General features: G+C 73.3%; 47 protein-coding genes and 1 pseudogene (1 of these 48 running past the window's edge). 33 read left to right on the plus strand and 15 right to left on the minus strand.

From position 1 onward, the window contains the following. Positions 1-106: 106 nt before the first annotated feature. Complete coding sequence (locus ACFW1A_RS03010) at positions 107-325, minus strand: acyl-CoA carboxylase subunit epsilon (protein ID WP_380403084.1); 219 nt, start codon at positions 323-325, stop codon at positions 107-109. A 28-nt stretch (positions 326-353) separates the two neighbouring features. Beyond that, on the minus strand, positions 354-1952 hold the full coding sequence (locus ACFW1A_RS03015; protein ID WP_380403087.1) for an acyl-CoA carboxylase subunit beta: 1599 nt from the start codon (positions 1950-1952) through the stop codon (positions 354-356). Positions 1953-2163: 211 nt separating this feature from the next. Between ACFW1A_RS03015 and ACFW1A_RS03020 the strand changes: the two genes are divergently transcribed. From ACFW1A_RS03020 to hutH, 4 genes and pseudogenes are all read left to right on the plus strand, one after another. Continuing rightward, the gene (locus ACFW1A_RS03020) at positions 2164-3060 is read left to right on the plus strand and encodes a biotin--[acetyl-CoA-carboxylase] ligase (protein ID WP_380403090.1); all 897 of its coding nucleotides are present in this window, start codon (positions 2164-2166) and stop codon (positions 3058-3060) included. A gap of 119 nt (positions 3061-3179) precedes the next feature. Then, on the plus strand, positions 3180-4394 hold the full coding sequence (locus ACFW1A_RS03025) for an adenylate/guanylate cyclase domain-containing protein (RefSeq protein ID WP_380403093.1): 1215 nt from the start codon (positions 3180-3182) through the stop codon (positions 4392-4394). 209 nt (positions 4395-4603) lie between these two features. Then, positions 4604-5761 (plus strand): annotated as a pseudogene (locus ACFW1A_RS03030) (GGDEF domain-containing protein); the annotation flags it as partial. Between the two features lie 700 nt (positions 5762-6461). Then, positions 6462-8036 (plus strand): histidine ammonia-lyase, encoded by a 1575-nt coding sequence (gene hutH, locus ACFW1A_RS03035; protein ID WP_380403250.1) that lies wholly within the window; start codon positions 6462-6464, stop codon positions 8034-8036. Positions 8037-8069: 33 nt separating this feature from the next. On the opposite strand, the gene ACFW1A_RS03040 is transcribed toward hutH, so the two are convergent. Then, positions 8070-8477: a hypothetical protein gene (locus ACFW1A_RS03040; RefSeq protein ID WP_380403096.1), complete on the minus strand. Its 408-nt coding sequence runs from the start codon at positions 8475-8477 to the stop codon at positions 8070-8072. A 186-nt stretch (positions 8478-8663) separates the two neighbouring features. Here ACFW1A_RS03040 and ACFW1A_RS03045 point away from each other — a divergent pair, with 186 nt between their 5' ends. Further along, a complete protein-coding gene (locus ACFW1A_RS03045; protein ID WP_380403099.1) occupies positions 8664-9521 on the plus strand; it encodes a MurR/RpiR family transcriptional regulator in 858 nt (285 codons plus the stop codon). Positions 9522-9623: 102 nt separating this feature from the next. Further along, positions 9624-9980: a hypothetical protein gene (locus ACFW1A_RS03050; RefSeq protein ID WP_380403102.1), complete on the plus strand. Its 357-nt coding sequence runs from the start codon at positions 9624-9626 to the stop codon at positions 9978-9980. Between the two features lie 100 nt (positions 9981-10080). Here ACFW1A_RS03050 and ACFW1A_RS03055 read toward each other — a convergent pair whose 3' ends face one another. Then, entirely contained in the window at positions 10081-12132 is a 2052-nt protein-coding gene (locus tag ACFW1A_RS03055) for a ricin-type beta-trefoil lectin domain protein (RefSeq protein WP_380403106.1), read from the minus strand. Between the two features lie 210 nt (positions 12133-12342). Between ACFW1A_RS03055 and hutU the strand changes: the two genes are divergently transcribed. The 6 genes from hutU (at position 12343) to ACFW1A_RS03085 (ending at position 21985) form a co-directional block, all read left to right on the plus strand. Continuing rightward, the gene (gene hutU, locus ACFW1A_RS03060; protein ID WP_380403112.1) at positions 12343-14010 is read left to right on the plus strand and encodes a urocanate hydratase; all 1668 of its coding nucleotides are present in this window, start codon (positions 12343-12345) and stop codon (positions 14008-14010) included. A gap of 20 nt (positions 14011-14030) precedes the next feature. Next, positions 14031-15215 (plus strand): allantoate amidohydrolase, encoded by a 1185-nt coding sequence (locus ACFW1A_RS03065; RefSeq protein WP_380403253.1) that lies wholly within the window; start codon positions 14031-14033, stop codon positions 15213-15215. Beyond that, entirely contained in the window at positions 15206-16564 is a 1359-nt protein-coding gene (locus tag ACFW1A_RS03070) for a formimidoylglutamate deiminase (protein ID WP_380403115.1), read from the plus strand. The genes ACFW1A_RS03065 and ACFW1A_RS03070 overlap by 10 nt, the downstream gene beginning before the upstream one ends. Further along, entirely contained in the window at positions 16561-17727 is a 1167-nt protein-coding gene (hutI, locus tag ACFW1A_RS03075) for an imidazolonepropionase (RefSeq protein ID WP_380403118.1), read from the plus strand. The genes ACFW1A_RS03070 and hutI overlap by 4 nt, the downstream gene beginning before the upstream one ends. A gap of 176 nt (positions 17728-17903) precedes the next feature. After that, a complete protein-coding gene (locus tag ACFW1A_RS03080) occupies positions 17904-19811 on the plus strand; it encodes a ricin-type beta-trefoil lectin domain protein (protein WP_380403121.1) in 1908 nt (635 codons plus the stop codon). 317 nt (positions 19812-20128) lie between these two features. Beyond that, positions 20129-21985, plus strand: a complete 1857-nt coding sequence (locus tag ACFW1A_RS03085) for a ricin-type beta-trefoil lectin domain protein (RefSeq protein WP_380403124.1) — start codon at positions 20129-20131, stop codon at positions 21983-21985. An 85-nt stretch (positions 21986-22070) separates the two neighbouring features. Here ACFW1A_RS03085 and ACFW1A_RS03090 read toward each other — a convergent pair whose 3' ends face one another. Continuing rightward, entirely contained in the window at positions 22071-23582 is a 1512-nt protein-coding gene (locus tag ACFW1A_RS03090) for a peptide MFS transporter (protein WP_380403130.1), read from the minus strand. A 474-nt stretch (positions 23583-24056) separates the two neighbouring features. Between ACFW1A_RS03090 and ACFW1A_RS03095 the strand changes: the two genes are divergently transcribed. Together ACFW1A_RS03095 and ACFW1A_RS03100 are read left to right on the plus strand one after the other, a co-directional pair. Beyond that, positions 24057-24731 (plus strand): response regulator transcription factor, encoded by a 675-nt coding sequence (locus ACFW1A_RS03095; protein ID WP_380403135.1) that lies wholly within the window; start codon positions 24057-24059, stop codon positions 24729-24731. 74 nt (positions 24732-24805) lie between these two features. Beyond that, complete coding sequence (locus ACFW1A_RS03100; protein WP_380403138.1) at positions 24806-26047, plus strand: ATP-binding protein; 1242 nt, start codon at positions 24806-24808, stop codon at positions 26045-26047. A 52-nt stretch (positions 26048-26099) separates the two neighbouring features. Here ACFW1A_RS03100 and ACFW1A_RS03105 read toward each other — a convergent pair whose 3' ends face one another. After that, positions 26100-26630 (minus strand): GtrA family protein, encoded by a 531-nt coding sequence (locus tag ACFW1A_RS03105; protein WP_380403141.1) that lies wholly within the window; start codon positions 26628-26630, stop codon positions 26100-26102. A gap of 218 nt (positions 26631-26848) precedes the next feature. On the opposite strand from ACFW1A_RS03105, the gene ACFW1A_RS03110 reads away from it, so the two are divergent. Genes ACFW1A_RS03110 through ACFW1A_RS03120 form a run of 3 tightly spaced genes read left to right on the plus strand, consistent with a single transcriptional unit; the run spans position 26849 to position 29690 of the window. Then, entirely contained in the window at positions 26849-27940 is a 1092-nt protein-coding gene (locus tag ACFW1A_RS03110; RefSeq protein ID WP_380403144.1) for a 5-(carboxyamino)imidazole ribonucleotide synthase, read from the plus strand. Between the two features lie 32 nt (positions 27941-27972). Continuing rightward, positions 27973-28470, plus strand: coding sequence for a 5-(carboxyamino)imidazole ribonucleotide mutase (gene purE / locus ACFW1A_RS03115; RefSeq protein WP_380403256.1), 498 nt, complete (start codon positions 27973-27975; stop codon positions 28468-28470). A gap of 26 nt (positions 28471-28496) precedes the next feature. Next, a complete protein-coding gene (locus ACFW1A_RS03120) occupies positions 28497-29690 on the plus strand; it encodes a dipeptidase (protein ID WP_380403147.1) in 1194 nt (397 codons plus the stop codon). Positions 29691-29696: 6 nt separating this feature from the next. Here ACFW1A_RS03120 and ACFW1A_RS03125 read toward each other — a convergent pair whose 3' ends face one another. Together ACFW1A_RS03125 and ACFW1A_RS03130 are read right to left on the minus strand one after the other, a co-directional pair. Further along, positions 29697-30107 carry a CoA-binding protein gene (locus tag ACFW1A_RS03125; RefSeq protein ID WP_380403150.1) on the minus strand — a complete coding sequence of 137 codons (411 nt, stop codon included), beginning with the start codon at positions 30105-30107 and terminating at the stop codon, positions 29697-29699. A 37-nt stretch (positions 30108-30144) separates the two neighbouring features. Beyond that, a complete protein-coding gene (locus tag ACFW1A_RS03130) occupies positions 30145-31485 on the minus strand; it encodes a UDP-glucose dehydrogenase family protein (protein WP_380403154.1) in 1341 nt (446 codons plus the stop codon). A 183-nt stretch (positions 31486-31668) separates the two neighbouring features. Here ACFW1A_RS03130 and ACFW1A_RS03135 point away from each other — a divergent pair, with 183 nt between their 5' ends. From ACFW1A_RS03135 to ACFW1A_RS03155, 5 genes are all read left to right on the plus strand, one after another. Continuing rightward, a complete protein-coding gene (locus ACFW1A_RS03135; RefSeq protein WP_380403157.1) occupies positions 31669-32832 on the plus strand; it encodes an acyl-CoA dehydrogenase family protein in 1164 nt (387 codons plus the stop codon). A 311-nt stretch (positions 32833-33143) separates the two neighbouring features. After that, entirely contained in the window at positions 33144-33710 is a 567-nt protein-coding gene (locus ACFW1A_RS03140; protein WP_380403160.1) for a hypothetical protein, read from the plus strand. Between the two features lie 19 nt (positions 33711-33729). After that, positions 33730-34866, plus strand: coding sequence for a tyrosine-type recombinase/integrase (locus ACFW1A_RS03145; protein WP_380403163.1), 1137 nt, complete (start codon positions 33730-33732; stop codon positions 34864-34866). 220 nt (positions 34867-35086) lie between these two features. Then, a complete protein-coding gene (locus tag ACFW1A_RS03150) occupies positions 35087-35743 on the plus strand; it encodes a DUF4232 domain-containing protein (protein ID WP_380403166.1) in 657 nt (218 codons plus the stop codon). 114 nt (positions 35744-35857) lie between these two features. Beyond that, a complete protein-coding gene (locus ACFW1A_RS03155; RefSeq protein ID WP_380403259.1) occupies positions 35858-37216 on the plus strand; it encodes an amino acid permease in 1359 nt (452 codons plus the stop codon). On the opposite strand, the gene ACFW1A_RS03160 is transcribed toward ACFW1A_RS03155, so the two are convergent. After that, entirely contained in the window at positions 37161-37841 is a 681-nt protein-coding gene (locus tag ACFW1A_RS03160) for a TetR/AcrR family transcriptional regulator (protein ID WP_380403169.1), read from the minus strand. The genes ACFW1A_RS03155 and ACFW1A_RS03160 overlap by 56 nt on opposite strands. Before the next feature lie 175 nt (positions 37842-38016). Then, positions 38017-38892, minus strand: a complete 876-nt coding sequence (locus ACFW1A_RS03165) for a pirin family protein (RefSeq protein ID WP_380403172.1) — start codon at positions 38890-38892, stop codon at positions 38017-38019. Between the two features lie 136 nt (positions 38893-39028). Between ACFW1A_RS03165 and ACFW1A_RS03170 the strand changes: the two genes are divergently transcribed. Beyond that, the gene (locus tag ACFW1A_RS03170) at positions 39029-39598 is read left to right on the plus strand and encodes an NADPH-dependent FMN reductase (RefSeq protein WP_380403175.1); all 570 of its coding nucleotides are present in this window, start codon (positions 39029-39031) and stop codon (positions 39596-39598) included. A 73-nt stretch (positions 39599-39671) separates the two neighbouring features. Here the strand turns inward: ACFW1A_RS03170 and ACFW1A_RS03175 are convergent, their stop codons facing one another. Next, positions 39672-40844 (minus strand): LCP family protein, encoded by a 1173-nt coding sequence (locus tag ACFW1A_RS03175; RefSeq protein ID WP_380403178.1) that lies wholly within the window; start codon positions 40842-40844, stop codon positions 39672-39674. Positions 40845-40994: 150 nt separating this feature from the next. Between ACFW1A_RS03175 and ACFW1A_RS03180 the strand changes: the two genes are divergently transcribed. From ACFW1A_RS03180 to ACFW1A_RS03205, 6 genes are all read left to right on the plus strand, one after another. Next, complete coding sequence (locus ACFW1A_RS03180; protein ID WP_380403181.1) at positions 40995-41084, plus strand: putative leader peptide; 90 nt, start codon at positions 40995-40997, stop codon at positions 41082-41084. 74 nt (positions 41085-41158) lie between these two features. Then, positions 41159-41719: an NADPH-dependent FMN reductase gene (ssuE, locus tag ACFW1A_RS03185; RefSeq protein WP_380403184.1), complete on the plus strand. Its 561-nt coding sequence runs from the start codon at positions 41159-41161 to the stop codon at positions 41717-41719. Positions 41720-41934: 215 nt separating this feature from the next. Further along, the gene (locus ACFW1A_RS03190) at positions 41935-42723 is read left to right on the plus strand and encodes an ABC transporter ATP-binding protein (RefSeq protein ID WP_380403187.1); all 789 of its coding nucleotides are present in this window, start codon (positions 41935-41937) and stop codon (positions 42721-42723) included. Between the two features lie 16 nt (positions 42724-42739). Next, positions 42740-45313 (plus strand): ABC transporter permease, encoded by a 2574-nt coding sequence (locus ACFW1A_RS03195; RefSeq protein WP_380403190.1) that lies wholly within the window; start codon positions 42740-42742, stop codon positions 45311-45313. 97 nt (positions 45314-45410) lie between these two features. Then, positions 45411-46442, plus strand: coding sequence for a glycosyltransferase family 2 protein (locus tag ACFW1A_RS03200; protein ID WP_380403262.1), 1032 nt, complete (start codon positions 45411-45413; stop codon positions 46440-46442). 18 nt (positions 46443-46460) lie between these two features. Further along, entirely contained in the window at positions 46461-47060 is a 600-nt protein-coding gene (locus ACFW1A_RS03205; protein ID WP_380403194.1) for an acyltransferase, read from the plus strand. Positions 47061-47067: 7 nt separating this feature from the next. Here ACFW1A_RS03205 and ACFW1A_RS03210 read toward each other — a convergent pair whose 3' ends face one another. Then, positions 47068-47844 carry a TIGR03089 family protein gene (locus tag ACFW1A_RS03210; protein WP_380403197.1) on the minus strand — a complete coding sequence of 259 codons (777 nt, stop codon included), beginning with the start codon at positions 47842-47844 and terminating at the stop codon, positions 47068-47070. Between the two features lie 142 nt (positions 47845-47986). Here ACFW1A_RS03210 and ACFW1A_RS03215 point away from each other — a divergent pair, with 142 nt between their 5' ends. Together ACFW1A_RS03215 and ACFW1A_RS03220 are read left to right on the plus strand one after the other, a co-directional pair. Next, complete coding sequence (locus ACFW1A_RS03215; protein WP_380403200.1) at positions 47987-49114, plus strand: peptidoglycan recognition protein; 1128 nt, start codon at positions 47987-47989, stop codon at positions 49112-49114. Between the two features lie 36 nt (positions 49115-49150). Then, positions 49151-50071, plus strand: a complete 921-nt coding sequence (locus ACFW1A_RS03220; RefSeq protein WP_380403203.1) for a DNA-3-methyladenine glycosylase family protein — start codon at positions 49151-49153, stop codon at positions 50069-50071. Between the two features lie 12 nt (positions 50072-50083). Here ACFW1A_RS03220 and ACFW1A_RS03225 read toward each other — a convergent pair whose 3' ends face one another. Genes ACFW1A_RS03225 through ACFW1A_RS03235 form a run of 3 tightly spaced genes read right to left on the minus strand, consistent with a single transcriptional unit; the run spans position 50084 to position 53025 of the window. Continuing rightward, positions 50084-51412 carry a coenzyme F420-0:L-glutamate ligase gene (locus ACFW1A_RS03225; RefSeq protein WP_380403206.1) on the minus strand — a complete coding sequence of 443 codons (1329 nt, stop codon included), beginning with the start codon at positions 51410-51412 and terminating at the stop codon, positions 50084-50086. After that, positions 51409-52368, minus strand: a complete 960-nt coding sequence (cofD, locus tag ACFW1A_RS03230) for a 2-phospho-L-lactate transferase (RefSeq protein ID WP_380403209.1) — start codon at positions 52366-52368, stop codon at positions 51409-51411. The genes ACFW1A_RS03225 and cofD overlap by 4 nt, the downstream gene beginning before the upstream one ends. Before the next feature lie 42 nt (positions 52369-52410). Beyond that, positions 52411-53025, minus strand: coding sequence for a cysteine dioxygenase (locus ACFW1A_RS03235; protein WP_380403213.1), 615 nt, complete (start codon positions 53023-53025; stop codon positions 52411-52413). A 741-nt stretch (positions 53026-53766) separates the two neighbouring features. Between ACFW1A_RS03235 and ACFW1A_RS03240 the strand changes: the two genes are divergently transcribed. Next, positions 53767-54036, plus strand: a complete 270-nt coding sequence (locus ACFW1A_RS03240) for a WhiB family transcriptional regulator (RefSeq protein ID WP_380403216.1) — start codon at positions 53767-53769, stop codon at positions 54034-54036. Between the two features lie 276 nt (positions 54037-54312). Then, positions 54313-57671, plus strand: the 5' portion of a protein-coding gene (locus ACFW1A_RS03245) for a glycosyltransferase (RefSeq protein WP_380403219.1). 619 nt of this gene lie beyond the right edge of the window; only the first 3359 of its 3978 coding nucleotides appear in the window; the start codon lies at positions 54313-54315; the stop codon falls past the right edge of the window.

The following is a 57671-nucleotide window of genomic DNA, read 5'->3' on the forward strand; positions in this document are numbered from 1 at the left end:
GCGGTCCTATCCCTCCCACCACCCCGCCTGCCCTGTCCAGCCGCCCACGAGGCAGCCCGGCAACCCCCCCCAGCGGGGTCACCCGATCAGCGCGCCCGGTCGGCCGTCAGCGCGCCCAGCCGGAAGTGCGCCAGGCGGCGGGGCCGGGGGCGGGCAGGTGGCGCATGGCGCGGGCGCGGTCGGTCCACGGGGAGGCCGGGCCGCGCGCCGCCCCGGCCGCGTCGAGCGCGGCCTGGCCTGCGGCGGCCCGGGCTTGGACCACCGCCAGGACGGTGGCCAGCTCCTCGGGGGTCGGCTGCCCGTGCAGCACCTGGAACTCGGACATCGGTTGCCGCTCCTCTCTCGTGCACGCCCTACAGGGGGATGTTGCCGTGCTTCTTCGGCGGCAGCACCTCGCGCTTGCCGCGCAGCGCGCGCAGCCCGCGGACGATGTGCGTGCGGGTCTCGGACGGGGCGATCACCGCGTCCACGTAGCCGCGCTCGGCGGCCAGGTACGGGTTGAGCAGGGTGTCCTCGTACTCCGCGACCAGCTCGGCGCGGCGGGCGTCCACGTCCTGCCCGGCCGCGGCCGCCTCGGCCAGCTCGCGGCGGTAGACGATGTTGGCCGCGCCCTGCGCGCCCATCACCGCGATCTGCGCGGTCGGCCAGGCCAGGTTGAGGTCGGCGCCCAGGTGCTTGGAGCCCATCACGTCGTAGGCGCCGCCGAAGGCCTTGCGGGTGATCACGGTGATCAGCGGCACGGTGGCCTCGGCGTAGGCGAAGATCAGCTTGGCGCCGCGGCGGATGATGCCGTCCCACTCCTGGCCGGTGCCGGGCAGGAAGCCGGGCACGTCCACGAAGGTGAGCACCGGGATGTTGAAGGCGTCGCAGGTGCGCACGAAGCGGGCGGCCTTCTCGCTGGCGGCGATGTCCAGGCAGCCGGCCAGGTCCATCGGCTGGTTGCCGACCACACCGACCGGGTGGCCCTCGACCCGGCCGAAGCCGGTGACGATGTTGCCGGCGTACAGCGGCTGGGTCTCCAGGAACTCGCCGTCGTCGAGCACGTGCTCGATCACCTTGCGCATGTCGTACGGCTGGTTGGCCGAGTCCGGCACGATGGCGTCGAGCTCCAGGTCCTCCTCGGTGACCGACAGGTCGGCGGTCTCCGGGAAGACCGGCGGGTCCGAGAGGTTGTTGGACGGCAGGTACGAGAGCAGGCTCTTGACGTACTCGATGGCGTCCTTCTCGTCGGCCGCCAGGTAGTGCGCGTTGCCGGACTTGGTGTTGTGGGTCCGGGCGCCGCCCAGCTCCTCCATCCCGACGTCCTCGCCGGTGACCGTCTTGATCACGTCCGGGCCGGTGATGAACATGTGCGAGGTCTGGTCGGCCATCACCACGAAGTCGGTGACCGCCGGGGAGTAGACCGCGCCGCCCGCGCACGGGCCCATGATCAGCGAGATCTGCGGGATCACGCCGGAGGCGTGCACGTTGCGGCGGAAGATCTCGCCGTACAGGCCGAGCGAGGCCACGCCCTCCTGGATCCGGGCGCCGCCGGAGTCGTTGATGCCGATGACCGGGCAGCCGGTCTTCAGCGCGAAGTCCATCACCTTGACGATCTTCTCGCCGAACACCTCGCCGAGCGACCCGCCGAAGACGGTGAAGTCCTGGGCGAAGACCGCCACCTGGCGGCCGTCGACGGTGCCGTAGCCGGTCACCACGCCGTCGCCGTAGGGGCGGTTCTTCTGCTGGCCGAAGTTGGTGGACCGGTGCCGGGCGAATTCGTCGAACTCGACGAAGGAGTCCTCGTCCAGCAGTTCGAGCACCCGCTCGCGGGCCGTCAACTTGCCTTTGGCGTGCTGCTTCTCGACCGCCGCGGCGGAGCCGGAGTGCACCGCCTCGTCGATCCGGCGGCGCAGATCGGCGAGCTTGCCGGCAGTGGTGTGCGGGTCCGGCGAGGTGGGCAGGTCGGTCATCCCGTGGAGTTCCTCACGTGAACAGTTTCAGCGGTGGAGGGTGGTGGAACTGGCGGCGGCGGGGCCGGGGCCACGAACTACCGTTGGGTAGCCTAGCCAGCCGCGGGGCACCGGTGTTATGGCCAGCGACACAGTGTGTTAACGAGCGTTTCTGCGGGACGATGGGTCGGCCTACGGCTACCGCCGGTGTCAGGAGCCCTACGCTGGGCCCATGACCGAGGCTGATCGTCCCCGCCGCAGCGGCCTGCGTGGTTTCGGCCACGCCGGTCCCTCCCCCTGGACCGACCTGGACCGCCCGCCGCTGGACGCCGAGGCGCTGCGCCGCGACCTGCTGGTGCCCGGCGGGCTGTGGACCGCGCTGGACGTGGTCGAGGAGACCGGCTCCACCAACAGTGACCTGACCGCCCGGTCGCGCGAGGGCGCGGCCGAGGGCGCGGTGCTGGTCGCCGAGCGGCAGAGCGCCGGGCGCGGCCGGCTGGACCGGGTGTGGAGCGCGCCGGCCCGTTCCGGGCTCTTCCTCTCGGTGCTGCTGCGCCCCACCGTGCCGCGCGAGCGGCTGGGCTGGCTGCCGATCCTGGTCGGCGTGTCGACGGCCGCCACGGTGCACCGGCTGACCGGGGTGGAGGTCGGCCTGAAGTGGCCCAACGACCTGCAGGTCGAGATCGACGGCACCGAGCGCAAGACCGGCGGCATCCTCACCGAGCTGACCGGCGACGCCGTGGTCGCCGGCCTGGGCCTGAACGTGTCGCTGCGGGCCGAGGAGCTGCCGGTGCCCACCGCCGCCTCGCTGGTGCTGGCCGGCGCCGAGGTGTCCGACCGGGCCACCCTGCTGCGCGCGCTGCTGCGCGAGTTCGCCGAGCTGTACGGGGAGTGGCAGGCCGCGGCCGGCGACCCGCAGGCCAGCGGGCTGCTGCCGGCCTACGCCGCGCGCTGCACCACGCTGGGCCGCCAGGTGCTGGTGCAGCTGCCGGGCGGGCGCGAGCTGCGCGGCGAGGCGGTGGCGCTGGACGCGGACGGCCGGCTGGTGGTGCGCACCGCCGACGGCGACCGGCAGGCGGTCGGCGCGGGCGACGTGGTGCACGTGCGACCGGAGCCGCGCGGCGCCTGACGTGGCACTGTCGGGGTCCCGGATGCTCCGGATCGGCGGATTCCGTGCGACGATGCCACCTGGCACGGTGTGAGGCGCGCCACTGTCGCGCACGACCTCGCGTCGCGCCTCACCGCAGGATGGGACCTCAACGGCAAGTGCGGCGACCGCACGGGGACGGACCGGTGGCAGACGACGACGGCGGGCAGGCGCCCCAGGCCGGCACACGCGGCGGGGGGTCCGACGCGGCGGACCAGACCGTCGCGCTGGACCTGGAGGAGCTGATCCTGGGGGCCCCGCGGCGGTACACCCCCTACCAGGCCGCCCGCACCGCCGAGGTGCCGATGGAGCTGGCCACCCGCTTCTGGCGGGCGATGGGCTTCCCGGACATCGGCCAGTCCCGGGCGTTGAACGACGGCGACGTGATCGCGCTGCGCCGGCTGGCCGGCCTGGTGGAGTCCGGGCTGATCAACGAGTCGATGGCGATCCAGGTGGCCCGGTCCACCGGGCAGACCACCGCGCGGCTGGCCGGCTGGCAGATGGACACCTTCCTGGAGAACCTCACCCAGGCCGCCGAGCCCGGGCTGACCCGGGCCGAGGTGGCCTACCCGCTGGTCGAGCTGCTGCTGCCCGAATTGGAGCAGTTCCTGGTCTACGTCTGGCGCCGGCAGCTGGCCGCGGTGACCGGCCGGGTGGTGCAGGCCGCCGAGGACACCGAGATCACCAGCGGCCGCCTCGCGGTGGGCTTCGCCGACCTGGTCGGCTTCACCCGGCTCTCCCGCCGGCTGGAGGAGGAGGAGCTGGGCTCGCTGGTGGAGACCTTCGAGTCCACCTGCGCCGACCTGATCGCGGGTCAGGGCGGTCGGTTGATCAAGACCCTGGGCGACGAGATCCTCTTCGTCTCCGAGGACCCGGTGACGGCGGCGGAGATCGCGCTCAGCCTGGTGGAGACGCTGACCAAGGAGGAGAGCATCCCGGCGCTGCGGGTCGGGATGGCCTTCGGGACGGTCACCTCCCGGATGGGCGACGTGTTCGGCACCACCGTCAACCTGGCCAGCCGGCTGACCTCGATCGCGCAGCGCGACGCGGTGCTGATCGACGGGGAGTTCGCCGCCGCGCTGGAGCAGGCCGGGGCGGCCGCCCAGGGCGCGGCGGACGGGACCGGCACCGCGCAGGCGCAGTTGGCCGAGGCGCTGGCGGCGCACTCCGGCGCACCGCTGGGCGTGGTGGGCGGGCAGACCGGCGCGGTGCCGGTGCCGCGCTTCCACCTGCAGGCGATGTGGCGGCGGCCGGTGCGCGGGCTCGGGCTGGTCGAGCCCTGGTTGCTCACCCGCCGGATCCGGTCGGCGATCTGACCCCGCTGCGGCCCCGCCGCGCGTCCCGGGGGTCGCGTTCTGCCGCGCCGTCGGTCCGGCGCGGCCAAATCGGGCATTTCGCTCCGTTGTCGCCCTAGTCTGGTCTCGTGATGGCCGAGCTCGAACACCCGGACGGGGTGGCGGAAGACGCGGTGGTGGCCAGCGGCCTGGACCGGCGGCTGCAGGCCGTGGTCGAGCTGGCCCAGGACATGGCGGGCGCGCAGAGCGCGCTGGAGGCGGTGCGGGCGGCCGCCGTCCGGGCCACCGCGGCGCTGGACGCCACCATGGCGGCGGTCTCGGTCTGGGACCGGGAGTCGGGCCGGCTGCGGGTGCTGGTCAACCACGGCGAGCTGGCGGCGGGGGAGGAGGAGGTCCCGGAGGACGAGTCCTACCCGGTGGCCGACTTCCCGGAGATCGTGACCTACCTGGACGAGCACTGGACCACCGGCCGACTGCCCCGGGCCTGGGTACAGACGGCGGAGGAGCCGGACCCGGCCGCCGCCGTGGCGTTCGGGGCCGCCGCGCACCCGGGTGCCGGCCCGTTCAGCCGGCAGCGCGCGGCCGGCCTGCGCCGGCGCGGGCGGTCCTGCTGCCTGGTGGCGCCGGTCGTGCTGCACGGCCAGGCCTGGGGCGAGCTCTACCTGGCCCGCGGCGCGGAGCTGGCGGTCTTCACCGAGTCGGACGCCCAGTACGCCACCCTGCTGGCCGCGCAGATCTCGGCCGGCCTGGCGCAGACCGAGCGGCTGGCCGACCTGCGCCGCCTCGCCTTCACCGACCCGCTGACCGGACTGGCCAACCGGCGCGCGGTGGACGCCCGGCTGGAGAGCGCGCTGGCCGCGCACAACCGGGACGACACGGTGGTCTCGCTGGTCGTCTGCGACGTCAACGGGCTCAAGCGGATCAACGACCAGCAGGGCCACGAGATGGGCGACCGGCTGCTGGAACGGTTCGCCAACCAGCTCTCGGTGGCCGGGGCCAAGCTGCCCGGCTCGTTGGCGGCCCGGCTCGGCGGCGACGAGTTCTGCCTGCTGGCGGAGGGTCAGAAGGCGGACGAGGTGGTCGCGGTGGCCGAGGAGCTGTGCGCCCGGGCGCTGCAGCTGGCCGACGGGGAGGGGGTGGCCTGCGGCGTGGCCTCCACCGGGGACGCGATCGGGCCGGTCACCACCCCGGACCGGCTGTTCCGGCTGGCGGACGCGGCGCAGTACCGGGCCAAGGCGTCCCGGGCGGCGCACCCGGTGGTGGCCGGGCGCAGCCACGGGCCGGGACTGGCCCCCGATCCGACCGTGCTGCTGGCCGACGCGGCCGATCCGCACCACCGGGCGGACGGGCGCGGCCAGCGCGCCGGCGGCAACGGGGTGCGGCTGCCGCACGCGGACCGGCGCCGGTTCCGCGGCGCCGCGCACAGCGCCGATCCCGGGCAGCTGCTCGCGGTGGTGTTCGGCGCGCTGGACCAGGAGCACGGTCCCCGGGTGCACCACCCGGCGGACACCCTGGGGCGGCTGGCCACGGTGGCGGAGGCCACCGCCCGGCTGCTGGACGCGGTGGCCTGGTGGATCTCGTACGTGCCGCCGGGTTCCCGGCTGATGCACACCGCCCAGCACGCGGTGTACCGGATGACCAGCGGGCCCGGCGCCCGCGGCGAGGGCCTGTCGCCCGGCGCGGCCCGGCGGGCGGAGAGCCAGCGGGCCCGGATCGAGGCGCCGGACGCGGTCTTCGACCTGGAGCACTACCCGCTCACCCGGCGGGCGGTGCGCGGCGGGAGCTTCGCGCTGCGCACCGGGGCGGTGGGCAACGACCCGGCCGAGGAGGCGGTGCTGGTGGTCGGCGGCTACCGCGGCATGGTCGCGGCGGGCGGGGCCAACCCGGCGGGCGGCTGGCTGGTCGAGCTCTTCGCCGACGAGGCGACGCTGCCGCTGGGCCAGGTCGCGCCGGCGCTGCGGGCCCTGGTGGCGGTGGCGCTGGCCGGGCCGGCCTCGCCGCCGCCGAGCTGACCTCACGTTCGGCGCAGTCCGTCCGCACAGGCGGTTGTCATATCTTCATTCAGCTGATCTGATAGTGCATATGGATATGCACCGTGCTCCGGCCGCCGACGCGCCGCTTGTTCAGGTCGGCAAGGCCGACGTCACCGCCGAGGACGTGCTCGCCGTCGCGCGCGGCAACGCCCGGGTCGAGATCGGCCCCGACGCGCTGGCCGAGATGGCCGCCTCCCGCGCCCGGATCGACGCGCTGGCCGCCGAGCCGCGTCCGGTCTACGGCGTCTCCACCGGCTTCGGCGCGCTCGCCGTGCGCCACATCAGCCCCGAGCTGCGGGCCCAGCTGCAGCGCTCGCTGGTCCGCTCGCACGCGGCCGGCATGGGCCCGGCGGTGGAGCGCGAGGTCACCCGCGCACTGATGTTCCTGCGGATGAAGACCCTGGCCTCCGGCCGCACCGGGGTGCGCCCGCTGGTCGCCGAGACGATGGCCGCGATCCTCAACGCCGGCATCACCCCGGTGGTGCACGAGTACGGCTCGCTGGGCTGCTCCGGCGACCTGGCCCCGCTCTCGCACTGCGCCCTGGTGCTGATGGGCGAGGGCCTGGCCTACGGCCCCGACGGCGCCGAGCACCCGGCCGGCGAGCTGCTGGCCGCGGCCGGCATCACCCCCGTGGAGCTGCTGGAGAAGGAGGGCCTGGCCCTCATCAACGGCACCGACGGCATGCTCGGCATGCTGGTGATGGCCATCGCCGACCTGCAGCGCCTGTTCACCACCGCCGACATCACCGCCGCGCTGAGCCTGGAGGCGCTGCTCGGCACCGAGAAGGTGCTGGCCCCCGAGCTGCACGGGCCGATCCGCCCGCACCCGGGCCAGGCGCTCAGCGCCGCCAACATGCTCGCCGTGCTGCAGGGGTCCGGCCTGACGGGCCACCACCAGGACGACGCGCCGCGGGTGCAGGACGCCTACTCGATCCGCTGCGCCCCGCAGGTGGCCGGCGCCGGTCGGGACACCCTGGCGCACGCCCGCACGGTGGCCGAGCGCGAGCTGGCCGCCTCGGTGGACAACCCGGTGGTGCTGCCGGACGGCCGGGTGGAGTCCAACGGCAACTTCCACGGCGCCCCGGTCGCCTACGTGCTGGACTTCCTGGCGATCGCCGCCGCGGACCTGGGCTCGATCGCCGAGCGCCGCACCGACCGGCTGCTCGACAAGAGCCGCTCGCACGGGCTGCCCGCCTTCCTGGCCGACGACCCGGGCGTGGACTCCGGTCTGATGATCGCCCAGTACACCCAGGCCGCCCTGGTCAGCGAGAACAAGCGCCTGGCCGTGCCGGCCTCGGTGGACTCGATCCCGTCCTCGGCGATGCAGGAGGACCACGTCTCGATGGGCTGGTCCGCCGCCCGCAAGCTGCGCCAGTCGGTGCAGAACCTGGGCCGGATCCTGGCCGTCGAGCTGACCGCCGCCGCCCGCGCGCTGGAGATCCGCACCGCCGACGGCACCGCGGTGCTGGCCCCGGCCACCGCCGCCGCGCTGGCCGCCGCCCGTGAGGCCGGGGTCGGCGGTGCGGGCCGGGACCGCTTCCTGGCGCCGGACCTGGCCGCCGCCGAGGACCTGGTCGCCTCGGGCGACCTGGTCCGCGCGGTCGAGCGGGTCACCGGGCCGCTGGCCTGACCACCGGCGCGGCGCCCCGGGGCGGGACGGGACTCAGGCCCACTCGCTCCGGGGCGCCTTGGCCGCCTGGCGCTGCTGCTCGCGGTGCTCGGCGCTGACCGCCGCGAAGTTGACCCCGACGATGCCGGCCCAGGTGATCAGCATCCCGGGCAGGCCCAGGGTGGCCCCGATGCCGGTCAGCGGGATGGCCATGACCAGCGAGACGACCGGCATCGCGGACCAGCCGCGCCGGCCGCGCTCGCGCGGTCGGCGCCCGCCCCGGTCGGCCTCGTACTCGTTGAGCCGCTCGGAGACGCGGTGCTCCACCCGGGCGTCGAGACGGGCGTCGACCCGGGCGAGGAACGAGTCGACCAGTTCGGTCTCGTACTCGGGTCCGAGCTCCTTGCGGGCCTGCAGGGCGGCGTCGAGTTCACTGCGGAATTCCGAGGGGCGGCTGTCCATGGGAACAGCCTGGCGCCCCCGGTGGAACCCGGTAAAGCCGTCGCCGGTTCTATCGGGGAGAAATCAGGGTGACCCTGAGGGACGCCCCCGACCACGGCCCGTTCCGGCGGGCGAGACATCATTGCCCGTCGCGCCGTCGCTGCTGCACAGTCGATCGGACACCCACCGCCGAAGGGACCCCCGTACATGACCGAGCCGTCGCCCGGCCCGTCCGCCCGGCTGCTGGAGCTCTTCGACGGCCACCGCCTGACGCCCACTCAGCGCCGGATCGCGCACGCCCTGGTGCGGCACGCCGCCGAGGCGCCGTTCCTGTCCAGCGTCGAGGTGGCCGAGCTGGCCGGGGTCAGCCAGCCCTCGGTGACCCGGTTCGCGGTCGCGCTCGGGTACGACGGCTACCCGGCGCTGCGCCGGCGGCTGCGCGAGCTGGGCGGCGGGGAGCAGGCGGCACCCGAGAGCCCGACGGAGGCGGTGCGCAACGAGCACCAGCAGGCGGTGCTGGCCGAGATCGCCCACCTGCGGCGGCTGGCCGACCTGCTGGCCGACCCGGAGCCGATCGTGCGGGCCGCCCGGCTGCTGGCCGCCTCCCGCCCGCTGCCGGTGCTCGGCCTGCGGGCCGCCTCGGCCCAGGCGCACGGCTTCGCCTACTTCGCCAGCAAGGTGCACCCGGACATCCGGCTGATCTCCGAGGGCGGCTCGATGCTGGCCGACCGGATCGAGCAGGCCCGCACCGCCGGCGCCTCCGCCCTGCTCTGCTTCGCGCTGCCGCGCTACCCGCGCGAGCTGATGGACGCGCTCGCGGTGGCCCGGGACTGCGGCCTGACCGTGCTCACGGTGGCCGACAGCGCCTTCGCGCCGGTGGCCAAGCTCTCCGACCTGATGCTGCCGGCCGAGGTCGGCACCGGGCTGGTCTTCGACACCGCCTGCGCGCCGATGGTGCTGGGCCGGGTGCTGCTGCAGACCATGTGCGACGAGCTGCCGGGCGCCGAGGCGCGGCTGGAGGCGATCGAGCAGTCGGCGGCGGCGCGCGGGCTCTTCCTGGAGTAGCGGGCCCGCCCCGGTCCGACCGCGGCCGGACCGGACGCAGCCCTGCGTCGCCGTGAGTGTTCCCCCCGTAATCGGGGCATCCCCTCAACAGGACGAACGGGGGTGTCCGCGATGCGCGTGATCCACGAGATGAGACCGGTCGGCAAGCTCGCCTCGGGTGCCGAGGAATGGGCCTGCCCGCGCTGCGGCCGCCGGGTGGCCCTGGCCGGTCCGCCCCGCCCGGGGCTCACCGTGCTCGATCCCGGGGACGAGAGCGTGGTGCACATCGGCCTGGCGGACCCGGGCCCCGGCACCGCCGTGACCCATCCGGGCGAGCCGTACGGCCTGGGCCCGGTCGAGGAGATCCCGCGCCCGCCGGGCCTGCCGATGCTCCCCGTCGACCCCGCCGAGACCGTGGCCCGCGACCGCGCCTGGCTGGCCGAGATCGGCATCGACTGGGACGGCGACGAGGCGGCCTGACGGGGCGTCGGGCGCTGCCCGCCGAAGCCCGCCGACGACGCCGGCCCCGCCGCGCGGGTGCGCGACGGGGCCGGCGGGTGTCGACCGGGACCGGTTCGGGTCAGCGGAAGGCGTTCCAGCTCTGGCGGTTGATCTGCACCTGCTGGTTGTAGTTGCCGTTGCAGTCCCAGAGTTCCATCCGGGCGCCGTTGGTCGTGCTCAACCCCGTGTCGTCCAGGCAGCGCTTGGACTGCGGGTTGTAGAGCGAGCCGTCCGGCCGCGGGACCCAGACCTGGTTCCCGCCGCCGTTGCAGTCCCACAGTTCGAGCGGGGTGCCGTTGGCGGTGCCGTTGCCGGTCGCGTCCAGGCACTTGCCGAGCACCCGGACCGTGCCGTCGGGCTGGCCGGCCGAGAAGACCTGGCCCGGGCCGCCGTTGCAGTCCCAGAGCTGGACCGCGGTGCCGTTGGCGGAGCTGCCCCAGTTGGCGTCCAGGCACTTGTTGTAGCCCATCCGGACCACGTACGTGGCGACGGTCGGGTCCCAGCGGATCTCGCGGTCGTAGACCGCCAGGTCGGTCACGTCGCCGTGGAAGCGCGTGGACGGGCCGTTCAGGTACTGGTACTGGCCGATCCGGAAGTCGCCCTGGACCGCGACCGAGCTGTTCGCGGCGTGCACGCCGGTGGCCGCCCAGTTGCCGCCGAGGTAGAGGTTCATCGCCTGGCTGGTGGCGTTGTAGGTGACCGTCAGCTGGACCCAGCTGCCCCAGCTGACCGAGCCGAAGCGCGGGTCGTACTGGGTCACCTGGTCGAACGACCAGGTGCCGTCGGTGCGGTTGTTGATGCCGAAGTGCCAGCGGTTGTCACCGGGGTCGGCCCAGACCATGAACCCGCTGTTGGTGCCGCTGTCCTGGCTGAACGCCACGCCGCCGCTGGCCTGCGGCCGCACCCAGGCGCTGACCGAGAAGCTCTGGCGGACGTCGACGGCCGGGCCGGCGGCGCCGAGCTGCCCGCTGCCGTCGAAGCTGGCCACGGTGTCGGACAGGTAGGCCGGGTTGATGCCGTTCGGGTAGCCGCCGATGGCGCCCGGGTTGTCGGTCCAGCTGACCCCGCCGGTCGGCGCGAGCGGAACCGTGCCGAGGGTGTCGGTGCCGCCGGCGGACCGGCTGAGCTCCCACTGGTGGGTCGGGTTCGGGTAGTCGCCGGCGATCTGCTGGCCGGGGAACGTGACGACCGGCAGGTCGGACTCCGCGGACAGGTTGCCGGCCTGGTCCTCGACCCGGACGTGCACGGTGTGGCGGCCGACGGGCATGGCGTACGAGGCCAGCACGCCGTTCCCGGGATCGTTGCCGCACTGCGTGGACCAGTTCATCGAACTGTCCAACCGTGCGTGGACACAGGCGACGCCGGAGGCCGCGCCGCCGGCCGGGGCCGGGTCCGTCTGCGTGGTTTCGACCGAGAACCACTGGCCCGCGTGCGGGGTGTAGACCCACGGTGCGAGCGAGGTCAGCTGCGGCGCCGTCCGGTCCACCCGGAAGTGGCAGTCCGCGGTGGCGGCGGTCCGGTTCCCGCTGCCGTCCAGGCCGATCGCGTGCCAGGCGTAGCTGTGGCCGTCGAGCAGCTTGCTGCCGTCCAGCGGCAGGGTGGCGATGGCACCGGTGGCCGCGGCGGTGCCGGTCAGCACGTCGGTGCCGGGCTGGGCGACGTCGCTGAGGTGGAACTCGACGCTGAGCGCCGGGGACGTTCCGGTCACCTTGGCGGTGAGGCTGCCGGCGCCGGCGGGGAGCCAGCCCCAGCTGCCCGGGTCGGTGGTGCCGCAGCCCTCGGTGCGCAGCGCGGGGTCGACCCGGCCGGGCTCCACCGGGGAGATCGCGACGTTGGTCGGCAGCTCCACGGGGGCGGTCGGCGTGGGCGTGGGCGTGGGCGTCGGCGTGCCGGTGTCGGCGGGCGCGGCCGCACCGGCCGGGGCAGCCGCACCGGTCGGGGCAGCCGTACCGGTCGGGGCGGGGCTCGCCGTGGGGCCGGCCGACGGGCTCGCCGACGGGCTCGCCGCCTGGGCGGCGAACGGCGCGATGCCGAGCAGACCGGTGGTGAGCGCCAGGACGGCGGTCGCCGTGCCGAGGCGGCGGGCGCTCCCCCCGCCCCCCGCGGCGGTGGGAGAGGAAGTGGTGCGCAAGCGATCCCCCCAGATCGAACGAAGTGTCGAGCCCGGAACAGGTGTCGGGCGGGAGGCACGATTCCGCACCGGCCGGAGGTCAGTCAAACGGGATACGGGGGGCCGGGGCTCTGGCCAGTGACCGGGTGATTGGATATATTCAGTCGTGTTGTCACTGAATTAATCCATCCGGAGTAGTCCGGTCGGTAGCCGCAGAGGGAGAACCACAGCATGGCGGAGCAGACGAGCGGGCCGCGCGAGGTGCGGGCGGCGCGGGGCACGAAGCTGACGGCCCAGGGGTGGCAGCAGGAGGCTGCCCTGCGGATGCTGATGAACAACCTCGACCCCGAGGTGGCCGAGCACCCGTCCAAGCTGGTGGTCTACGGCGGGACCGGCAAGGCGGCCCGGGACTGGCGCTCGTTCGACGCGATGGTGAAGACCCTGCAGGGGCTGAAGCAGGACGAGACCATGCTGGTCCAGTCCGGCCGCCCGGTCGGCGTGATGCAGACCCACGAGTGGGCCCCCCGGGTGCTGATCGCCAACTCCAACCTGGTCGGCGACTGGGCCAACTGGGAGGAGTTCCGCCGGCTGGAGAGCCTCGGCCTCACCATGTACGGCCAGATGACGGCCGGCTCCTGGATCTACATCGGCACCCAGGGCATCCTGCAGGGCACCTACGAGACCTTCGCGGCCGTCGCCAACAAGAAGTTCCACGGCACCCTCGAAGGCACCATCACGCTGACCGCCGGCCTCGGCGGCATGGGCGGCGCCCAGCCGCTGGCCGTCACCATGAACGGCGGCGTGGCGATCTGCATCGACTGCGACCCGTCCCGGATCGCCCGCCGGATCGAGCACCGCTACCTGGACGTCGAGGCGAAGAACCTCAGCCACGCCCTGGAGCTGGCCACCGCCGCCCGCGACAAGCGGCAGCCGCTCTCGATCGGCCTGCTGGGCAACGCGGCCGAGCTCTTCCCGCAGCTGCTCGCGATGGACGCGCCGATCGACATCGTCACCGACCAGACCAGCGCCCACGACCCGCTGAGCTACCTGCCGATCGGCGTCGACTTCGACGACATGGCGACCTACGCCGCCGAGAAGCCCGCCGAGTTCACCACCCGCTCGCGCGAGTCGATGGCCAGGCACGTGGAGGCGATGGTCGGTTTCCAGGACCGCGGCGCCGAGGTCTTCGACTACGGCAACTCGATCCGCGGCGAGGCCCAGCTGGCCGGCTACGACCGCGCCTTCGCGTTCCCCGGCTTCGTCCCGGCCTACATCCGCCCGCTGTTCTGCGAGGGCAAGGGCCCGTTCCGCTGGGCCGCGCTGTCCGGCGACGCGCAGGACATCCACAAGACCGACAAGGCCGTGCTCGACCTGTTCCCGGAGAACGAGTCGCTGCACCGCTGGATCAAGATGGCCCAGGAGAAGGTGCACTTCCAGGGCCTGCCGGCGCGGATCTGCTGGCTCGGCTACGGCGAGCGCGACAAGGCCGGCGAGCGCTTCAACGACATGGTCGCCTCCGGTGAGCTCTCCGCCCCGATCGTGATCGGCCGCGACCACCTGGACTGCGGCTCGGTCGCCTCGCCGTACCGCGAGACCGAGGCGATGCTGGACGGCTCCGACGCGATCGCCGACTGGCCGCTGCTCAACGCCATGGTCAACGTGGCCTCCGGCGCGTCCTGGGTCTCCATCCACCACGGCGGCGGCGTCGGCATCGGCCGCTCGATCCACGCCGGCCAGGTCACGGTGGCCGACGGCACCGCGCTGGCGGGCGAGAAGATCCGCCGGGTGCTCACCAACGACCCGGGCATGGGCGTGATCCGGCACGTGGACGCCGGCTACGACATCGCCACCGAGGTCGCCGCCGAGCGGGGCGTGCGCGTGCCCATGGGCGAGCTGTGACCCTGCCGTCCTTCGAGGAGATGTGGGCGGAGCTGCTCCCCGTGGGCCGCTCCGCCGCCTCCGGCGGCTACCGCCGGCACGCCTGGAACTCGGCCGACGCCGAGTGCCGGGCGTGGTTCGAGCAGCAGGCCCGCAACCGCGGCCTGCACTACGAGCTGGACCGCAACGGCAACCAGTGGGCCTGGCTGGGCGACCCGCAGGGCGAGGGCGCGGTCGTCACCGGCTCGCACCTGGACTCGGTGCCGGACGGCGGCGCCTTCGACGGCCCGCTGGGCGTGGTCTCCTCGTTCGCCGCCCTGGACGAACTGCGCGGGAGGGGAGCGCGGTTCGCCAAGCCGGTGGCGGTCGTCAACTTCGGCGACGAGGAGGGGGCCCGGTTCGGCGTGGCCTGCATCGGCTCCCGGCTGACCGCCGGGGTGCTGGCCCCGGAGCAGGCCGTCGAGCTGCGCGACGCGGACGGCGTGCGGCTGCCGGACGCGATGGAGCGGGCCGGCTACGACCCGAGCGCGATCGGGGCCGACCGGGACCGGCTGTCCCGGATCGGTGCCTTCGTCGAGCTGCACGTCGAGCAGGGCCGGTACCTGGCGGAGGGTCAGCCGGTCGGCGTGGCCGGGGCGATCTGGCCGCACGGCCGGTGGCGCTTCGACTTCCACGGCGAGGCCAACCACGCCGGCACCACCCGGCTGGACGACCGGCGCGACCCGATGCTCACCTACGCCACCACCGTGCTGGCGGCCCGCAAGAAGGCCCGGCTGGCCGGCGCGCTGGCCACCTTCGGCAAGATCGCGGTGGAGCCGAACGGCACCAACGCGATCGCCTCGCTGGTGCGCGGCTGGCTGGACTCCCGGGCGGCGGACGAGGCCACGCTCACCGAGCTGGTCGAGCAGATCCACCGGTCGGCCGCCGAGCGCGCCGAGCGGGACGGCGTCCGGGTCGAGCTGACCCGCGAGTCCTACACCCCGGTGGTGGACTTCGACGTGCCGCTGCGCGACCGGATCGCGGCCACCCTGCACGGGGCGCCGGTGCTGCCCACCGGCGCGGGACACGACGCCGGGATCCTGGCATCGGCGATCCCGACCGCCATGCTGTTCGTACGGAACCCGAGCGGTGTCTCGCACTCGCCGACCGAGCACGCCGAACTGCCCGACTGCCTGGCGGGCGTGTCGGCCCTGGCGGACGTCCTGGAGGACCTCGCATGTCAGTAGCGACGACGTACTGGGCCGAGTACGCCTGGCTGCCGCACGTCAACGGCCCGGTGGTGGAGCCGGACGTGCTGGTCCGGGTGGCGGCCGACGGGCGGATCGGCCAGGTCACCCCGGACAGCGGGCCGTGCCCGGACGGCGCGGTCCGGCTGCGCGGGCTGATGGTGCCCGGGCAGGCCAACGCCCACTCGCACGCCTTCCACCGGGCGCTGCGCAGCACCGTGCAGGTGGGCTCGGGCACGTTCTGGACCTGGCGCGACACCATGTACCGGTTCGCCGCCGCACTGGATCCGGACAGCTACCTGGAGCTGGCCACCGCGGTCTACGCGGAGATGGCGCTGGCGGGGATCACCGCGGTGGGGGAGTTCCACTACCTGCACCACGCCCCCGGCGGCGCCCGCTACGCCGATCCGAACGCGATGGGCGAGGCGCTGATCGAGGCGGCCGACCGGGCCGGGATCCGGATCACCCTGCTGGACACCTGCTACCTGTCGTCCGGCTTCGGCGCCGAGCTGACCAAGCCCCAGCTGCGCTTCGGCGACCGGGACGCCGCCGGCTGGGCCGAGCGGGCGGAGGCCCTGAAGGCCCGTCCGCACGCCCGGATCGGCGCCGCCATCCACTCGGTGCGGGCGGTGCCGGCCGAGCAGCTGAGCACCGTCGCGCACTGGGCCGCGATGCGCAAGGCCCCCCTCCACGTGCACCTGTCCGAGCAGACCGCCGAGAACGACGCCTGCCTGGCCGCGCACGGCGTCACCCCGACCCGGCTGCTGGCCGACCACGGCGCGCTCGGCCCGCGCACCAGCGCGGTGCACGCGACCCACCTCACCGAGGAGGACGTCAAGCTGCTCAGCGACTCCTCCACGGTGATCTGCATGTGCCCCACCACCGAGCGGGACCTCGCGGACGGGATCGGCCCGGCCCGGCAGCTGGCCAGCGCCGGCTGCCCGATCACCCTGGGCAGCGACAGCCACGCGGTGATCGACCCGTTCGAGGAGGCCCGGGCGCTGGAGCTGAACGAGCGGCTGCGCAGCCGCACCCGCGGCCACTGGACCGCCAACGCGCTGCTGCGGGCCGGCACCGAGGACGGGCACGCCTCGCTCGGCTGGCCCGAGGCGGGCCGGATCGAGGCCGGTGCGCTGGCCGACTTCACCGTGCTCGCGATGGACTCGGTGCGCACCGCCGGGGCCGTGCCGCGGCTCGGCGCCGAGACCGCCGTCTTCGCCGCCTCCGCGGCCGACGTGCGGCACGTGGTGGTCGGCGGCCGCACGGTGGTCGCCGACGGCGTGCACCAGCTGGTCGCCGACGTGCCGTCCCTGCTCCAGACCTCGATCGCTGCGCTGAAGGGCTCATGACCAGCACCCTGATCACCAACATCGGCACCCTCGTCACCAACGATCCGTCACACCCCGGGCTGCTCGGCACCGTCGAGGACGCCGCCGTGGTGCTGGACGGGTCGGTGGTGACCTGGACCGGGCGGGCCGCCGAGGCACCGGCCGCGGACCGGGTCGTCGACGCGGCCGGCCGCGCGCTGCTGCCCGGCTTCGTGGACTCGCACGCCCACCTGGTCTTCGCCGGGGACCGCACCGCCGAGTTCAACGCCCGGATGTCCGGCCAGAGCTACACCGCCGGCGGGATCCGCACCACGGTGGCGGCGACCCGGGCGGCGACCGACGCCGAGCTGTCCGCCAACGTGGCGCGCTTCGTGGCCGAGGCGCTGCGCCAGGGCACCACCACGGTGGAGTGCAAGTCGGGCTACGGCCTGACCGTGGCCGACGAGGCGCGCTCGCTACGGATCGCGGCCGAGCACACCGCGGAGACCACCTACCTGGGCGCCCACGTGGTGGCCCCGGAGTTCGCCGACGACCCGTCGGGATACGTGGACCTGGTGACCGGCGAGATGCTGGACGCCTGCGCCCCGTACGCCCGCTGGGTGGACGTCTTCTGCGAGCGCGGCGCCTTCGACGGCGACCAGGCGCGGGCGGTGCTGACGGCCGGCATCGAGCGCGGGCTCACCCCCCGGGTGCACGCCAACCAGCTCTCGCACGGACCCGGCGTGCAGCTCGCGGTGGAGCTGGGTGCGGCCTCGGCCGACCACTGCACCCACCTGACGGACGCCGACGTGGCCGCCCTGGCCGGCTCCGCCACGGTGGCCACCCTGCTCCCGGGCGCCGAGTTCTCCACCCGGGCGCCGTACCCCGACGCCCGCCGACTGCTGGACGCGGGCGCCACGGTGGCGCTCTCCACCGACTGCAACCCGGGCTCCTCGTTCACCTCGTCGATGGCCTTCTGCGTGGCGGTCGCCGTCCGCGAGATGGGCATGACCCCGGACGAGGCCGTGCACGCGGCCACGGCGGGCGGCGCCCGGGCGCTGCGGCGCACGGACGTGGGCCACATCTCGCCGGGGGCCCGGGCCGACCTGCTGCTGCTCGACGCGCCGTCCCCGGTGCACCTGGCCTACCGGCCGGGCGTGCCGCTGACAGCAGCGGTGTGGCGGGCCGGGGTGCGGGAGGTCTGACCCGTCGACAGCCGTGGCGCGCCCCAGCGGTGCTGGGCGCGCCGCGGCTGCGGTCGCGGCGTTTGACTTTGCGACCGCGAAGGAGCAGTGTGCGTGCGTCCTCCATTTGTGGAGGAACCGTGAGATGCACAGCTGGGGGACCTTTGCCGATCGTTGACCCGACTTCCGGCGCCCGGGTGAAGCGCGCCGCCGCGCGGGGGCTGATAGCCGCCACCGCGACCGTCACCCTCTCCACCGCCGCCCTGGGCGTCGCCCCGGCGGCGCAGGCCGCGTCGCCCGCGGCCTCGCCCGCGCCTGCTGCGTCGCCGGCCTCGCCCGCGCCCGCTGCCGCGCCCGCCGCCACCGCGGCGAACGGGGGGATGGCCGTCCTCCCGGTCGAGCCGACCCTCTCCGGCTCTCCCGCGGAGGGGTGCGGCCAGACGCCGTGGGGCTACCTGCCGACCGGTGACAGCAGCCTGACCGGGACGGTCGGCGCGGGCTCGACCTCGGTCGAGTTCCACGTCCAGGACACTCAGGTCCGGGGCACCGACGTGCTGGTCATCCCCGCCACGCTCGGCGCGGACGGCACCACCGCGACCTCGGCCACGCCGATGGACAGCAGCAAGCTGCTGGACGGCCACAGCTACGCCTGGCACCTGAGCAGCACCGACGCGGGCGGCCTGGTCTGGGAGACGGGCGACTGCCACTTCCGGATCGACCGCACCGCGCCCACCGTCAGCAGCGTCCCGCAGCAGGACCCCGCGATCCCCGCGTACACGGACGGCTGGGGGCTCACCGTGGGGTACGCGCACCCGGCCCAGACGGACGGCACCGTGCCGGGCGGCTGCCTGCAGTACCGGCTCGGCGACGACACCGCATGGACCGGCGCGGGCTGCGACACCGGCTACGGCACGGCGCGCGGCACCGTCCGCTTCACTGCCACCGGGAACAACGTCGTGCACGCGCGGGTCGTGGACGACGCGGGGAACGTCTCCAACGAGGTCCAGCAGACGGTCTTCGTCTACCCCGGCGTGGCCAACCGGGGCGACCTGCGGGGGCCGGCGGTCCAGTACCAGCTCAACGCCGCCACCCAGGGCTCGCCCAGCCAGTACGGGGACCCGCTGGCGGTGCACGGCGGGGTCACCTTCGTCCCCAACTCCGGCTCCATTGCCTCCACTTCGGTGGCCCAGCTGGACGGGACCGGGAGCCTGGACGGTCCCGGGCCGCTGCTGGACACCACCAAGACGTTCAGCATCACCGTGCTGGCGCAGGCCCAGCCGGGCGGTGGAGTGGTGCTGAGCCAGGACGGCACCCAGGGGTCCGGGCTGCTGCTCTGGGCCAGCCCGTGGGACAACAACTGGCACTTCGAGCTGAGCACCGGTGACACCGCCAACCCCGACTGGGACGACACCTCGCTCACGCTGCCGGCCGCGAAGGTCGCCTACGGCACCTGGCAGCAGCTGACCGCCGTCTACAACGCCCAGGCCGGCTTCCTCCAGCTCTACGTCAACGGCATGCCCGCCGCCTCCGGCTCCCACCTGGCGAAGTCGGCCTGGAGCGCGAAGGGCGCGGTCCACATCGGCAGCTTCCTGCGCCAGGGCGTCCAGACCTGGAAGTTCCACGGCAAGCTGAGCGACCTGACCACCTACAACCGGGCGGCCGGCTACTCCCAGGAGACGGGTGCCTACCGCACCGGGGCCGGCAACCCCAACTTCTGCATGGACGCCACCGGCGGCGGCAACGCCAACGGCACCCGGATCGAGCTCTGGTACTGCGGTCCGTACCCGCGGCAGGCCAACCAGATGTTCTCGGCGAACCTCCCGGACGGCACCATCCGGTCCATGGGCAAGTGCCTGGACGTGACCGGCAACGCCACCACCAACGGTGCCCAGATCGAGCTGTGGGACTGCAACGGCGGCGGCAACCAGGTCTGGGAGCCGCGGGCCGACGGTTCGCTGTTCAACCCGCAGTCCGGCCGCTGCCTCGACCTCCCGTACGGCAGCGTGACGTACGGGAACATGCTGCAGCTCTGGGACTGCAACGGCGGCGCCAACCAGCAGTGGTCGGCCCCCGACGACGGTCGCACCATGACCGGTCTGTACTGACGGCGCACGCCGGGCCGACAGTTCGCGCGGTGTCCCGGGGTCGGGGAGACCCGGCGCCCGGGTGACTGCGGGACGATGCGGCTCCAGTCGCGCGATCCGCTCCCGCCCCGGTGGCCCGGCACGCACCTGTGCGCCGGGCCACCGGCGTCCGAGGCGGGCACGAGCGGGCGGCCGGGGCGGGGTGACGGATACTCATCTCACTTGACTTCAGGGTTCGTGGGGGAGCAGTGTGCACGCGTCCTCCCCTTGTGGAGGACGCGTGACTTGCACTTCTGGGGGGATCCTTGCCGATCGTTGACCCGACTTCCGGCGCTCGGGTGAAGCGGTCCGCCGCGCGCGGGCTGACAGCGGCCACCGCGACCGTGGCCCTCTTCACCGCCGCGCCCGGCTTCGCCCCGGCGGCGCAGGCGGACACGGCGCCGGCCCGGCCGCTCAGCCCGACCGGTCTGGCCGTTGCTCCCGTGGAGCCGGCCCTGTTCGGCACCCCCTATGAGGGGTGCGGCGCGTACTACCAGAGCTGGGGCTACCTGCCGACCGGTGCCAGCAGCCTGACCGCCAAGGCCCGCGGCAGCGCCGTCACGATGGAGTTCCACGTCGAGGACAGCCTGGCGATCAACACTGACGTGCTGGTGGGTACCGGAGCCGTCGGTGCGGACGGCACCGCATCGTTCGCGTTGGACAGCACCAAACTGCTGGACGGACACAGCTACGCCTGGCACGCCGTCAGCCGCGACGCCCAAGGCACGGCCTCGCTGCCGTCGACCTGGTGCGGCTTCCGGATCGCACGCACCGCGCCCGGTATCGACTTCCAGCCGCGCGCTGTGCAGGCACCGCCGCACATGGGCGGATGGCAGTACACGCTGAAGTACTCCGCGAAGGCCCAGACGGACGGAATCACTCCCCAGGGCTGCCTGCAGTACCGGATCAACGACGACCCCACCTGGATCGACGCGAAGGACTGCCGCACTGACGGTGCCGCCGTCACCGGCACCGTGCAGTTCGCCTCCCCGGGGAACCAGACCGTGCACCTGCGTGTCGTGGACCAGGCCGGGAACCTCTCCAACGAGGTCCAGCTGACGACCTTCGTCTACCCCGGGCCGACGTTGCCGGGCGACCTCTGGGATCCGGCGGCGCAGTACCAGATGAGTGCGTCGACCCAGGGCACGCCGAGTCTGGGTGGCAGCCCGCTCGCGGTCACCGGCGGCGTGTCCTTCGTCGCCAACTCCGACACGGCCGACGGCCGGCCGATGCCCACCTCGGTTGCCCAACTGGACGGGACCGGCAGCATCGACGGATCGGGCCCGCTGCTGGACACCGGCAAGGACTTCTCCGTCACCACCTGGGCGAAGGCCTCGCCGGGCGGTGGCGTCGTGCTGAGTCAGGACGGCACCCAGGGGTCCGGGCTGCTCCTGTGGGCGAGCCCGTGGGACAACAACTGGCACTTCGAGCTGAGCAGCAGCGACACGACCGACCCGAACTGGGACGACACGGCCACCCGGCTGCCGGGCGCCCAGGTCAAGTACGGCACCTGGCAGCAGCTGACCGCCACCTACAACGCCCAGGCCGGCTTCCTGCAGCTCTTCGTGGACGGCCAACCCGTGGCGTCGGGTTACCACCCGGCGAGCGCGGCCTGGAACGCCAAGGGCGCTGTCCACATCGGCAGTTTCCTGCGCCAGGGCAGTCAGACCTGGAAGTTCCACGGCCTGGTGAGCGACCTGGCCACCTACGACAGAGTGGTCAACTACGCTCAGGGGACCGGCTCCTACTCTGCCGTCTCCGCCTCGTACAACTGCGTCGACGCGACCGGCGGCGGCAACGCCAACGGCACCCGGATCGAGCTCTGGAACTGCCTCGGCAGCCACGACAACCAGACGTTCTCCTCGAACCGGCCGGACGGCACGATCCGGTCGATGGGCAAGTGCCTGGACGTGACCGGCAACGCCACCAACAACGGCGCCCAGATCGAGCTGTGGGACTGCAACGGCGGCGGCAACCAGGTCTGGGAGCCGCGGGCCGACGGGTCGCTGTTCAACCCGCAGTCGGGCCGCTGCCTCGACGTCCCGTTCAACAGGGCCTACAACTATGGGACCATGCTGCAGCTCTGGGACTGCAACGGCGGCGTGAACCAGCAGTGGAACATGCCGCGCGGCTACGCGGGTGCCGGACTGCAGTAACGGCGACCGGGAACGTGACGCCGGTGGCCCGGTACGCGCTTCGCGTACCGGGCCACCGGGCTGTGTGCCGTGGGGGAGCCGTGCGTCAGTGCACGTCGCCCATCAGCTTGATCACGTTCTTGCGGTACATCACCAGCGCCACACCGGCGATGATCGCCGCGATGCCCTGCACGGCGAAGTACACCGTGGAGCCGGTCGCGTCGCCCAGGCCGAGCTGGATGACGGCGGCGACGCAGTCGCCGGCGGTGACGGCGAGGAACCAGACACCCATCATCTGGCTGGCGTACTTGGCGGGAGCCAGCTTGGTGGTGACCGACAGGCCGACCGGGGAGAGGGTCAGCTCGCCGACCGTCTGCACCAGGTAGACCAGGGCCAGCCAGAGCGGGCTGACCTTGACGCCGCCGGAGGCCGCGGCCATCGCCAGCATCATGACCAGGAACGAGGCGCCGATCATCAGCAGGCCGATGGCGAACTTCATGGTCGTGCTGGGGTTCTTGCCGCGGCGGGCGAGCCAGACCCAGAGCCAGGCGAAGACCGGGGCCAGCGCCATGATGTACAGCGGGTTCAGCGACTGGAACCAGCTGGACGGGAAGTGCCAGCCGAGCACCGACAGGTTGGTGCTGTCGTCGGCGAAGACGCTCAGGGTGGAACCGCTCTGGTCGTAGATCATCCAGAACACGGCGGCGACCACGAAGAACCAGATGTAGCCGCTGATCTTGGACTGCTCGGCGGGGGTCAGGTCCTTGTCCCGCTTGAACCGGGAGAAGACCAGCACCGGGATCGCGATGCCGGCGATCGACAGCGGCCAGACCGCCCAGGAGATGGTGAAGTGGCCGGTCAGCACGACGACGGCGTAGAACGCCAGGGCCAGCGCGACCCAGAAGGCGCCCTTGCGGAGCAGCGCGCGCTTCTCGGCCTCGCCGATCGGCGAGCCGACCACGTCGCTCTTCGCGCTCAGGTGGCGGGTCCCCAGCAGGTACTGGCCCAGGCCCAGCGCCATGCCGACGCCGGCCAGCGCGAAGCCCAGGTGCCAGTTGACGCTCTGGCCCACGGTGCCGATGACCAGCGGGGCGGCGAAGGCACCGAGGTTGATGCCCATGTAGAAGATGGTGAAGCCGCCGTCCCGGCGCGGGTCGTTCGGCCCGTCGTAGAGGTGGCCGACCATGGTGGAGATGTTGGCCTTGAGCAGGCCGGAACCGGCCGCGATGAAGACCAGGCCGACGAAGAACGAGGCCTTGAACGGCACGGCCAGCAGGAAGTGGCCGATCATGATCACGGTGCCGCCGAGCGCCACCGTCTTGCGGGCGCCCAGGAAGCGGTCGGCGATCCAGCCGCCGGGCAGCGCGAGCAGGTAGACCATGGCGTTGTACACGCTGTAGATCGCGGTCGCCATGGCGACCTTCATGCCCAGGCCGCCGTTGTGGGTCGAGGCGACCATGTACAGCACGAGCAGGGCCCGCATGCCGTAGAAGCTGAACCGCTCCCAGGTCTCGGTCATGAAGAGCGTGGCGAGTCCTCGGGGGTGCCCGAAGAAGGTCTTGCCGCCAGAAGGGGTGACCGGCTGTACGCCGGACTCCAAGGTGGTGGTTGACGCCATCAGTTGTGGTTCCTTGCCTGACTGTCCGGGACTCCGCTCACCCTGTGGTGGTGGCGGGCGGGGCCGGTGCACCGCGCGGGTCCTGATGCTGCTCGCCCAGGGGGGATCCGCGGTACATGACATGGGGACCGGACCACTGTACGTCGCGATATTCCACGACATGACGGGACAAAAGACACCAAGTGAATAACGGATGAGTCAAGCAAGTCCCAAGGGACCGCGGCAATCGATGGTACGGCAGGAAGTATGCCTTCGATGCCAAGGTCCAACGGCAGGATCTCTCCCCCTGGCGGGTGTGTCACCGAACGTGTCCGGGATCACGGGCGCACTCCGGGCGACTACCCGCTGTGAGCTTCTTCACAGGAACCGGTGGTCCGGACGGGGCGGCGCACGGACCGGCGCACGGTGCCGTGCACCCCGCCGGTGACCGGCCCGACCGCCGGAATCGGGCCTGTGGACCACTACGATCGGCCCATGACCTGTGTGCTGCTCGCCGAGGACGACCCGGCTATCTCGGAACCGCTGGCCCGTGCGCTGCGCCGTGAGGGCTACGAGGTGCTGGTCCGCGAGGACGGCCCGTCGGCACTGGAGGCGGGACTGGAGGAAGAGGTCGACCTGGTCGTCCTCGACCTCGGCCTGCCGCAGATGGACGGGCTGGAGGTGTGCCGGCGGCTGCGCGCCGACGGCCGCAGCTGCCCGGTGCTGGTGCTCACCGCCCGCGCCGACGAGGTGGACACCGTGGTCGGCCTGGACGCCGGCGCCGACGACTACGTGACCAAGCCGTTCCGGCTGGCCGAACTGCTGGCCCGGGTCCGGGCGCTGCTGCGCCGCGGCAACGTGGACTCGCTCTCCACCGGCGCGCACGGGGTGCGGATCGACATCGAGTCGCACCGCGCCTGGCTGGGCGAGGAGGAGCTGACCCTCTCGGCCAAGGAGTTCGAGCTGCTCCGGGTGCTGGTGCGGGACGCCGGCCGGGTGGTGACCCGGGAGGAGATCATGCGCCAGGTCTGGGACACCACCTGGTGGACCTCCACCAAGACCCTGGACATGCACATCTCCTGGCTGCGCAAGAAGCTCGGCGACGACGCGACCAACCCGCGCTACATCGCCACCGTGCGCGGCGTGGGCTTCCGCTTCGAGAAGAACTAGGGGCTCCTCGGTCCGCGACCGAAGGGCCCCGACCCCGACCTCCCCACCGGACCGAGACCGAAGGCACCACCCCGTTGAAACGCCGCATGATCAACTCGCTGCTCGGCGTGGTGCTGGTGGTGGTGGCGGTGTTCTGCGTCCCGCTCGCGCTGGTCGAGAAGCGCACCATCGTCAGCAGCGCCCAGGAGCGGGTGGACGCCGCCACCGTCCGGCTGCTCGGCCTGGTGGAGACCCGGCTGGCGGCCGGCGAGCCGGTGAGCCCGGAGCGGATCGGCAGCCAGGTGATCGAGGGCGACTACGCCGAGATCCGGATCCCGGGCCAGCCGGTGATCTCGATCGGCACCCCGCCGTCCGGGCACCCGCTGACCGCCACCGAGACCGGTGCCAGCGGCGAGACCGTGACGGTGGAGCAGTCCCGGCGCGACGTGGACCACGAGATCGGCAACATGCTGCTGCTGCTCGGCCTGGCCGCGCTGCTGGCCGTGCAGGCGGCGGTGGCCCTCGCGGTCTGGCAGGCCCGCCGGCTGGCCCGCCCGCTGACCGACCTGGCCGAGACCGCCGAGCGGCTCGGCTCCGGCGACCCGCGCCCGCGCGACCGCCGCTACGGGGTGCCCGAACTGGACCGGGTGGCCGAGGTGCTGGACGCCAGCGCCGAGCGGATCGGCCGGATGCTCACCGCCGAGCGGCGCCTGGCCGCCGACGCCTCGCACCAGTTGCGCACCCCGCTCACCGCGCTCTCGATGCGGCTGGAGGAGATCACCGCGCTGGCCCACCAGCCGGAGACCGTGCGCGAGGAGGCGAGCATCGCGCTGCAGCAGGTGGAGCGGCTGACCGACGTGGTCCAGCGGCTGCTCACCAACCAGCGCGACACGCACGGCCCCAGCGCGGCCGGCTTCGACCTGGACGAGGTGCTCAAGCAGCAGCGCGAGGAGTGGGCCGCCCCGATGCGCGGCACCGGGCGGCTGCTGGTGCGCGAGGGCCTGGAGCACGTCACCGCGACGGGCACCCCCGGCACCGTCTCCCAGGTGCTGGCCACGCTGATCGAGAACTCCCTGATGCACGGCGGCGGCACCATCACGCTGCGGGTGCGCTCCTCGGGCGGCTCGGTGGTGGTCGAGGTGCAGGACGAGGGCCCCGGGGTCCCGGCGGAACTGGGCAACCGGGTCTTCGAACGCACCGTCAGCGGCCGCAACTCCACCGGCATCGGCCTGGCCGTCGCCCGCGACCTCGCCGAGGCCGACGGCGGCCGGCTGGAACTGCTCTCGCTCAAGCCGCCGGTCTTCGCGCTCTTCCTGACCCGGGCCCGCAGCAACTAGCGCCGGTCTCCGCGCCCCTCCCGACCCGGGCCCGCAGCAGCTGGCGCCGGACTCAGCGCACGTACTGCGGCGAGTCCTCGACCGCCAGGATCCGCTCCGCCTGGGCGACCACCGCGGCCGGCTCCGCCAGCTCGGGGATCGCACGGAAGACCCAGGTGCGGTACGAGAAGAAGCGGAACAGGGTGGCCAGCCCGGTGCCCAGCACCTTGGCGCCGTTGTAGGCGAGGGTGCTCTTCAGCGCCAGGCCGTAGGTGGCGACCCAGACGGCGCCGTTCTCGATCAGCAGCCCGATCGCGCTGAACAGCAGGAAGAGGGTGATCTCCCGGCGGCGCGAGGCCGCGTCACTGTCCCGGTAGACCCAGTAGCGGTAGCCCAGGTAGTTGACCACGATCGCCACCAGCGTGCCGATCACCGAGCAGCGCACCGGCGCCCAGTGGGTGGCGTGCAGCACGGCGTTCGAGACGCCGAAGTTCACCGCGACACCGGCCAGTCCGACGATCGCGAACTGCACCACCTCGCCCGAGACGCCGCGCAACCGCCGGGACAGGGAGGGGCGTCGGTGCGTGCTGTTGGTGGTGGCCATCCGGGGACGTCTCCTGTGGTCCGGGCACTGGGCCATCCAGGCTACCCGCTCCGACCCGCCCGTTCCGGTGCGCCGACCGGGCCGGCAGGGCCTGCGGAGCCCGCCCGGGCGCCGCTGCACCCGCCGCGACCGGCCCGGATATCCTTGGCCGCGTGACTCTCCCCGGCACTGCAAAATTTCCCGTCGTCGGCATGGTGGGCGGCGGTCAGCTGTCCCGCATGACGCACGAGGCCGGCATCCCGCTCGGCATCCGGTTCCGCCTCCTCGCCGACACCCCGCAGGACTCGGCGGCCCAGGTGGTCGGCGACACCGTGCTCGGCGACTACCGCGACCTGGAGACGCTGCGCCGGTTCGCGGCCGACTGCGCGGTGGTCACCTTCGACCACGAGCACGTCCCCACCGAGCACCTGCGCACCCTGCAGGCCGAGGGCGTCGCGGTCCGGCCCGGTCCGGACGCGCTGGTCAACGCCCAGGACAAGGGCGTCATGCGGGCCAAGCTGGACTCGATCGGCGCGCCCTGCCCCCGGCACCGGCTGGTCGCCGACCCGGCCGACGTGACCGCCTTCGCGAACGAGGGCGACGGCTACCCCGTGGTGCTCAAGACGGTGCGCGGCGGCTACGACGGCAAGGGCGTCTGGGTGGTGGCCGACGAGAGCGAGGCGCAGGCCCCGTTCCTGGCCGGCGTCGCGGTGCTGGCCGAGGAGAAGGTCGACTTCCTCCGCGAGTTGGCCGCCAACGTGGTCCGCTCGCCCAGCGGCCAGGCGGTCGCCTACCCGGTGGTGGAGAGCGTCCAGGAGAACGGCGTCTGCGCCGAGGTGACCGCCCCCGCCCCCGACCTGGACCCGGCGCTGGCCAACGAGGCCCAGGAGCTGGCGCTGCGGATCGCCGGCGAGCTGGAGATCACCGGCCACCTGGCGGTCGAGCTGTTCCAGACCAAGGACGGCCGGATCCTGGTCAACGAGCTGGCGATGCGCCCGCACAACTCCGGCCACTGGTCGATCGACGGCGCCGTCACCTCGCAGTTCGAGAACCACCTGCGCGCGGTGCTGGACCTGCCGCTGGGCGACCCGCGCCCGCGGGCCCGGTGGACCGTGATGGTCAACGTGCTCGGCGGCGAGTACCCCGACATGTACCACGCCTACCTGCACTGCATGGCCCGCGACCCGGGCCTGCGGATCCACATGTACGGCAAGGACGTGAAGCCCGGCCGCAAGGTGGGCCACGTCACCGTCTTCGGGGACGACCTCGAGGACGTGCGCGAGCGGGCGCGCCACGCGGCCGCGTACCTGAGAGGCACGATCACCGAGTGACCAGCAACAGCACGCCGCTCGTCGGCATCGCCATGGGCTCCGACTCCGACTGGTCGGTCATGGAGGCCGCGGCCCAGGCCCTGGACGAGTTCGAGGTGCCCTACGAGGTGAACGTCCTGTCGGCGCACCGGATGCCGCGCGAGATGATCGCCTACGGCGAGCAGGCGCACACCCGGGGCCTGAAGGCGATCATCGCGGGCGCCGGCGGTGCGGCCCACCTGCCGGGCATGCTGGCCTCGGTGACCCCGCTGCCGGTGATCGGGGTGCCGGTGCCGCTGCGCTACCTGGACGGCATGGACAGCCTGCTGTCGATCGTGCAGATGCCGGCCGGCGTGCCGGTGGCCACCGTCTCGGTGGCCGGCGCGCGCAACGCCGGCCTGCTCGCGGTGCGCATGGTCGCCGCCTTCGACACCGAGCTGACCGAGAAGATGGTCGAGTTCCAGGCCGAGCTGAACCACCAGGCCACCGAGAAGGGCGCCAAGCTGCGCGCCAAGGTGGCCGGCTCGACCTCCTTCGGCTTCAGCCGGTAGCCGAACCGGAGTGGTTCGATGGGGGAATGACTTCTCCCGACACCCTCGCCCGGGCCCGCGCCCTGCTCGGCGCCGCGCCCGTGGCGGACGGTCACAACGACCTGCCCTGGGCGATGCGCGAGCAGGCCGGCTACGACCTGGCCGCCCTCGACCTGGCCGCCGACCAGAGCGCCACGCTGCACACCGACCTCGACCGGCTGACCGCCGGCGGGGTCGGCGCGCAGTTCTGGTCCGTCTACGTGCCGGCCCGGCTGGCCGGCGACGACGCGGTCAGCGCCACCCTGGAGCAGATCGACTTCGTCCGCGCGCTGGTGGACCGCTACCCGGACCGGCTGCAGCTCGCCCTGACGGCGGACCAGATGGAGGAGGCCCGGGCGCAGGGCAGGATCGCCTCGCTGATGGGCGCCGAGGGCGGGCACAGCATCAACTCCTCGCTGGCCACCCTGCGGGCGCTCCACGCGCTCGGCGTGCGCTACCTGACGCTGACGCACAACAGCAACGTGCCCTGGGCCGATTCGGCCACCGACGCACCGGCGGCGGGCGGCCTCACCCGCTTCGGCGAGGAGGTGGTCCGGGAGATGAACCGGCTCGGCATGCTGGTCGACCTCTCGCACACCTCCGCCGACACCATGCGCGACGCGCTGCGGGTCAGCGAGGCGCCGGTGCTCTTCTCGCACTCCTCCGCCCGCGCCGTCTGCGCCCACCCGCGCAACATCCCCGACGAGGTGCTGGCCCGACTGCCCGCCAACGGCGGCGTCGCGATGGCCACCTTCGTCCCGCAGTTCGTGCTGGAGGAGGCCCGCGACTGGGTGCAGCGGGCCGCCGAGGAGCTGGCCGCGCACGGCTTCGAGGCGCTGGCGCACACCCCCGACGCGATGAAGGTGCTGCACGCCTTCGAGGCCCGCGACCCGCGCCCGACCGCCACCGCGGCCACCGTCGCCGACCACCTGGACCACATGCGTGCCGTGGCCGGCATCGACCACCTGGGCATCGGCGGCGACTTCGACGGCACGGCCTTCCAGCCGGCCGGCCTGGACGACGTCTCGGGCTACCCCCACCTGATCGCCGAACTCCTGGACCGCCACTGGTCCGAGGCCGACCTCGCCAAGCTCACCTGGCACAACGCCGTCCGGGTGCTGCGCGCCGCCGAGGACGTCGCCCGCGACCTGCGGGGCAGCCGCGCGCCCTCGATCGCCACGCTGGCCGGACTGGACGGGTAGCGCCGACTACAGCAGCGGGATCTCGATGGCCGGGCAGCGGTCCATGACCATCCGCAGCCCGGCCGCCGTGGTCCGCTCGTAGGCGGCCTCGTCGACCACGTCGAGCTGGAACCAGACGGCCCGCGCCCCCGCCGCCACGGCCTGGTCGGCCACCTCGCCGGCCAGCGAGCTGTTGACGAAGACGTCCACCACGTCGACCGGGAACGGGATGTCGGCCAGCGTGGCGTAACCCTGCTCGCCGAGCACCGTCTCGGCCCTGGGGTGTACGGGGACGATCCGCTTGCCGAACCGCTGCAGCACCTGCGCCACCCCGTGGGCGGCCCGGCGCTCGTTGCGGGACAGGCCCACCACGGCCCAGGTGTCCCCGGAGGCGGTCAGGATCTCGCGGGCGGTGGCCCGGTCACGGTAGTCGGTCATGCCGGTGACAACAGGCCCCGCGGGCAGGTCATTCCGCTCAGCTCGGGCGCCCCATCGCGCGGTAGGTCCAGCCGGCCGCGCGCCAGCGGGCGCCGTCCAGCACGTTGCGCCCGTCCAGCACCCGGCGCTCGGCGACCACCTCGCCCAGCGCGACCGGGTCGAGCTCGCGGAACTCCTGCCACTCCGTCAGGTGCAGCACCACGTGGGCCCCGACCGCGGCGTCGGTCGCGGAGGCGGCGTAGGAGAGCGAGGGGAACATCTTGCGGGCGTTGTCCATCGCGCGCGGGTCGTAGACCGTCACCTCGGCGCCCTGCAGCTGGATCTGGGCGGCCACGTTGAGCGCGGGCGAGTCCCGGATGTCGTCCGAGTCCGGCTTGAAGGCGGCGCCCAGCACCGCGACCCGCCGGTCCAGGAAGCCGCCGCCGCACTGCTCGCGGGCCAGCTCGACCATCCGGGAGCGGCGGCGCATGTTGATCGAGTCGACCTCGCGCAGGAAGGTCAGCGCCTGGTCGGCGCCCAGCTCGCCGGCCCGGGCCATGAAGGCGCGGATGTCCTTGGGCAGGCAGCCGCCGCCGAAGCCGAGGCCGGCGTTCAGGAACCGGCCGCCGATCCGGTCGTCGTAGGAGAGCGCCTTGCTGAGCTGGGTGACGTCGGCGCCCGAGGTCTCGCAGACCTCGGCCATCGCGTTGATGAAGGAGATCTTGGTGGCCAGGAACGAGTTGGCGGCGGCCTTGACCAGCTCGGCGGTCGGGTAGTCGGTGACCACCATCGGCACGCCCTCGGCCAGCGGGGTCGCGTACACCTCGCGCAGCAGCTCCTCGGCCCGGCCGCCCTCGCGCACGCCGATCACGATCCGGTCCGGGTGCAGGGTGTCGCCCACCGCGAAGCCCTCGCGCAGGAACTCCGGGTTCCAGGCCAGCTCGACCTGCGCCCCGGCCGGGGCCAGCGCGGCCAGCCGCTCGGCCAGCCGGCCGGCGCTGCCCACCGGCACGGTGGACTTGCCGACCACCAGCGCCGGGCGGGTCAGGTGCGGGGCCAGCGCGTCGACCGCGGAGTCGACGTAGGACATGTCGGCGGCGAACTCACCCTTGCGCTGCGGAGTGTTCACGCAGATGAAATGCACGTCGGCGAATTCGGCGACCTCGGCGGGCGAATCCGTGAAGCGCAGCCGCCCGGTGGAGCCCGGGTGGCCCACCACGTGCTTGACCAGCAGCTCGGAGAGCCCCGGCTCGTACATCGGCACCCGGCCGGCCGCCAGCGCCGCCAGCTTGTCCTGGTCGACGTCCAGCCCGACCACCTCGAACCCGAGTTCTGCCAGGCAGGCCGCGTGCGTCGCGCCGAGGTAGCCGGTGCCGATCACCGAGATGCGCAGGGCCACAGGGGTTCCCCTTTACGGGCCGCCGGAGTAGACCGGCAGGAGCGGGACGAGGTGCAGGCACCGATGGTAACGGCTGCTGGTTGCGTGTCACCCACGTCACGTCCCCCGCGAGCAGGGGCACGCCCTAGAATGAGGGCTTACTTAACGGTAACTAACGGGTACGAATCCTGAGGGGCGCACACCATGGCGAGCAGTGCCGATTTCGACCTCTTCAAGCTCTCGGAGGAGCACGAGATGCTCCGCGAGACGGTCCGTGCGCTCGCCGAGGCGAAGATCGCGCCGTTCGCCGCCGAGGTGGACGAGCAGGGTCGGTTCCCGCAGGAGGCCCGGGACGCGCTGGAGGCCAACGACCTGCACGCGGTCCACGTCCCCGAGGAGTACGGCGGCGCCGGCGCCGACGCGCTCGCCACCGTGCTGGTGATCGAGGAGGTGGCCCGGGTCTGCGCCTCCTCCTCGCTGATCCCCGCGGTCAACAAGCTCGGCTCGCTGCCGGTCCAGCTGTCCGGCTCCGAGGAGCTCAAGGCCAAGTACCTGGGCGCGCTCGCCCGCGGCGAGGGCATGTTCTCCTACTGCCTCTCCGAGCCGGACGCGGGTTCGGACGCGGCCGGCATGAAGACCCGCGCGGTGCGCGACGGCGACTTCTGGGTGCTCAACGGCGTCAAGCGCTGGATCACCAACGCCGGCGTCTCCGAGTTCTACACGGTGATGGCCGTCACCGACCCGGAGAAGCGCTCCAAGGGCATCTCCGCCTTCGTGGTGGAGAAGGGCGACGAGGGCGTCTCGTTCGGCGCCCCGGAGAAGAAGCTGGGCATCAAGGGCTCGCCGACCCGCGAGGTCTACCTGGACAACGTGCGCATCCCGGCCGACCGCATGATCGGCGCCGAGGGCACCGGCTTCGCCACCGCGATGAAGACCCTGGACCACACCCGGATCACCATCGCCGCCCAGGCCCTCGGCATCGCCCAGGGCGCGCTCGACTACGCCAGCGGCTACGTCAAGGAGCGCAAGCAGTTCGGCAAGGCGATCGCCGAGTTCCAGGGCGTCCAGTTCATGCTGGCCGACATGGCCATGAAGCTGGAGGCGGCCCGCCAGCTCACCTACGCCGCCGCCGCCAAGTCGCAGCGGGTGGACGCCGACCTGACCTTCTTCGGCGCCGCCGCCAAGTGCTTCGCCTCGGACGTCGCGATGGAGATCACCACCGACGCGGTCCAGCTGCTCGGCGGCTACGGCTACACCCGCGACTACCCGGTCGAGCGGATGATGCGCGACGCCAAGATCACCCAGATTTACGAGGGGACGAACCAGGTCCAGCGGATCGTCATGGCCCGGAACCTGCCGAGCGCCTGATCAGACCGCAAAGCAGCAGCTCAGAGGCACCCTTCGGGGTGCCTCTGAGCTTTTCGGACGTCTCGGTCCGGTCCGGCCTGCAGTCGCCCCCGTGCTGGCCAGATGCTGGCCGACGCGGGGCGCCGAAGTCCTGGGCGTGCCCTGGCCGGCTTGGCCGATGCCGCCCTCCCGGCGGCCCGTCTCCGGTCCGCCCTGCACGTGCAAGACATGAGACACGGCTGCAACCGTGTATCGGGTGCTATGATTCGTGTCGTACCGGCAACGACCCGGTACACGGTGGCTGGCATGTCGCGTGGACTAGGTTGCGAGGCATGACAGATGTGCGACAGGGTGTGGAACTGCCGGACGGTTGGCGGCTCGAAGGGACGAAGCTGATCTATGCGCATGACCTGAGCGGTTGGGCACTTGAGGTGACCTTCCGACTGGATCTCGCTTGGATGGACGGCCCCGCTGAACTCGCGATCGTGGTGCACGACGTTGAAGCGGCAGGGGAGGACAACGGCCTGACGGCTGATCTCCTGCGCTCGATTCCGATGGGCGAGATCCGGAGGACAGGTGTGCGCCTGCGGGGCCAACTTGGTTATGCGGTAGGCCCATCCGGGCCCGGTGTCGTGCTCGACAGGGTCGAGACCGACCTTGAATACGCCCTGATGTCCGAGGTCTACACCCAACTCGTCCAGCAGGGTTTCCGGAGCCCGATCAGCCGACTGGCTGACGGGTGGGGGATGAGCCGGAACACCATCAGTGGTCGCATCCGCCGTGCGCGTGCAATGGGCTTCCTCGACGGCCCGGCGGGCAAGCCCGCCGACCGGCTGACGGAGAAGTCACGGAGCCTCTTGGAGGGGCGTAGTGGCTCGGTCGTGGATCAACGCGGCTAAGAACGGCAACGGTTGGACCGTGTTCTGGTACGACCCGGGCGGCATGCAGCGTCAGCGGACGTTGAAGCTCAAGTGCGATGCGCAGGCCGTCCGGACCAGGATCGAGCGGGAGCTCGACCTTGGCGTGTACGTCGATGTCCGACGGAGCGAGGAGCCGCTTTCCGCCGTCTTCGAGAGGTGGGCCACCTCCCGGGGGGTCGAGAACAGCAGCGTCAAGCAATACCGCACCATCCTGAACCGGAACATCCGGCCGTTCTTCGGTTCGCGGTCCATCGACGCCATCAAGCTGTCGGACGTGCAGGAGTGGGTGGCGTGGATGATCAACACCTACGACTACAAGTCGTCAACGCTCCAGTTCCGGCTGAATATCCTCACGTCCGTCTTCACCTGGGCGATGGACAGCGAGTTGATCGGTCGGAACCCGGCGAAGTACGCGACGCTCCCGGGGAGCCGTGCGAAGGCCCGCCGGGTGCAGAAGGCCAAGGTCCACGTCCCGAAGCGTGAGGACGTACACGCGATCATCGCGGGGGCGCCCGCGCGCTACCAGGGGATGCTGTGGGTCATGGCCGGCTGTGGCCTGCGGCTCGGCGAGGCGATGGGGCTCAGCCGCGACCGGATCGACTTCAGGGCGCAGACGATCACCGTCGACCGTCAGGTTGCCGGTGACGGTGATACTGGGTCCGGCAAGTTCGGAGCCCAGCGACTCCGCCACATCAAGTGGCGGGACGAGGACGATCACGGGCGTGTGGTGCCGCTCCCGGACGCTGTAGCTCTGGGGCTGAGGCGCCACCTCAAGCAGCACGGGACCTGGGGTCCGGAGGAGCTGCTCTTCTGCAACAAGACCCGCACCGGTTTCCTCTACCCGGAGTACTGGTACCAGTCGGTCTGGATGCCCGCCCTGTCGGCCGCGAGGGTGGCCTACTTCAAGACCCACTGCCTGAGGCACTTCTTCGCCTCCTCGCTGCTCGCTCAGGGCGTGCCGATGACGGAGGTCTCCGCGTGGCTCGGGCACTCGTCGGTGAGCGTCACGGAGGAGTACTACGCACATCTGATGCCCGATGCGCCGGGCCGGGCCAGGGCGGCGATCGACGCAGCCCTTGGGCTGGTCAAGCCGGTGGAAGAGGAGGGGCCGGCGGCTGACAAGTCGGTGGCGTGATCAGCGGTGCTCGCCAGATGGACGGGGGCGCCAGCCAGGTCCAGCGGATCGTCATGGCCCGGAACCTGCCGAGCGCCTGATCCCGCGTCAGTGGGCCCCTGCCACCTGGGTGGCGGGGGCCCACTGCTGTTACGCACCCGGGACGGACGGGGCCGAACCGACGGCCGGCCGGCGGGCGTGGTGATCAACGGCAGAACGGAACGACCCGACGGGGGAGACCATGCGGTGGAGCAGGGGAGCGGCCGCGGCCGCCACGGTGGCGGCGCTGGCGCTGGGGGCGGTGGCCTGCAACGACGAGACGCCCGCGGCACCGGCGCCGGCGGGCAGCGCGGCGTCCCCGGCACCCTCCGGCGCGGGTGGGCCCGGCGCCGGCGGTGGCCCGAGCGCCACCGGCGGGGCGGCCCGGCCCACGGCGAGTGCGCAGGCGGGCGGCCGCTGCCGCACGGCGGAGCTGACGGCCGACATCCAGATCCAGCCCGACCACCTCAGCTCCGCGATGGTGCTGCTGACCAACAGCGGCACCCGCACCTGCACGGTCCAGGGCTACCTCGGCTACGACGGCCTGCAGGCCGACAACAGCCCGCTCAGGCTGGCCACCAACCGGGTGGCCCATCCCGGTGCGCCGGTGGCGGTCACGCTGAAGCCCGGGACCAGCGCGTTCTCCGGGCTGAAGTGGGCCTCGTGCGACAAGTCCTCGCCGACCTGCCACTCGGTGGCGACCGTCGTGGTGACGCCGCCGGACGAGACCACCCAGCTGACCGCCCGGGTGCTCGGCACCGACGGGAAGCCGCTGACCGAGGAGATGCTCGCGGTGTCGGCAGCCGGCTTCACGGTCGGCTCGCTGCAGCCGAGCAACCAGGGCGTGGTCTTCCCCTGAGGCACCGTCGGGTCCGGGCACTTGCTCCCCGGGCCCGGGCCCGCCAAGATCACCCCCAGGCCGATCCGGGGGGAATCAGTGGCAGATCCGAAGTTGAGACAGCGGCACGTCGCGATGATCGCGCTGGGCGGGGCGATCGGGGCGGGGCTCTTCGTGGGCTCCGGGGTGGGGATCGCGGCCGCGGGCCCGGGGATCCTGATCGGCTACCTGGTGGCCGGGCTGCTCACCGTGCTGGTGATGCGGATGCTGGGCGAGCTGTCGGCGGCGTACCCGGGCAGCGGCTCGTTCTCGACGCACGCGCACCGGGCGCTGGGGCCGTGGGCGGGGCTCACGGCCGGCTGGATGTACTGGGCGCTGCTGGTGGTGAGCGTGGCGGCCGAGGCGATCGGCGCGGCCCGGATCGCGCACGGCTGGCTGCCGGCGGTGCCGCAGTGGGCCTTCGTCGCCGTCTTCATGGCCCTGTTCACCGGCAGCAACCTGGCCGGGGTGCGGCACTTCGGCGAGCTGGAGTTCTGGTTCGCCGGGCTGAAGGCCGCCACCATCTGCGCCTTCGTGCTGCTGGGGGCGGCGGCGGTGCTGGGCGTGCTGCCCGGTCGCCGGGTGGCGGTCGGCGCCGATCTGCTGCACCACGGCGGGCTGCTGCCGCACGGCTGGCACGGGGTGGCGCTGGGGCTGATCTCGGCGGTCTTCGCCTTCGGCGGGCTGGAGACGGTCACCATCGCGGCGGCGGACTGCCCGGACCCGGTGGGTGCGGTGCGCCGCGCGGTGCGCACGGTGCTGTGGCGGGTGGGCTTCTGCTACCTCGGGTCGATGACGGTGATCGTGCTGGTGGTGCCCTGGGACGACCCGGCGGTGGCGGCCGGACCGTACGCCGCGGCGATCGGGCGGCTCGGGGTGCCGGGCGCGGCCCAGCTGATGAACGCGGTGGTGCTGGTCGCGCTGCTGTCGGCGATGAACGCGAACATCTACGGCTCCTCCCGGATGCTGCACGCGCTGGCGCGGCGCGGGGACGCGCCGCGTCCGCTGGCGGCGGTGCGGGCCGGCAGCGGGGTGCCGGTGGCGGCCGTGCTGGGCTCGGCGGCGTTCGGCTTCGCCTCGGTGCTGCTGAGCCTGCGCTGGCCCGCGACCGTCTTCCCGTTCCTGCTGAACTCGATCGGCGCCGCGATCCTGGTGGTCTGGGTGCTGATCGCCGCCTCCCAGCTGCGGCTGCGCCGGCGGTTGGAGCGCACCTCGCCCGAGCTGCTGGTGGTGCGGATGTGGGGCTTCCCGTACCTGAGCTGGGTGGTTCTGGCGGCGCTGGCGGGGGTGCTCGGCTTCATGCTGGCCGATCCGGGCAGCCGCAGCCAGCTGCTCTGCACGGCGGCCTGGACCGCGGTGCTGGTGCTGGCTGCCGAGCTGAGGCGCCGCCGACGCTCCGTCAGCCCTGCCGCGGTACCGAGTAGCCGGCCAGGAAGAGATCCACTCCCGAGGTGATCAGCCGGGTCAGCTCGGCCTCGTCGAGCTCGGCGTCCGGCCGGAAGGTGCGGACCAACTGGGGCACCCCGACCGTGCAGGCGACCAGTTGCTGCACGGCCAGCGCCGGGTCCGGGACGTCCAGCACGCCGCGCCGGCCGAGCTCGGTGAACGCCTCGACCAGCGGGCCGTTGTTCATGTCGTAGCTGACCCGGTACCAGAGCTGGCCGAGCTGCGGGAAGCGGTCGATCTCGCCGATCACCAGGCGGCGCAGCGACATGATGTCCGGCCGCAGCAGGATCCGGGTCCAGTCCAGGGTCAGCCGGACCAGGGCGGCCCGCAGGTCGGCGGCCTGGGCGATGGTGGAGTTGAACGGCTCCAGGTCGGCGTAGGTGGAGGGCAGTATCCCGCCGATCACCGCGAGGAAGAGCCGTTCCTTGTTGCCGAAGTGCTTGTAGATGGTGGCCTTGGAGACGCCCGAGCGGGCGGTGATGGCGTCCATCGAGGCGGCCGAGTAGCCCTCGCGCAGGAACTCCGCCAGGGCCGCGTCGATGATCGCCCGGCGCTTGCGCTGGGCGGCGTCCACCGGCACCGGGATGATCGGGATGCCGTACTCGTCGGTCGGCCCGGCGCTGCTGGCGGCCATGGGAACCTCACTCGGGACTGCGGGGCTGGGGGAGCGTCAGTATATGAACTGAACGGTTTGGTCTGCCATCGGGAGCTGCGGCCGGGGCTGCGGCCCGAGCCCTGCGCTGCGCGCGGACCCGAGCCCTGCGCTGCGCGCCGGCCCGGGCGCTGCGGTGCGGTGACGGCGACGGCGGTCACGCCGGGATCCGTCCCAGCTTCCCCGCGGCGTGGTCCAGTCGGGCCTGGCGCAGTTCGGCGGCGGTGTTCATCACGAACGGCCCGCTGCGGGCCACCGGCTCGCCGATCGGCTCGCCGGCCAGCACCAGCAGCTCGGCCGGCCCGTCGGGCGCGCCGACCGTGATCCGCTCGCCGTCCCGACCCAGCACCGCGAGCTGACCGTCGGCCAGCGCGGCGTCGGGCAGGGCCGCCGCGCCGCCGAGCACGTAGACGGCGGCGTTGTGGTCGGCCGGGACGGTGAACTCGGCCCGCCCGCCGGCCGGCAGCTTGGCGTGCACCAGCAGGACCGGGACGTGGGTGCGGAACGGGCCGGCCACCCCGTGGCTCCGCCCGGCGATCACCTTGAGCTCGGTGCCGTCGGCGGTGCGGACCACCGGGATGGTCCCGGGGCCGTGGTCCTGGGCGCTGGGCGGCAGCGTCTTGAGCCGGGCCGGCAGGTTGACCCAGATCTGCACCTGGTGCTGGCGGCCGCCGTTGACCAGCAGGTCGAGGACCGGCTCGTTCGAGTGCACGATGCCGGAGCCGGCGGTGAGCCACTGCACCTCGCCGGGGCCGGTGACGCCCCGTGCGCCGGTGGAGTCGGCGTAGGCCATGGCCCCCTCCAGCACGTAGGAGACGGCCTCGAAGCCGCGGTGCGGGTGGTCCGGGGCGCCCTTGGCCTCGCCGGGGGCGAGCTGCAGCGGGCCGGTCTGATCGATCATCAGGAACGGGTCGAGCATGGGCAGTTCCGGCACCGGGAAGGGGCGGCGGACCGGGAAGCCGGCGCCCTCGAAGGTGAAGACCGGGTCGATGACCTCGGCGGTGGACCGGGCGGTGGCGGTGGTCGTCGTCATGGCAGCGAGTGAACTAGACGATTCAGTTCAGTGTCAAGACTGAACCGTCTGGTTGACGAACTGAACTGAACTGTTTAGATTCGTCGCCGTCAGCAGGAACGTCAGCAGGACACCGCATCCCGAGGGGGCACCCGCCATGACCGCGTCCAAGGTCTTCGCCATCTCCGGCTCGCTGCGCGCCGAGTCGCACAACACCCAACTGCTGCGCGCCGCGCAGAAGTTCAACCCGGGCGGCATGGAGATCGAGATCTACGACCGGTTGCGCGAGATTCCGGCCTACGACTACGACCTCGACTTCCCCGACCGCCGCCCGGAGATCGTCGGCGAGCTGCGCCGCCGGGTGCAGGAGGCGGACGGCCTGCTGATCGCCACGCCGGAGTTCAACTACTCGATCCCGGGCGTGCTGAAGAACGCGCTGGACTGGCTGAGCACCGACTGGACCCGGCAGGAGGGGGTGCCGCTGCGCCACAAGCCCACCGCGATCATGGGTGCCGCGCCGGGCAGCTTCGGGTCGGTCCGGGCCCAGCTGGCGCTGCGCCAGGTCTTCGTCTGCACCGACAGCGACGTGGTGGTCAAGCCCGAACTGGTCGCCTTCCGCTCGCACGAGCGCTTCGACGAGCAGGGCAACCTGGTGGACGAGGGCACCATCGGCATCCTGGTCGACCTGCTGGCGGCGCTGCAGGGCAAGATCGACGCGGCCCGCTGACGGACCGGAGCAGAACGACCCCGGGGCCGACCACGATCTGGTCGGCCCCGGGGTCGTTGCTGCGGTCGGGCGGCTACTTGAGGTCGGGCACGGCGGTGTCGTTCTGGATCGCGTCGAACACCTGCTTGGCCTTGGCCGGGTCCCACTTCACCGCGGACTCGCCGGTGGGGGTGCGGTAGTCGGCGTTGCCGATCGGCACCGTGAGGCTCTTGCCGTCGCCGCTGCTGACCGAGCGCATCGCGTCGAACAGCCCGGCCAGGTCGGTCAGTCCGGCGTCCTTGTCCACGATCAGGGTGTCCAGGCCGGAGCCGATCAGCGGGTACAGGGTGAACGGGTCGAGCAGGGTGCCCGGGGTGGCGGCCTGGTGGGCCAGCGCGGAGAGGAACTTCTGCTGGTTGCGCATCCGGCCCAGGTCCTGGTCGGCCATCTGGTGGCGCTGACGGACGAAGGCGAGCGACTGCTGGCCGTTCAGGGTCTGGCAGCCCGCCTTCAGGTTGAGGCCGGAGTCCTTGTCCTGGATGTCCTTGTCGATGCACATGTGCACGCCGCCGACCGCGTCCACGATGCCGACGAAGCCCGCGAAGCCGACCTCGGCGTAGTGGTCGATGTGGATGCCCGTGTTCTGCTCCACGGTGCGGGCGAGCAGCTCGCCGCCGCCGTTGTTGAAGGCCGCGTTGATCTTGCTGGAGGTGCCCGGGATGGTCTTCCCGGTGCCCGCGGTGTCCAGGTGCGCCGGGATCGGCACCCAGGAGTCGCGCGGGATGCTCATCAGCGTGTTCCCGTGGTCGCCGATGTGCAGGACCATCATCGAGTCGCTGCGCTTGCCGTCGTCGGAGCCGGTGTGCAGGTCCTGCTTCTGCGCGTCGCTCAGGCCGTTGCGGCTGTCCGAGCCGACGATCAGCCAGTTGGTGCCCTTGCCGGCCTTCGGGCGGCCGGGCCAGTCCTTCAGCACGTCCTGCTGGTTGAGCTTGGAGTCGGCCCACAGGTAGGTGCCGACCCCGGTGCCGAGCAGCAGCAGCACCAGCGCGAGCACCGTCCACCGGACCGCGCGCCAGCGCGACCGCCGCTTGGTGCGGCCCGGTCCGCCCGGTCCGCGCTGGGCCGGCGGCCGGGCCCCGGGACCGCGCGGGTCCAGCCCGGGGGGCAGCGGCGGCTCGGCGCCGCCGCCGACCGCGCCCTGGGGCCCGTAACCACCCTGAGCTCCGTACCCGCCGCCGCCCGGGCGGCCCTGCTGCCTGTCGTCCATGCCACAGAGAATGCCCGAGTCCGGGCCGCGATCCGCGCTCCCGGCGGCTCTTGTAGCAGAGTTGATGCAGCTCACGGACCCCGCCCGGGCAGTTTCACGGAACGGGACGATCCTTGACCGGTCAACGCGCCCCGTGCTGTCATGACAGGCATGAAGCAGCAGCGGAGTCTCACGCGTCGGCGCCACGTCGACCTCAAGCGTGTCTCCGGCTCGCTCTGTCGTTCCCTCGCCCGCGGCTGATCCCGGCCGCCCGCAGCAGACAGATCCGCGCGGCCCCCACCCGCGTTCCGCCCTGCCCCCGAGGTGAACACACCATGGCCACTGTCCTCGCCGTCTCCGGCTCCCCGTCCGCCCCCTCCCGCACCACCCGCGTGGTGCGCCACGTGGGCTCCCGGCTCACCGCGCACGGGCACCGGGTGCTGACCCTGGACGTCCGCGACCTGCCCGCCGAGGCGCTGCTCGCCGCCGACACCGGGAACCCGGCGATAGCCCGGGCCGTTGAGCTGGTGGCCGAGGCGGACGGCCTGGTGATCGGCACCCCGGTCTACAAGGCCGCCTACTCCGGGCTGTTGAAGACCCTGCTGGACCTGCTGCCGCAGCACGCGCTGCGCGGCAAGACCGTGCTGCCGCTGGCCACCGGGGGCTCCACCGCCCACGTGCTGGCGGTGGACTACGCGCTGCGCCCGGTGCTGGCCTCGATGGGGGCCGCGCACGTCACCCAGGGCTGGTTCGTGCTGGACCGTCACGTCGGCACCGGGGCGGGCGGGTCGACGGTGCTGGAGCCGGAGACCGAACTGCTGCTCGGCGGGGTGGTGGACACCTTCTCGGTGGCGCTGGCCGGGCGGGCCGAACCGGCCCTGGCGGCCCGTTCCTGAGCCGCCTCTCCACCCCTGGTAGCAGAGGCCCCTGATACCGGGGTCGCAGTCCCCTAGGGGGAGGTCCTCCGTGACCCGTACTACTCCCGTCGCCCAGGGTCCTCCCGGCGGATGACGAGTTGTACGCCGTATGGCCCTAGGTTGGTGACATCGGCTCGGCCCCCCTGACGGATCCCGGGGCCGGGCTCGGGGGATCACCAACCAAGGAGCACACCGTGACGACGGCATCCGCAGCCGTGCAGACATCCGAGAACCCGGGCGGCCCGTCCGCCAACGCCGCCGCCGCGCGGCAGGTGACCAAGGCGTACGGCCACGGGGAGACCCGGGTCACGGCGCTCGATGCGGTCGACGTGGACATCCAGCGCGGTCGCTTCACCGCGATCATGGGGCCGTCCGGCTCCGGCAAGTCCACGCTGATGCACTGCCTGGCCGGCCTGGACTCCGTGACGGACGGTCGGATCTGGATCGGCGACACCGAGATCACCGGTTTGAAGGACAAGCAGCTCACCCAGCTGCGCCGGGACAAGATCGGCTTCATCTTCCAGGCCTTCAACCTGCTGCCGACGCTGAACGCGATCGAGAACATCACGCTGCCGATGGACATAGCGGGCCGCAAGCCCGACCAGGCCTGGCTGGACCAGGTGGTGGACACGGTGGGCCTGGCCGACCGGCTCAAGCACCGCCCGACCCAGCTCTCCGGCGGTCAGCAGCAGCGCGTCGCGGTGGCCCGGGCACTGGCCGCCCGGCCCGAGATCATCTTCGGTGACGAGCCGACCGGCAACCTCGACTCCCGCTCCGGCGCCGAGGTGCTCACCTTCCTGCGCCGCTCGGTGGACGAGCTCGCCCAGACCATCGTCATGGTGACCCACGACCCGGTGGCCGCCGGCTACGCGGACCGGGTCCTCTTCCTGGCCGACGGCGCGATCGTCGACGAGATGCACACCCCGACCGCCGACTCCGTCCTCGAGCGCATGCGCCGCTTCGACGGCAAGCGCACCAGCTGAGGCGGGGTCAGGACCGATGCTGCTCAAGACCTCACTACGGAGCTTCCTGGCCCACAAGGGCCGGATGGTGCTCTCCCTGATCGCGATCGTGCTGTCGGTGGCCTTCGTCTCCGGCACCCTGGTCTTCTCCAACACCGCGACCAGCACCTTCGACAAGCTGTTCGCCTCCACCGCCTCGGACATCCAGATCAGCCAGGCGCCCGCCAAGAAGGACGACGGGCGCGGTGACGTGCCCGGCGGGAAGGCCCCGACCGTCCCGGAGTCGGTGGTCCAGCAGGTCGCCGCCCAGCCCGGCGTGAAGCTGGCCTACGGCGACATCTCGGTCACCAGCGCCACCCTGGTCAACCCGAAGACCAACAAGCAGGCCGGCCCGGTCGGCGGCGCCCCGACGATCGTCGGCTCGTGGACCCCGGGTCCGCGCTCGCCGATGAAGATCACCTCCGGCGCGGCCCCGGCCGGCGGCCAGCAGGTGATGATCGACGCGGACACCGCCAAGAAGGCCAAGCTCGGCGTCGGCGACCCGGTCCGGATCATCAACGCGCTGGGCACCTACGACTTCACCATCTCCGGGATCGGCACCCTGACCGGTACCAACCCCGGTGCGGCGCTGGTCTTCATGGACGTGCCCACCGCCCAGCAGGACCTGCTCGGCGAGACCGGCGTCTTCACCTCGGTCAACGTCTTCGGCAACGGCAGCGTCTCCAACGACCAGCTGAAGACCCAGGCGGTCGCCGCCCTGGGCTCCGGCTACCAGGTGAAGACCGCCGCCGAGCAGCAGGCCGACGACAAGAAGGGCGTCGGCTCCTTCCTGGACTTCATGAAGTACGTGATGCTCGGCTTCGCCGGCCTCTCGCTGCTGGTCGGCGGCTTCCTGATCATCAACACCTTCTCCATGCTGGTCGCCCAGCGCACCCGCGAGATCGGCCTGCTGCGCGCCCTCGGCGGCAGCCGCGGGCAGGTCAACGGCTCGGTGCTGATCGAGGCGCTGCTGCTGGCGGTGGTCGGCTCGACCCTGGGCATGCTGGCGGGCCTGGGCCTGGCCCAGCTGCTGATCGGGCTGATGAAGCTGGTCGGGATGAACATCTCGTCCTCGCTGGAGTTCACCGCCTCGGTGCCGATCGCCTCCTACGCGGTGGGCATCGTGATCACCGTGCTGTCCGCGCTGATCCCGGCCTTCCGTGCCTCCCGGGTCACGCCGATGGCCGCGCTGCGCGACCACGGCACCCCGACCGAGGGCAGCACCAGCAAGGTCCGGGTGACCATCGGCCTGGTGCTGACGCTGGGCGGGGCCGCGATGCTGGTGCTCGGCGGCACCGCGAGCTCGGCCGGCACCGGCGGCGAGTTCCTGGCCGGCGGCCTGCTGCTCACCCTGATCGGCTTCGTGGTGCTCGGCCCGCTGCTGGCCACCGGGCTGATCCGACTGGGCGGCGGCGTGCTGCCCTCGGTGTTCGGCCCGGCCGGCAAGCTCGCCCAGCGCAACGCGATGCGCAACCCGCGCCGCACCGGCGCCACCGCCGCCGCGCTGATGATCGGCCTCTCGCTGGTCACCGGCGCCTCGGTGGTCACCTCCTCGATGGTGAGCTCGACCAACGCGCAGATCGACCAGCAGGTCGGTGCGGACTACATCGTCCGGGCCAACCAGACCGGGGTCAGCCCGGCCATGGTGGCCGCGGTCAAGGGCACCGCCGGCATCGACCACGTCACCGAGCTCAAGCTGGTGCTGGCCACCCTGACCACGCCGGACGGCCAGGCGACGGACAAGGCGGTCGCCGCGGTCTCGCCGACCTTCGTGGACGACTTCAAGTTCCCGGTCAAGGCCGGTGACCCGGCCAAGGCGATGACCGGCGGCATCTCGGTGGACGAGAACTTCGCCACCGACCACCACCTGTCCGTCGGCGACCAGGTGAGCGTGGACTACGGCCGCGGCCGCACCCAGTCGCTGCCGGTCGCGGTGATCACCACCAAGGGCAGCCAGCTCTTCGACGGCAACTTCTACCTGGGCATCGACACCGTCGGCCTGGTGGTCCCGGTTGACCAGCAGCCGGCCGACGTGCAGGTCTACGGCAAGGCCGCGCCCGGCGCGGACAAGGCCAAGACCTACCAGGCCCTGCAGGACTCGCTCAGCGCCTACCCGCAGTTGGCGGTGCAGGACCAGGCCGGTCTGAAGGACCTGGTCCAGCAGAGCGTCAACGTGCTGCTCTACCTGGTCTACGGCCTGCTCGGCCTGGCGATCATGGTGGCGATCCTCGGCGTGATCAACACGCTGGCCCTCTCGGTGGTCGAGCGGACCCAGGAGATCGGCCTGCTGCGGGCGATCGGCCTGTCCCGCCGGCAGCTGCGCCGGATGATCCGGCTGGAGTCGGTGGTGATCGCGGTCTTCGGCGCGGTGCTCGGCACCGGCCTCGGTCTGGCCTGGGGCATCACCACCCAGCGGGTGCTGCGCAACACCGGCCTCAACATGCTGACCATCCCGACCGGGACGATCATCGGCGTGCTGATCGCCTCCGCGGTGATCGGTCTGGTGGCCGCGCTGCTGCCGGCCTTCCGGGCCGGCCGGATGAACGTGCTGGCGGCCATCGCCAGCGGCTGACCCGCCGTCGGACGGGCCGGAACCGGGCGCTCCCACTGGGGAGGAGCGCCCGGTTCCGCGTTCCCGGGGTCCGGTACCGTTGGCCCCGATGAACACCATGGCTGCTGAGGAGCTGCCGGCGGTCTCCGTGATCATGCCGGTGCTCAACGAGGAACGACACCTCCGCTCCGCTGTGCGGCGGATCCTGGAACAGGAGTACGGCGGCGCCATGGAGGTGGTGCTCGCGCTGGGTCCGTCCACCGACGGCACCGACGCGATCGCGGCCGAGCTGGTGGCCGAGGACCCGCGGGTGCGCACCGTGCCCAACCCCACCGGCCGCACCCCCGCCGGGCTGAACGCGGCGATCCGCGCCTCCTCTCACCCGATCGTGGTGCGGGTGGACGGCCACGGCCTGCTCACGCCGGGGTACGTCGCCACCGCCGTGCGGCTGCTCGGCGAGATGGAGGCGGCCAACGTCGGCGGGATCATGCACGCCGAGGGCGAGACCGAGTGGGAGCACGCGGTGGCCGCCGCGATGACCGCCAAGATCGGGGTCGGCAACGCCGCCTTCCACACCGGCGGCCTGGCCGGTCCGGCCGAGACCGTCTACCTCGGGGTGTTCCGCCGCGAGGTGCTGGAGAAGCTCGGCGGGTACAACGAGGAGTTCGTCCGGGCCCAGGACTGGGAGCTCAACTACCGGATCCGCCAGGACGGCGGCCTGATCTGGTTCACCCCGCAGCTCAGGGTCACCTACCGGCCGCGCCCCAGCGTGCGGGCGCTGGCCAAGCAGTACAAGGACTACGGCCGCTGGCGCCGGGTGGTGACCCGCTACCACCGCGGCTCGGTCAACCTGCGCTACCTGGCCCCGCCGACCGCGCTGCTCGCGGTGCTGCTCGGCCTGGTGCTGGGGCTGGCCGTGCACCCGGCCTTCCTGGTGGTGCCGGTCGGCTACGCGGCCGGGATCGCGGCCGGCTCGGTGCCGGCCGGGCGCGGGCTGTCGGCCAGGGCCCGGCTGCTGCTGCCGGTGGCGCTGGCCACCATGCACTTCAGCTGGGGCTTCGGCTTCCTCACCTCGCCGCGCAAGCTGGCCGCCAAGGTGATCGCCTCCACCGCCCCCGGCGCCGCCCGTGGTCTGGAGCGCACCGCCTGACCCGCTACCGTCGGTGGCGTGAGCGAAGCAGCACGTGTTGAACCCAGCGCGGACGTCGATCCGCGTGCCGCCCTCGGCGCCGGCACCACCGTCTGGCACCTCGCGCAGGTCCGCGAGGAGGCGGTGGTCGGCGCCGAGTGCGTGATCGGGCGCGGCGCCTACCTGGGGCCGGGGGTGCGCCTCGGCGACCGGGTCAAGGTGCAGAACCACGCCCTGGTGTACGAGCCCGCGGTGGTCGAGGACGGGGTCTTCATCGGCCCCGCCGCGGTCCTGACCAACGACCTCTACCCCCGTGCGGTGGGCGTGGACGGCCGGCTCAAGCGGGCCGCCGACTGGCGCGCCGACGGCGTGCTGCTGCGCGAGGGCTGCTCGATCGGCGCCCGCGCAGTGCTGGTGGCGGGGGTGACGGTGGGCCGCTGGGCGCTGGTGGCGGCCGGCGCGGTGGTGCGCCGGGACGTGCCGGACCACGCGCTGGTGGCCGGGGTGCCGGCCCGCCGGATCGGCTGGGTCGGCCGGGCCGGGGAGCCGCTGGCCGCGCGCGGGGCCGGGCACTGGGAGTGCCCGGCCACCGGGGAGCGGTACGCGGAGCGCGCCGGGGCGCTGGTCCGGCTGCCCTGAGGCGGGGTCAGCCCAGGCGCAGCGTGACCCGCTCGGCGTCGATCCGGGACTGCCACTGGTCCGCCGTCAGGTCGCCGGAGTTGCGGCACAGCACCACCGAGCCGCCGGCCGCCAGCGGGGCCAGCAGCCCGGCCTCCAGGCCCGCCCAGTCGTCGAAGGAGAGGGTGCTGAGCACCCGGGCGCCGCGCTCCAGGCCGAGCCGGTCGGCACCCTCGCGGGCCAGCTGCACGGTCTGCTCGGACGACAGCTTGAGCGGCAGCCCGTCCACCAGGGTCTCCAGCGCGGGGGTGTCGGCCACCACCGGCGAGTACGGCACGAACCGGTCGCCCTGACCGGGCACCTCGGCCGCGTAGTCCAGGAAACCGTCCGGGCGCTGCGGGAAGCGGCCGCCCAGTGGGCGCAGCGCCAGGGCCACCCGTTCGCCGGAACAGGCCTCGGCGGCTTCCAGCCCGTCCGGGCCGCTGACCACCAGGGTGGCCTCGGCCGGGTCGCCGGCCGGCATCGCGGTGACCCCGACCGACCAGCAGGCCAGCAGCCAGACCGCGCTCTGCCAGTGGGCCGGCAGCAGCAGCGCGGCCCGGTCCTCGGGGCCCGCGTTCAGCTCGTCCTGGAGCAGGTTGGCGGTCTTGGCGACCCAGTTGTCGAAGGTCTTGACCGAGAGTTCGACCCGCTCGCCGGTGCCGTCGTCGTAGAACGTGACCAGCGGGCGGGCGGGGTCCTCACCGAGGGCGGCTCGCAGCAGCTCGGCGGGGGTACGGGCGTCGGCAGCGAAAGGCGCAGTCATGGTGCGGACCAGCCTACGGCCTGCTGGGTGCGGCAGGGGAGGGGCGGGGTCCGGTGCGCTGGCCGGCGTTCGCCGAGCCCTCGTCAGATCGCCCGCCCCGGGCGGGTGGCGGCTCCGGCCTTGTGGGCTGATCATCCGTTTTATGCGGATTCACCAGGTCTCCCTGCTCGGCGCCTGCTGTGCGCTCACCCTGCTCCTGACCGCCCCCGGCTCCACCGCCGCCACCGCGGCGCCCGCCCGCACCAGCACGCTGGCGCTGGTCCCGCTGGCCGGACCACGGGCCGCGGGCACCGTCGTGCTGGGCCTGCCGGCCCGGTCCACCACCGGCTACTCGCTGCTCGGGGTCAGCTGGGACGATCCGGCCGCGGCGCTGCCCGGCACGGTCCAGGTGCGCACCCGGACGGGCGGGCGGTGGACCGACTGGCAGGAGTTGGCCGCCGACTCCGAGGACCGGCCGGACAGCGCCGAGGCCACCGGTGCGGGCGCGCGCGGCGCCACCGCCCCGCGCTGGGTGGGGCCGAGCGACGGGGTGCAGGTGCGGGTGGCCGCGACCGGGCCGCTGCCGGCCGGCCTGCGGGTCGACCTGGTGGACCCGGGTGACGGTCCGTCGGCCCGCCCGGTCGCCGAGCCCGCCGAGCGGGCGCTGCCCGAGGCCGACCACGAGGCCCCGCGCCCGGGCATCGTCACCCGCTCCGGCTGGGGCGCGGACGAGTCGTTGCGCCAGCCGGGCTTCGTCTACACCGGTGACGTGCGCGCGGTCTTCGTCCACCACACCGACACCGGCAACGACTACCGCTGCTCGGACGCGCCCCGGGTGATCCGGTCGATCTACCAGTACCACGTGCGCACCAACGGCTGGCGCGACCTGGGCTACAACTTCCTGGTGGACCGCTGCGGCACCATCTACGAGGGCCGGGCCGGCGGCGTGGCCCGGCCGGTGCTGGGCGCGCACACCCTGGGCTTCAACACCGACACCTCCGGGGTGGCCGCGCTCGGCAGCTACACCTCGGGGAAGGCGCCGCAGGCCCAGGTGGAGGGCATCGCCAAGATCACCGCCTGGAAGCTCGGCCTGACCGGCCGGGACGCGACCGGCAGCGCCAGGCTCACCTCGGCCAACAGCGGCAGCCGCTTCCCGTCCGGCACCGCGCACACCTTCGCGGCGGTCTCCGGCCACCGGGACGCCTTCAACACCGACTGCCCGGGCGACGCGCTCTTCGGGCAGCTGCCCGCGATCCGCGACCTGGCCGCGCACCTGCAGGGCCGGCGGTAGGGCCGGGCTGTCAGCGGCCCGGGCCAGACTGGACGGGTGACCGCCCAAGCCCTGGAGCGGGCCTGGCGCCCCGGCTTCCCGCTCGACCTGCACCGCACCCTCTTCCCGCTGCGCCGCGGCCCCGGCGACCCGGCCTGCCGCCGGACGGCGGACGGCGCGTTCTGGCGGGCCTCCCGGACGCCGGGCGGGCCGGTCGCGCTGGAGCTGCGCGCGGTGGGCGGCGAGGTGCTGGCGCGGGCCTGGGGGCCGGGCGCCGACTGGCAGCTGGACCGGCTGCCCGAGCTGCTCGGCGCCCTTGACGACCCGTCGGGCCTGGTGCTGCCGCCCGGCCCGCTGCGCGAGGCCCAGCGGGCCCACCCCGGGGTGCGGATGTGCCGCACCGGGCTGGTGCTGGAGGCGCTGGTGCCGGCCGTCCTGGAGCAGAAGGTCACCACGGACGAGGCCTACCGGGCCTGGCGGGTGCTGCTGCGGGGGTTCGGCACCCCGGCCCCCGGTCCGGCCGGGGAGCTGGGGATGCGGGTGGCGCCCTCGGCCCGCGAGTGGGCGCTGATCCCGTCCTGGGAGTGGCACCGGGCCGGGGTGGACCCCAAGCGCGCGGCCACCGTGCAGCGCGCGGTCCGGCTGGCCCCGCGACTGGAGCAGGCCTCGGGGATGGACCACCTGGCGGCGCGCACCCGGCTCACCGCCGTCCCCGGGATCGGCGAGTGGACCGCCGCGGAGACCCTGCAGCGCAGCAACGGCGACGCGGACGCGGTCTCGGTCGGCGACTTCCACCTGTCCAACATCGTCGGCTGGGCGATGGCCGGCCGCCCCCGCTCCACCGACGCCGAGATGCTCACGCTGCTCGCCCCGTTCACGCCGCACCGCCACCGCACCTGCCGCGTCATCGGCCTCACCGGCCTGCGCCCGCCGAAGTACGGCCCGAGGCTCACCCCGAACGACCACCGCGGCCGCTGACCCCGGGTCGGGTCAGCGGACCACGACGAACGCCGAGGCGTCGCGTTCCGGGCGGTCCCCGGGGACGGTGGCCGGGCGGCCGACCGCGACGGCGCCCATCGGGTCCCAGCCGGCGGGCAGGTCGAGCACCTCGCGGACGGTGTCGCGGCAGAACATGGTGGAGGAGACCCAGGCGGTGCCGTAGCCCTCGCCGCTCAGGGTGACCAGCAGGTTCTGCACCGCGGCGCCGATCGCGACGGTGAACATCTCGCGCTCGGCGGCGGCCCGGCGCGGGTCGGGGTAGGCGTGCGCGCCGTCCGTCACCAGGCACGGGACCACCAGGTAGGGGGCCCGGCGCAGCACGTCGCCGCGGGCGGTGCGGCGGGCGATCCGGGCCTCGTCCCAGCCGTCCAGCTCGCGCAGGTCGCGCTGCCAGGCGGCGAGCATCGCGTCCAGCAGCTCGGTGCGGGCCGCGGCCGACTCCAGCAGCACGAAGCGCCAGGGCGTGGTGTGGTGCGGGGCCGGCGCGGTCACCGCGGCGGCCACCGCGCGGCGCACCGCCTCGGGGTGCACCGGCTCGGTGCTGAACTCGCGCACCGTGCGCCGCAGGGTCACCGCGGCGCGGACCGCCTCCGAGGTGCCGAGCCGGAACAGGTCGTCCTCCAGCGGGCGGATCAGCGGCCGGATGCCGGCGCCGTCCGCCTCGGTGACGTGCGCCGCCAGTCCGCGCACCACCGCCACCGGGGTGCCGGTGGCCTTGCCCTTGACCAGGTCGCCGGCGGCGGCGAGCTCGTCGGCGATCGCGGTGACGGTCAGGCTCAGCTCGTTGCCGTGGCTGTCCCGGGTGCCGCGGTGGTCCAGCAGCACGTCCAGACCGGCGGCGCCGATCGCGACGTCGGTCAGCCCGGTCCGCCAGGCCCGGCCGAAGGTGTCGGTGACCAGCACCGCGACCTGACGGCCGGTCAGCTCGTGGATCCGGGCCCGGATCGCCCGGGCCGACGCGTCGGGATCCTCGGGCAGCAGCAGGATGGTGCCGGGCGCGGTGTTGGAGGCGTCCACGCCGGCGGCGGCCATCACCAGGCCGTGCCGGTTCTGCACGATCCGGGTCCGCCCGCGCCGGGCCACCACCCGCACCGCCTCCGCGTCGATCGCGGCCTCGCGGTCGGCGGCGTGCAGCAGGCGGCCCTCGGCCTTGCTGACGATCTTCGAGGTGACGACCAGGATGTCCCCGTGCCGCAGCTCCACCGCCTTGGCGATCAGCGCCCCCAGGTCGGCGTCCGGCTCGATCTCGGGCAGTCCGCCGACCGGCAGCACCTCCAGGCCCGCGCTCCGTGCGCCGGCGTCCCCGCTCGGTCCGGTCATGCCCGCACCTGCTCGGCCAGCTCCAGCGCGGCCCGGGCCATCGCGGCGGTCGCGGCCGGGTCGGTCATCAGCAGCGGCACCGCCCGACAGGCGATCCCGGCCGCGGCCACCTCGTCCACCGCCGCGGCGTCGGCCGCGTCCACCAGCCAGCCGTCCAGCAGGTCGGCGCCGTAGTGCAGCGCCACCGCCGCCGCGGACGCCTCGACGCCCACCGCGGCCAGCACCTTGTCCGCCATCCCGCGCACCGGCGCGCCGCCGATGATCGGGGACAGGCCCACCACCGGCGCCGGGGCCGCGGCCACCGCCGCCCGGATGCCGGGCACGGACAGCACGGTCCCGATGCTCACCACCGGGTTGGACGGCGGGAAGAGGATCACGTCCGCCGCGGCGATCGCCTCCAGCACCCCGGGAGCGGGCTTCGCCGTGTCGGCGCCGACCGCGATCACCGCCTCGGCCGGCAGCTCGGCGTGCAGTCGGACCCAGTACTCCTGGAAGTGCACCGCGCGGGTGCCCTCCCCGTCGGTGATCCGCACGTGCGTCTCGACCCGGTCGTCGCTCATCGGCAGCAGCCGCACGCCGGGCTGCCAGCGGTGGCAGAGCGCCTCGGTGACCGCGCTCAGCGGGTAGCCGGCGCCGAGCATCTGGGTGCGCACGATGTGCGTCGCGAAGTCCTTGTCGCCCAGTCCGAACCAGGACGGACCGACGCCGTAGGCGGCCAGCTCCGCCTTGACCGCGAAGGTCTCCGCGGCCCGCCCCCAGCCCTGCTCCTCGTGGATGCCCCCGCCGAGGGTGTACATCACGGTGTCCAGGTCGGGGCAGACCTTCAGCCCGAACAGGTGAATGTCGTCGCCGGTGTTGCCGATGACGGTGATCTCGTCGCCCGGGGCGACCACGTCCTTGAGCCCGCGCAGGAAGCGGGCGCCGCCGATCCCGCCGGCCAGTGCCACGATACGCATGCGCTCATCCTGCCAGGCCCGGAGCGGTGCACCCGACCGGCCTCAGGACGGCTCGGGGGCCAACTGCGCCGCGGCGGCCGGGTACTGGTTCATCTCGGTCAGCCCCGGGGCGTACAGGTGGATGCTGACGGCGGGCTCCAGCGCGGCGTTGACCACCTCGTGCCGGTAGCCGGGTGCGAACACCCGCTGCCCGCCCGGGCGCAGGGTGCGGCCGTCCCGGTCCCCGCCGGCCAGCTCGACCAGCTCGCCCTGAACCACCGTCAGCACGCCCGAGGACGGGCCGTGGTCGTGCAGGCCGCTGCTCTGGCCCGGCAGCCAGCTGAGCAGCCAGACCTCGTAGCCCGGGCCGGTCTCCAGCCGCGCGTACCAGCGGGTCAGCGCGTCGTAGCGGACCAGCGGGGCCCAGCGCGCGGTGTCGGCCGCGATCTCCCGGACCAGCCGGGCGTAGCCGGCCACCGTGGTCGGGTGGGCGGCGACGTCGGTGCGGGCCAGGTGCGGGAAGGCCAGCGGGTCGCCGGCGATCGAGACGTCGCTCAGCCCGTCGGCCCAGGGGCGGGCCGGGGCGGGCAGCCGGACGGCGACGGCCTGGGCGGCGGCGCGGCGGGCGGCCTTGTTGCGGTCGCGGTTGCGCTTGCGGGGGCGGATTCGGCTGCGCATCGGGGGAGTCCTCGCGGGTGTCGGCGGTGGGGCCTGTTCCGCGCGGGGCTGGGGCAGCGGGATCGGCCTCGGGGCTGCTGGGCAGGCGCGCCGGGACCGGAAGGATCCGAAACGGGTGGGGGTCGACGCGCCTATCGACAACAGGGGCGACAACACCGACACAGAGTGCTCGCGGCACGACGGAGCACGGCCTGGCGGCTCCGCGGGGCGAGGGACTCTGACATGCGCCCCAGGAGACAGGTTCGACGGGGGTCGTGTCAAGTCCGCCCTTACTGCACCTGTGGGACAAGTCCGGCGAACCGCTGGATCAGGCGATAAGTCAGACTCTAGGTTTCGATGTGCGGAACGCCGGGAAGGCAGGCCGTTGACCGGTTTGATCACGGGTCGTGGCGGTGTGTCGGCTGGTGCACCGTCAGGTCGGCCGCCGGTGGTCGCAGGGGCACTGTGGTCCCTTCCGCCGGGAACGGCAACCGGATCGGGCTGCCGGACGTCTCCCCGAGCGGGGGGACGGGCCGGTTCGGACCCGCCGCGTCGGCCGCGAGCTGCGGAAAGTCCGTTCTGTCCGGATATGTACACTATTTGTAGTGGCTTGGTTCCGGGGAGTGAATTCGGGACCCAATACCAGAGCTCGGCTTGACTGAGCCAGAGTGACGCACATGTAATTTCAGTCGTGTCGTTCGGCCGAACCAAGCCGGGGACCAGACGCACGGGGACGCCAAGAGGGGCAGAGGAGGCGCGCCAATGAGCGAGCTCTTTGAGCTGTTGATCGGTGAGGACATCGCCGAGGAAGAGGAACTCGGCTGGCAGGAGCGCGCGCTGTGCGCACAGACCGACCCGGAGTCCTTCTTCCCGGAGAAGGGCGGGTCCACCCGCGAGGCCAAGAAGGTCTGCCTCGCCTGCGAGGTGCGATCGGAATGCCTTGAGTACGCCCTCGCCAACGACGAGCGGTTCGGTATCTGGGGCGGCTTGTCGGAACGCGAACGGCGCCGGCTCAAGAAGAGCGCGGTCTGAGCTGCGGCGGCCCGCCCTTTAGTGCATCCAGGAGCGCACCGACTTTCCTCTTCGCAGAATCTGTGCGGAATCCACCGCGGTTGTGCAAGCGCCTCGCCGGTTCGGCGGGGCGCTTTTGCATTTCCGCACGCCCTCGTCACCCGGTCGCGCACCGCGGAGTTGTCCACAGCGCCCGGGTTGTCCACAGCCCCCGACCGGGTGACCACCGCCGCAGGGCGAAGCCGTTAGTGTGGTGCGCCACCTGCCGTCCACTCGGAACCGGGGCCTGCGCACTCGATGACTGCCTACAGCCACCAGCACGGCTACCCAGACCAGCCGTCCGCCCCCGCCATGTCCGGCGGGTTCGGCGGCGGCGGCCGCCCGCCCGCCTACCCGCGCCACCTGGTCACCGCGGTCGTCGTCAGCCACGACGGTGCCCGCTGGCTGCCGCAGGCGCTGGCCGGCCTGCTCGGGCAGGACCGGCAGGTGCAGCGGATCCTCGCGGTGGACACCGGCAGCACCGACGCCTCCCCGCAGCTGCTGCGCGACCACCTCGGCGACTGGCTGCCGGAGAGCGGCCCGGTCGTGCTGGGCCGCCGGGCCGGCTTCGGCACCGCCGTGGCCGAGGCGGTCTTCAACTCGCCGCCGCTGCGCCCCGAGGACCTGCCCTACAGCCTCGACCCCTCCGGCTACGACCCGGTCACCGGCGGCTGGGACGACTTCGGCGACCCGCTGTCCGCCGAGGACGACGGCCTGCGCTCGGACGGCCCGCGGCAGACCGAGCCGGTGGAGTGGCTCTGGCTGCTGCACGACGACTGCGAGCCGCAGACCGACGCGCTGCGCCGGCTGCTCCAGGTCGCCGACACCACCCCCTCGGCCGCCGTCATCGGCCCCAAGCTGCGCAGCTGGTACGACCGTCGGCAGCTGCTGGAGGTCGGCGTCACCATCGCCCGCTCCGGCCGCCGCTGGACCGGCCTGGACCGGCGCGAGCAGGACCAGGGCCAGCACGACCAGGTGCGCCCGGTGCTGGCCGTCTCCACCGCCGGCATGCTGGTCCGCCGCGACGTCTTCGAGCAGCTCGGCGGCTTCGACAAGGCGCTGCCGCTGATGCGCGACGACACCGACTTCTGCTGGCGGGTCAACGCCGCCGGCCACCGCGTGGTGGTCGCACCCGACGCGGTGCTGCGGCACGCCGAGGCGGCCAGCCGCGAGCGGCGCGCCATCGACTGCGGCGCCGCCCACCCGCACCGGGTGGACAAGGCCGGCGCCGTCTACACCCTGCTGGCCAACTCCCGCGGCCTGATCGTCCCCTACGTGCTGCTGCGGCTGGTGCTCGGCACCCTGTTGCGGGTGCTCACCAACCTGGTCGGCAAGGACCCGCGGCAGGCGTACGACGAGATCGCCGGCCTGGGCCACGAGCTGATCCGGCTGCCCCGGCTGCTGCTGGCCCGCAAGCGCCGGGCCAGGACCCGGTCGGTGGACCCGCTGGACGACCGCAGCCTGTTCCCGGCGCCCGGCGCCACCGCGCGCCTGGCGGTCGAGGGCGTGATCAGCTCGCTCGGCATCGGCGGCTCGGACGACAGCTCGATCGGCCGGCACGGCGGGGCCGGCGAGGCCACCGGCGGCGACGAGGACAACGAGGTCCTGGAGGTCGAGCAGTTCGCCCTGCTCAAGAAGCTGGCCCGGCGCCCGGCGCCGATGCTCTTCGCCGCGCTGCTGGTCTTCGCCCTGCTGGCCGGTCGCCAACTGCTGGGCAGCGGCACGCTGCTGGGCGGCGCCCTGCTGCCCCCCTCGGACGGCGCGTCGGGCCTGTGGGACATGTACGCCGGCAGCTGGCACGGCGTCGGCACCGGCAGCACCGCCACCGCCCCGCCGTACCTGGCGGTGCTCTCGGTGCTCTCCTGGCTGCTCTTCGACCACGCCGCGCTCGCCGTCACCCTGCTGCTGGTGCTCTCGGTGCCGCTGGCCGCGGTCAGCGCCTACCTGGTCTCCCGCCCGCTGCTCGGCTCCAAGATGGTGCGGGCCTGGGCCAGCGCGACGTACGCGCTGCTGCCCGCCGCCACCGGGGCGATCGCCCAGGGCCGGCTCGGCACCGCGGTGCTGATGGTGCTGCTGCCCCCGCTGGCCCGCGCCGCCGCCATCGCGGCCGGCCTGGGCATCCGCCGGGAGACTGCCGCCAAGGGCGCCCGGCCCGGCTGGCGGTCCACCTGGATGACCGTCCTGCTGCTCACCCTGTGCACCGCCTTCGTGCCGCTGGCCTGGGCCATCGCGCTCCCGCTGACGCTGGCCGCGCTGGCCGCGGCGATACTGCGCGGCGGCGCCTACGGCAGCGGGGTGGACGCGCTGCGCCTGCTCGGCAGCCGGGTCCTGGTGATCCTGGTGCTGCCGGTGGTGGTGCTGGCGCCGTGGTCGCTGCAGGTGCTGGCCCACCCGTCGCGGCTGCTGCTGGAGGCCGGGCTGCCGGTGTTCAGCGGGCCGCGGGCGAGTGCGCTCGGGCTGCTGCTGGCCAACCCCGGCGGCTCCGGGGTACCGCCGGTCTGGCTCTCGGCCGGCGTGGTGCTGGCCGCCCTGGCCGCCCTGCTGCGCGCCGACCGGCGCCGCGCGGTGCTGGCCGCCTGGGGCGCCGCCGGGGCCGGCCTGGTCTTCTCGGTCGCGGTGGCCGGCACCAGCGTGACCCCGGCCTCCGGCGGTCTGCCGGTGGCCGCCTGGGCCGGTCCGGCCACCCTGCTCAGCGGCATCTCGCTGCTGGCCGCCGCCGCCATCGGCGCCGACGGGGCGAACGCCCGGGTGGCCGGGATCGCCTTCGGCTGGCGCCAGCCGGTGGCCGCCCTGGTGGTGGCCGCGGCCGTGCTGGCCCCGCTGGGCACCGCGCTCTGGTGGGCGGTGGGCGGCGCCCAGGGCCCGCTGCGCCGCACCGCCGACGGCCAGGTGCCCGCCTTCATCGCGGTCGAGTCCGGCACCGGCGACCGCTCCCGCACCCTGGTGCTGGCCGGCGACGCGCAGGGCGGCTCGGTCCGCTACGCGCTGGTCCGCGGCGCCGGTCTGACCCTGGGTCAGGCCGAGGGCACGGTGGACACGGCCGGCTCCGCCAAGGACGGGCTGACCACGCTGGTCGGCAGCCTGCTGGCCGGCTCCGGGGCCGACCAGGCGCGCGCGCTGTCCGGCTACGGCGTGGCCTACGTCGTGGTGAAGGACCCGCTGACCGCCAAGGTGCAGGACCAGCTGGACACCACCCCCGGCCTGGTCCGGCTCAGCCAGGACAACGGCACCGCGATCTGGCAGGTCACCGGGGTGCCGGCGACCCGCGCGGTGATCACCGCGCCGAACGCGCTGCCGGTGGCGGTGCCGGCCGGCGGCGAGGCGGTGCACGCGACCGTCCCGGCCGGCTCCGACGGCCGGGTGCTGCGGCTGGCCGAGCAGGCCGACCCCGGCTGGCACGCCACGCTGAACGGCACCGAGCTCACCCCCGTCACGGTGGACGGCTGGGCCCAGGGCTTCCAGCTCCCCGCCGCCGGCGGCACGCTGGCCGTCACCCGCACGGTCCCGCTGACCCACACCGGCTGGATCGGCGCCCAACTGCTGCTGGGCGTGGTGATCCTGGTGCTCGCGCTGCCCGGTCGGCGCAGCACCAAGGACGACGACCTGCCCGAGGAGGT

The sequence above is a fragment of the Kitasatospora sp. NPDC058965 genome (genome assembly GCF_042741245.1).
In the GTDB taxonomy this organism is placed as follows: domain Bacteria; phylum Actinomycetota; class Actinomycetes; order Streptomycetales; family Streptomycetaceae; genus Kitasatospora.

Bases quoted from the DNA above. Each gene is read 5' to 3' on its own strand.
- ACFW1A_RS03010 (WP_380403084.1), bottom strand. From the start codon at position 325: ATGTCCGAGTTCCAGGTGCTGCACGGGCAGCCGACCCCCGAGGAGCTG.
- ACFW1A_RS03015 (WP_380403087.1), bottom strand. From the start codon at position 1,952: ATGACCGACCTGCCCACCTCGCCGGACCCGCACACCACTGCCGGCAAG.
- ACFW1A_RS03020 (WP_380403090.1), top strand. From the start codon at position 2,164: ATGACCGAGGCTGATCGTCCCCGCCGCAGCGGCCTGCGTGGTTTCGGC.
- ACFW1A_RS03025 (WP_380403093.1), top strand. From the start codon at position 3,180: ATGGGACCTCAACGGCAAGTGCGGCGACCGCACGGGGACGGACCGGTG.
- hutH (WP_380403250.1), top strand. From the start codon at position 6,462: ATGCACCGTGCTCCGGCCGCCGACGCGCCGCTTGTTCAGGTCGGCAAG.
- ACFW1A_RS03040 (WP_380403096.1), bottom strand. From the start codon at position 8,477: ATGGACAGCCGCCCCTCGGAATTCCGCAGTGAACTCGACGCCGCCCTG.
- ACFW1A_RS03045 (WP_380403099.1), top strand. From the start codon at position 8,664: ATGACCGAGCCGTCGCCCGGCCCGTCCGCCCGGCTGCTGGAGCTCTTC.
- hutU (WP_380403112.1), top strand. From the start codon at position 12,343: ATGGCGGAGCAGACGAGCGGGCCGCGCGAGGTGCGGGCGGCGCGGGGC.
- ACFW1A_RS03065 (WP_380403253.1), top strand. From the start codon at position 14,031: ATGTGGGCGGAGCTGCTCCCCGTGGGCCGCTCCGCCGCCTCCGGCGGC.
- ACFW1A_RS03070 (WP_380403115.1), top strand. From the start codon at position 15,206: ATGTCAGTAGCGACGACGTACTGGGCCGAGTACGCCTGGCTGCCGCAC.
- hutI (WP_380403118.1), top strand. From the start codon at position 16,561: ATGACCAGCACCCTGATCACCAACATCGGCACCCTCGTCACCAACGAT.
- ACFW1A_RS03090 (WP_380403130.1), bottom strand. From the start codon at position 23,582: ATGGCGTCAACCACCACCTTGGAGTCCGGCGTACAGCCGGTCACCCCT.
- ACFW1A_RS03095 (WP_380403135.1), top strand. From the start codon at position 24,057: ATGACCTGTGTGCTGCTCGCCGAGGACGACCCGGCTATCTCGGAACCG.
- ACFW1A_RS03105 (WP_380403141.1), bottom strand. From the start codon at position 26,630: ATGGCCACCACCAACAGCACGCACCGACGCCCCTCCCTGTCCCGGCGG.
- ACFW1A_RS03110 (WP_380403144.1), top strand. From the start codon at position 26,849: ATGACGCACGAGGCCGGCATCCCGCTCGGCATCCGGTTCCGCCTCCTC.
- purE (WP_380403256.1), top strand. From the start codon at position 27,973: ATGGGCTCCGACTCCGACTGGTCGGTCATGGAGGCCGCGGCCCAGGCC.
- ACFW1A_RS03120 (WP_380403147.1), top strand. From the start codon at position 28,497: ATGACTTCTCCCGACACCCTCGCCCGGGCCCGCGCCCTGCTCGGCGCC.
- ACFW1A_RS03125 (WP_380403150.1), bottom strand. From the start codon at position 30,107: ATGACCGACTACCGTGACCGGGCCACCGCCCGCGAGATCCTGACCGCC.
- ACFW1A_RS03135 (WP_380403157.1), top strand. From the start codon at position 31,669: ATGGCGAGCAGTGCCGATTTCGACCTCTTCAAGCTCTCGGAGGAGCAC.
- ACFW1A_RS03140 (WP_380403160.1), top strand. From the start codon at position 33,144: ATGACAGATGTGCGACAGGGTGTGGAACTGCCGGACGGTTGGCGGCTC.
- ACFW1A_RS03150 (WP_380403166.1), top strand. From the start codon at position 35,087: ATGCGGTGGAGCAGGGGAGCGGCCGCGGCCGCCACGGTGGCGGCGCTG.
- ACFW1A_RS03155 (WP_380403259.1), top strand. From the start codon at position 35,858: ATGATCGCGCTGGGCGGGGCGATCGGGGCGGGGCTCTTCGTGGGCTCC.
- ACFW1A_RS03160 (WP_380403169.1), bottom strand. From the start codon at position 37,841: ATGGCCGCCAGCAGCGCCGGGCCGACCGACGAGTACGGCATCCCGATC.
- ACFW1A_RS03165 (WP_380403172.1), bottom strand. From the start codon at position 38,892: ATGACGACGACCACCGCCACCGCCCGGTCCACCGCCGAGGTCATCGAC.
- ACFW1A_RS03170 (WP_380403175.1), top strand. From the start codon at position 39,029: ATGACCGCGTCCAAGGTCTTCGCCATCTCCGGCTCGCTGCGCGCCGAG.
- ACFW1A_RS03175 (WP_380403178.1), bottom strand. From the start codon at position 40,844: ATGGACGACAGGCAGCAGGGCCGCCCGGGCGGCGGCGGGTACGGAGCT.
- ACFW1A_RS03180 (WP_380403181.1), top strand. From the start codon at position 40,995: ATGAAGCAGCAGCGGAGTCTCACGCGTCGGCGCCACGTCGACCTCAAG.
- ssuE (WP_380403184.1), top strand. From the start codon at position 41,159: ATGGCCACTGTCCTCGCCGTCTCCGGCTCCCCGTCCGCCCCCTCCCGC.
- ACFW1A_RS03195 (WP_380403190.1), top strand. From the start codon at position 42,740: ATGCTGCTCAAGACCTCACTACGGAGCTTCCTGGCCCACAAGGGCCGG.
- ACFW1A_RS03200 (WP_380403262.1), top strand. From the start codon at position 45,411: ATGGCTGCTGAGGAGCTGCCGGCGGTCTCCGTGATCATGCCGGTGCTC.
- ACFW1A_RS03210 (WP_380403197.1), bottom strand. From the start codon at position 47,844: ATGACTGCGCCTTTCGCTGCCGACGCCCGTACCCCCGCCGAGCTGCTG.
- ACFW1A_RS03215 (WP_380403200.1), top strand. From the start codon at position 47,987: ATGCGGATTCACCAGGTCTCCCTGCTCGGCGCCTGCTGTGCGCTCACC.
- ACFW1A_RS03225 (WP_380403206.1), bottom strand. From the start codon at position 51,412: ATGACCGGACCGAGCGGGGACGCCGGCGCACGGAGCGCGGGCCTGGAG.
- cofD (WP_380403209.1), bottom strand. From the start codon at position 52,368: ATGCGTATCGTGGCACTGGCCGGCGGGATCGGCGGCGCCCGCTTCCTG.
- ACFW1A_RS03235 (WP_380403213.1), bottom strand. From the start codon at position 53,025: ATGCGCAGCCGAATCCGCCCCCGCAAGCGCAACCGCGACCGCAACAAG.
- ACFW1A_RS03240 (WP_380403216.1), top strand. From the start codon at position 53,767: ATGAGCGAGCTCTTTGAGCTGTTGATCGGTGAGGACATCGCCGAGGAA.